Genomic DNA, 57,671 nt, shown 5'->3' with positions numbered 1-57,671 from the left:
ATGGAAATAATGCCCGGATTGGAAAGCGGAATGAGCGGATCTCCTGTAAAAATAGCTGCTCCGGAAGGGTCCCACACACTAGGGCTCATCGACACAAGCACAAGAGCACTGATCAGTCCTGTCAGGCTTCCCCATAAAGCGCCTGAGGCATTGAACCGTTTCCAGAAGACCGTAAACACAATCAGCGGGAGGTTTGCGCTTGCCGCTACGGCAAACGCAAGTGCGACAAGGAACGCTACATTTAAGGACTGTGCAAAAATCGCAAGCAGAATTGAGAGCACTGACACGGCGACAGAAGCCCATCTGGCCGCTTTCATTTGTTCTTTTTCAGTTGCTTCTCCCTTTCTGATGATCTGGCTGTAAATATCATGGGCAAATGCTGAGGCGGCCGACAGCACCAATCCTGTCACGACAGCTAAAATGGTAGCAAAGGCGATGGCTGACACGAACGCGAACAGAAAATCTCCCCCGAGTGCTTTTGCCAAAAGCGGAGCTGCCATATTTCCCGCTTGATCTGCCGCCGTAATCGCATCAAAACCGACAAACGCAGCGGCGCCAAAGCCGAGAAACACTGTCATAATATAAAACACACCGATAATCCAGGTGGCTGACACAACAGATGTCCGGGCGGTCTTGGCATCTTTAACGGTATAAAATCGGATTAAAATATGCGGAAGCCCGGCAGTTCCCAGTACGAGTGCCAAGTTTAATGACAGGGTTTCAAGCGGCACCTTGTATTTATTTCCGGGGTTTAAGAAATCAGCGCCAAGCGGAGTAGCCGTTTTCATTTGCTCAAACATGGTATTGAGATTAAAATCGAATTTCGAAAACACGATGATTGAAATCACGAGTGTGCCGGCCATCAGCAAAACGGCTTTTATAATTTGAACCCAGCTTGTCGCGATCATGCCGCCAAATACGACATAAATGGTCATCAGCACTCCGACAATGAGGACTGCCGCAGTATAATCAAGCCCTAGGAGCAGTTTGATCAACGCGCCCGCTCCCACGAGCTGGGCGATCATATAGAAGGTAGAGATGGCTATGGTATTGAGAGCAGCGACACCGCGGATTTTCTTTTCTTTAAAACGAGCCGCAATCATGTCAGCCATTGTATACTTTCCAAGATTCCGAAGCGGTTCCGCTACGATGTACAAAACGACGAGATATGCCACCAGAAAACCGATGCTGTAAAAAAATCCATCAAATCCATATAGCGCAATCATTCCGGCAATCCCGAGAAACGAGGCAGCAGACATGTAGTCACCGGCAATTGCCAGTCCATTCTGAACACCGGTGAGCCCGCCGCCAGCCGTATAAAACTCACTTGTCGTTTTTGTCTTTTTCGCGGCAAAATACGTGATGATAAGCGTCAGTCCGACAATGGCTAAAAACAATAGAAAAGCCATCATATTCATGTCTGTTCACCCTTTAGATCAACTTTTAAAGCGCTTACATATTGATCGAAGTGAGCCGCCCTTCGGGTATACACCGTACTCAGTACCCAAGTCATCATGAATTGGGCGATCGCAAACAGCCAAGCCCATGAAACAGCCCCAATTGCCGGCTTATTCAAAAAGGCGAAATAAGATGTCAAAACAGGAAGTGAAAAATAAAAGACAAAAAAGAAAATCGCAGAAGGAACAATAAAAGCGCGCTTCTGTTTTAAAAAAGCTTGAAACGACGGAGTTGCAGCAATCTGTCTGTAATCAGCTTTGTACATGGATTTCCTCCTTTTATTCACTAAACGTAAGCAAAAAGGTACACCAATAGGTATGTACTGAAAGTCTGATTTATGCGTTGAAGAACATCTGGTGAATGAAAAAAGAAGGAAGTCATGGAGATAAGAACGCAGAAGTATAAAAAAGAGAGGCGAAGGTTTTCCAGCTCGGCAGCGTATAAACGATTTTGCTTTCCAAACCTCACCGAATGCAGCTTATGCTCAGTAAAGCTGGCCCGGTTATCAATGTTCGCATCACCTCTTTAAGACAATACATGTGCCAAGAGGTGACCGCATAACCGGCTGTCTGTCGTATGGTAGCTGACACACCGTTTGTCCTCAAGCTCGGCGTTGCAATCGCTTTCGAAAAGAGGATAGGGTGAAAACTCAGATCAGATGATAGAAAAGCCAGAGGTAATAGATCCGCCTGCTCGGATTAGTCTTGGCGGCCGGTTTTTTTGTGGTTATTCTTTCTCGATGCTGTCTCAGATTCTAAAAACTGCCTCACATCATGAATGCCTAACCCAATGGATCTAGCTTCTTGTATTAACATATGCCAATCTTTGTCCAAATCTTTTTTAACATGAGTTTTCATAGTAACCTCCAATTGTATAAAATGTTTCCTGCAACATGCGGGCAATAAGGCGAGCCGTCGCGATGATGAGGCGAGTACAACAAATTTCACACATAGTTGCTCGGTGTTCACAAACTGAAGGAAAAACCACCTACCTATTCCCTAAAAAAATGACTAATATAACCAATGAATCTTATTTATAATAATAAACAATTAAATACTGACTGGATAGTATGTAATTGAAAATAAATCCATTAGCCTATTAAAAATAATTTCAAGAAAACCGAATAGCATAGGCATTCAAAGAAATAAATACCGCTAAAGATTGATCCAGTGTAAGATAAGGGTAATCATATCGCCTGGAGAAAAATATGAAAAAAAACAAATTTCAAATGAAAAGAGAAGCAACCTTTGAACGTTTTATAGATGCTGGCTTGAATTTGTTGATTGACCGAGCGTATGATCCGGTTTCTGTAGAGGATATCAGCAGAGCGGCCGGGTACAGCAAAGGAGCGTTTTATGTTCATTTTGTCAGCAAGGAGGATTTTCTGAATCTTCTTCTCGAAAAACGCCAGATAAAGAAAAAGATTATCATAGGGTATCTTGATCAAAAAGAGCAAATGGCAGTGAAACCGCTGACATTGGACGAGGCTGCGAAACATGCTGCGGAGCTGCTTTATACCTATTACTTAAATAAGCCGTCATGGGAGATTGCCTCGTTTGCCATGAATATGCCGACGTATAAAGTCCTGCAGAAATGCAAGACCTATGTCCGGCTGTACGAATTGTGGGTAGAAGAAAATGCGTTATATATTAAGTGGCTGAAGGAGAGGAAGCTGATTGACGCCTGTATTGATCCAGAATATACGGCTAAAATAATATGTGCAGTGCTTGATGGAATCATCAAACAATCGTATGTATTGGGCCAGCCCGTCACATTCCGCAGCTTTTTAGACGCACTCTCGGTTTTCATTACTCCAGAAAGAGAGCCCGCGGGGCCAAGAATTTTGAAAAGTTTTTCAGAAAGCGAGGAACATCAGTGAAATATAGAGAACTGATTATGTATATCATTATGGGGGTGTTTACAACCATTGTGAACATCGCCAGCTTTTATATATTGGTAGAGATCATAAATATGGATTATAAAGCAGCTACTGTCGCGGCTTGGATTTTGTCCGTGCTGTTTGCTTACATCACGAATAAATTATATGTGTTTCAGCAAAAAACACATGACCTGCAGAGCCTGCTGAAAGAGCTCACTGCTTTTTTCAGCGTTCGGGTCCTGTCTCTCGGCATAGATTTGGGCATGATGATCATTCTTGTCGGGCAGTTCAATACAAATGAAACATTGGCCAAAATACTCGACAACGCGGTCATTGTTGTCGTCAACTATGCTGCAAGCAAATGGCTCGTCTTTAAAAAGACAAAAGAAGAAGGGGCATGACAGGGGACAGCAGAATTGATCTATCGTTTTCGCTGGAGAAAAAGGGGAAATAAAAAATGAAAAACCACGAAAGGTGATTGCACATGCGGGAAGAGCTAAAGGGGATATTTGCAAGTGTATTCGGAGAAAAAGAGGGATTACGGTTTTTTTTCGCACCAGGAAGAGTGAATCTGATTGGAGAACATACAGACTATAACGGCGGACACGTGTTTCCGTGCGCGCTCACAATGGGTACATATGCTGCTGTTGCATTAAGAAACGACGGACTTGTCAGGATGTATTCAGACAACTTTAAAGATAAAGGCATCAAAGAATGCAGCCTTGACGACATTCGTTATCAAAAAGAAGACGACTGGGCGAACTATCCGAAAGGCGTCATTTATGAATTTCAGCAAAGGGGCTGCTCAATTCCCCATGGCTTTGACATTGTATTTTTAGGGAATATTCCAAACGGGGCTGGGCTCTCGTCCTCCGCGTCTATTGAACTGCTGATGGGAGTTGTGCTCCAAAGCTATTTTCACCCTGAAATGGATGCGCTTGAGCTTGTCAAAATGGCACAGCATGCGGAAAACGATTTTATCGGCGTTAATTGCGGGATTATGGATCAATTCGCAATCGGAATGGGGAAAAAACATCATGCGATGCTGCTGAACTGTGACACGCTCGATTATGAATATAGCAAACTCGATGTCTCGGGCCTCGCGCTGGTTATCGCGAATACGAACAAAAAACGGACATTGGCTGATTCAAGTTATAATGCGAGACGCCAAGAATGCCATGATGCATTGCTTGATCTGCAAAAAGCACTCGATATTGTTTCGCTGGGAGACATCAAGCCCTCTGATTTCGACGCCCATTCCAGCCTGATCCAAAATGAAACGAACAGGCGCAGGGCAAAGCACGCCGTATACGAAAATCACCGTGCTATCAAAACGGCCCGCATGTTCAAAGAAAACAATGTAGATGAAATCGGGCGGTTAATGAAGGAATCCCACCTTTCACTGAAGGATGATTATGAAGTGACATGCCCTGAACTTGATGAGCTTGTGTTTGCGGCATGGGACCATGAAGGTGTGATCGGATCCAGAATGACCGGAGCGGGCTTCGGAGGCTGCACGATCAGCATTGTAAAAGATGCGTTTGTTGATGATTTTATCCAAAAGGTTGGAGACAGATATCAACAAAAGACAGGGCTCAAAGCGGATTTTTATGCCGCAGATATCGGAGAGGGAGCGAGAGAGCTAAAGGGGGAGTAACACATGAGTATTGTTGAACATCTGGAACAGCTGCTGGAGTATGGCTTGGAACGAAAGCTGATTTCGATCTGGGATCGGGAATATACGAGAAACCGTCTTTATGAAGCATTGGACATCAAACATCCAGAGCCGGTCTCCCGCACATCCGTCAAGCAGGCACAAAGCCTGCCGGACTTGCTTGCCCCTATTTACAAATGGGCTGCTGAAACCGGCCGCATGGAAGCGGATACAGACACATACCGTGACCTGCTCAGCGCAAAGCTCATGGGATGTTTCGTACCTGCTCCGTCTGAGGTGATTCGCAAATTTGAAGAGACAAAAGCAATATACGGCCCAAAACAGGCGACAAAGGAATTCTATCAATATGCAGAGGATGTCTATTATATCCGCTCTGACAGGATCGCCAAAAATGTTCATTGGACGGTTCCGACCGAATATGGCGAGCTGGAAATGACGATTAATCTATCAAAGCCTGAAAAGGACCCGAAAGCGATTGCGGCTGCAAAAGAGCAGGCGGAGACAAATTACCCAATGTGTTTGCTGTGTAAAGAAAATGTCGGGTTTGAGGGAAGCGTGAATCATCCAGCCCGCCAAAATCACAGAATCATTCCGGTCATTCTTAAAGACGAAGAATGGTATCTGCAGTTCTCGCCATATGTCTATTATCCAGAGCACTGCATCGTCTTAAAGGGTGAGCATGAACCGATGGAGATCAGCAGAAAAACATTTGAAAGGCTGCTGTCATTTCTCGGGCAATACCCACATTATTTTATCGGCTCAAACGCCGATTTGCCGATCGTCGGCGGCAGCATCCTAAGCCATGATCATTTTCAAGGCGGGGCGCACGATTTTCCGATGGCGCGGGCAGAGGCTGAAGACGTTTACGAATTAAATGATCATCCCGGCGTGTCGCTGGGTTTAGTGAAGTGGCCCATGTCCGTGCTCAGGCTCCAAGGATGCAAGCCGGAGGACGTCGCCGAAGCTGCTGATCATATATACCGCACGTGGCAAACGTATTCTGATAAAAAAGCAGGCATAGCGGCGTATACAGGTGATACGCCTCATAATACAGTCACGCCTATTGCGCGGCGCAGGGGAGACTTGTATGAACTCGATATTGTGCTGAGAAACAATCGAACGGATGAGGAGCATCCATTAGGAATATTTCATCCTCATCAGGAAGTCCACCATATAAAAAAAGAAAATATCGGCCTGATAGAGGTCATGGGACTTGCAATATTGCCGGGGCGTTTACAGGAAGAAATGAAAGAAACCGCCGCTGCGCTATGTTCTGTTGATCCGAAAACAGCTTTAGAAATAAATCCGCTCACAGCAAAACATAAGGAGTGGGCTCTTCGGATGATGGAAAAAAGAACGATAACAAAAGAGAACGCAGATCTCGTCATAAAGGAAGAGCTTGGCCATGTATTCGCGCGCATTCTTGAACACGCCGGGGTATTTAAGCAGACACTTGAAGGCAAACAGGCTTTCAGGAGGTTTATCGATCATTTAGGCGTCAAACCAGTCAAAAACCTCAACCGCTAGGGTTGAGGCTTTTTTGATCTTATAGTAAAACAAACGCCCAAAGCGCATACGCTTCGGGCTCTGTCATTCTTATCCTCTTTTTCTGGTTAACAGGCTTACTAAAAATACAACAATCGCTGCCCCGATCACCGCTGGAATAATGGCAAATCCCCCAAGGTGCGGCCCCCATGTTCCCAGCAGCCCGTGACCGATCCATGCACCAATAAGACCTGCGATCATAGACCCAATAATTCCGCCGGGCATATCGCCTTTAACAAACAGGCTTCCAAGCCATCCAATAATAATAGCGACGATAAGTGAAATAATGAAACTCATTATGCAACACATCCTATTTTATATTTATTTGCTTATATCTTTCCTCATTTTTGTATAAGATAAACAATTGAATGCTCTCCTGAAAAATAGGAGCAGTTCAGAGCACATTGCCGCTTTATTAAGCCTTTTTTAAAAAAAATAGTTGCGTTAAAATGGTAACCGTGTGAAAAGATGCTAGACAAGGAAAAAATAATTCCTCTCTAGAAAGTTTAACAAAATGAAATTTTTGATTGACCTAAGTTTTTTATTGTGGTAAACCTTTATTTGTCAGAACTAGTTCTTCACTATCTTTCTTTACTTATATGCGGAAATATCTAGAAACTTTTCATCTTAAGCGATAGATGTGAATAAAGTTGGAGCAATTTTTGTCGATTTTATGACATTTTAGCGAAAAAGGGATGAAGTTTAGAAAAAAATAAAGCTAATATGTGAACTTTTTGATAGCATAACAAAGTAGAGAAAAGATTTTGAGGAAGTATGCACTTCAGATTTATTACATCAATAGGAAGGATGGTGATCTTCTTGTTCAGAGCATTAAAACCGTTGCTTGTATTAGCGCTGTTAACTGTGGTTTTCGTCCTAGGGGGATGCAGCAATGCTTCAGTACTAGATCCGAAAGGACCTGTAGCTGAACAGCAAAGTGATTTAATCCTGTTATCTATCGGATTTATGCTGTTTATCGTCGGGGTCGTCTTTGTTCTATTTACCATTATTTTAGTAAAATACCGCGACCGTAAAGGCAAAGATAATGGATCTTATAACCCAGAAATTCACGGTAACACGTTTTTAGAAGTAGTCTGGACAGTGATCCCAATTTTAATCGTCATCGCACTTTCTGTGCCAACCGTACAGACGATATATTCATTAGAAAAAGCTCCTGAAGCAACAAAGGACAAAGAGCCGCTTGTTGTTTATGCTACTTCGGTAGACTGGAAATGGGTATTCAGCTACCCTGAGCAAGATATTGAAACGGTCAACTACTTAAACATTCCTGTCGACCGCCCGATCTTGTTCAAAATCTCATCTGCAGATTCAATGGCTTCGCTATGGATTCCTCAGCTTGGAGGACAAAAATACGCGATGGCAGGAATGCTGATGGATCAATACTTACAGGCTGATAAAGTGGGAACTTACGAAGGACGCAACGCGAACTTCACAGGTGAACATTTTGCAGACCAAGAGTTTGATGTGAATGCAGTCACATCAAAAGACTTTAACAGCTGGGTGAAAAAGACTCAGAAAGAGTCTCCTAAGCTGACAAAAGAGAAGTATGATGAATTGATGCTTCCTGAAAATGTGGACGAATTAACGTTCTCTTCTACTCACTTAAAATACGTTGATCACGGACAAGACGCTGAGTATGCGATGGAGGCGCGCAAACGCCTTGGCTATCAAGCCGTTTCTCCGCACTCTAAAACAGATCCGTTTGAAAACGTAAAGAAAAATGAATTTAAGAAGTCTGATGATACAGAAGAATGATATTGATCAGGAAAGGAGGAAGCCCGCATGAAAATGAAATGGGACGAATTTTTCGTAACTGGTGACCCATTAATTCTGGGCGCACAAGTTTCCATTGCGCTTTCAACCATTGCCATCATTGTAGTACTGACTTACTTCAAGAAGTGGAAATGGCTCTGGTCTGAATGGATAACTACCGTTGACCATAAAAAACTCGGAATCATGTATATTATATCTGCTGTAATTATGTTATTCCGCGGCGGTGTCGACGGTCTGATGATGCGTGCCCAGCTAGCGCTTCCGAATAACAGTTTTTTAGACTCAAATCACTATAATGAAATTTTTACAACTCACGGTACGATCATGATCATCTTCATGGCGATGCCGTTCTTAATCGGTCTTATCAACGTTGTTGTACCTCTTCAAATCGGTGCACGTGACGTTGCGTTCCCTTACTTGAACAACCTGAGCTTCTGGACGTTCTTCGTAGGGGCGATGCTTTTCAATATTTCTTTCGTTATCGGAGGTTCTCCGAACGCAGGCTGGACGAGTTACATGCCGCTTGCAAGTAACGACATGAGCCCTGGGCCGGGTGAGAACTACTACCTCCTCGGACTTCAGATAGCCGGTATCGGTACCCTGATGACAGGGATCAACTTTATGGTAACAATTTTAAAAATGAGAACAAAAGGCATGACATTAATGCGTATGCCGATGTTCACATGGACAACACTGATCACAATGGTTATTATCGTGTTTGCGTTCCCTGTACTTACAGTGGCTTTAGCACTTTTATCATTTGATCGTTTGTTTGGCGCTCACTTTTTCACACTGGAAGCAGGCGGTATGCCGATGCTTTGGGCGAACTTGTTCTGGATTTGGGGACATCCTGAAGTATATATCGTTATTCTTCCGGCGTTCGGTATTTTCTCAGAGATCATCTCAAGCTTTGCAAGAAAACAATTGTTTGGTTACAAAGCGATGGTTGGTTCTATTATCGCCATCTCCGTATTGAGTTTCTTAGTTTGGACTCACCACTTCTTCACAATGGGGAACAGTGCGTCCGTTAACTCATTCTTCTCAATTACGACAATGGCAATTTCAATCCCGACCGGGGTTAAAATCTTTAACTGGCTCTTTACAATGTATAAAGGCCGAATCAGCTTTACAACGCCAATGCTGTGGGCGCTTGCGTTCATTCCTAACTTCGTTATCGGCGGGGTTACAGGGGTTATGCTTGCGATGGCAGCAGCGGATTATCAATACCATAATACGTACTTCCTTGTATCTCACTTCCACTATGTGCTGATCGCGGGTACTGTATTTGCTTGTTTCGCCGGATTTATTTTCTGGTATCCAAAAATGTTCGGCCACAAGCTGAACGAAAAAATTGGAAAATGGTTCTTCTGGATCTTTATGATCGGTTTCAATGTTTGTTTCTTCCCTCAATATTTCTTGGGGCTGCAAGGCATGCCTCGCCGTATTTACACATACGGACCGAATGACGGCTGGACAACATTGAACTTTATCTCAACTGTCGGAGCTTTCATGATGGGTGTAGGATTCTTAATCCTTTGCTATAACATCTACTACAGCTTCCGTTACTCTACTCGTGAAATCAGCGGAGATTCATGGGGTGTGGGACGCACGCTTGATTGGGCGACTTCTTCTGCGATTCCGCCGCATTACAACTTTGCGGTGCTTCCTGAAGTCAAATCTCAAGATGCATTCCTGCATATGAAAGAAGAAAAAACTGAATTATACCCTGAAAGCAAATTCAAGAAAATCCATATGCCAAGCAACTCAGGCAGACCGTTCTTTATGTCTGTTGCCTTCGGTTTCGCCGGCTTTGGACTTGTCTTTGAATGGTACTGGATGGGCGTAGTCGGATTGATCGGAGTCCTGCTCTGTATGGTTCTGCGTTCATTCGAATACGACAACGGCTATTACGTTAGTGTTGATGAAATAAAAGAGACGGAAAGAAAGATTTCCGAATAAGGAGGCGTGAGTTATGGAACATGCAGAACACGGCAATTCTAACGCGCCTATGGAATATCAATCTGAAACCGGCAGACTTAATATTCTCGGGTTTTGGATCTTTTTAGGGGCAGAAATTGTGTTGTTCTCAACACTATTTGCAACCTTCTTCGTTCTTAAAAACAGAACAGCTGGAGGTGTCTTGCCAGACGAACTATTTGAAGTCAATCTGGTAATGATTATGACGTTCTTGCTGCTTATCAGCAGCTTTACCTGCGGGATCGCTGTTCATGAAATGCGCCGCGGAAGTTTAAAAGGCGTAGTCATTTGGACAATTATCACTCTTCTTCTCGGTGCCGGCTTCGTCGGATGCGAGATCAACGAGTTTGCTCACTATGTGCATGAAGGAGCGGCCCTCAGCACGAGTGCGTTCTGGTCTGGATTCTTTGTTTTACTTGGAACTCACGGAACTCACGTAACAATCGGTATTTTCTGGATTACAGGAATTCTGATCCAGTTGAAGAAACGCGGCTTAACTCCGCAAACTTCATCTAAAATCTTTATCTCAAGCTTATACTGGCACTTCTTAGATGTTGTATGGATTTTCATCTTTACAGGTGTCTATCTCATGGGATTGGGGGGTCTGTAAAATGGCAAACAAATCTGCTGAACACAGTCACTTTCCATGGAAGCACGTTGTAGGTTTTGCACTGTCTATCGTTTTGACCCTGCTGGCTCTATGGGTTGCAGTGTATACTGAATTGAGCCCATCAGCAAAACTTTGGATTATCTTTGGCTTCGCCTTCATTCAGGCGGCGCTTCAGCTTCTCATGTTCATGCACATGAGAGAGAGCGAAAACGGCACGATCCAAGTCGGAAACACGCTGTTCGGATTCTTCGGTGCGATCGTTATCGTACTTGGATCCGTCTGGATTTTCGCGGCTCACTATAATCATGGTGACCATATGGACGGAAATCCTCCTGGAGGCGCTGAACACTCAGAGCACTCAGGCCACAACGAATAATACAAAAAACCCTCTTCATTTGAAGAGGGTTTTTTGCTGTCTTCAGCTGCTTCTCTTTTTGCGAAGATGCGGAAGGCCATAAATGATAAACGCGGCGATATGAGCGACAATAACGTTAACGGCAAACAAGATAATCATGAGAGTGTGTCCTAGTGGAGAAAGGCTTTCTGTTGCGTAAAAGAAGAAGAATACCCACATTAAGATGATTGGCGGAATAGCTGAGAGTGCGACTTTTTTGTTATCAAGCCAAATAAAGAGAGGCGTTGCGCTGGCAACCAATAAATAAGCAAAAAACATGTCCATCATACCCGTCTCCTTTCATTTTATGATAACGTTTACAAAAATGAAATAGAGGAACTGAGTTGTGTCTGTTTTGTGTTTGTTTTTTGAACATTCTGTTACAATTATTATACCATGTTTTCCAGAAATTGATACACGTTTTTGCGGAAATGGTCTGGACCTAACGCCTTATTTTTAAAGATTCTTTTGATAGGAGAATGTGTATACACGGAAGCTTTACTGTTTTTTCTTATTTTTTATCCCGTTACCGTTTATAATGGGTTTTTTCTTATTTGAAAAGTTTTGTGTCAATCGAAACATTTCGGTTTATGATACGTCATATTTCGTGTAGCTGAAAAAGTGCTGCTAATGCGCAAAAAACATAAAAGGAAACGAGCTTCACGTGTCATCTTGATCGAGGTTCATGTATAATAAACATTAGTGATTTTCCGATGAAAATGTAAGGCGGGATAGAATGGGTCGATATAATAAGCAGCAAAGCCCCTTTTACCAGGGGGATTTGATTTTTATATTTGGTGTGTTTTTTATTATAAGTGTAGTATCAATTTATGCTGCTGGTCAATTTGGACAGTATGGGAGCAAAGATTGGATACAGCAACTTGTGTTTTATCTTTTGGGCGCTATTACCATCACAGTGCTTTTGTACTTTGATTTAGAACAGCTTGAAAAATTAAGTTTGTATATTTTTATCCTCGGTATTTTATCTTTGATTATCCTGAAAATCAGTCCTGAGTCTATTGCACCTGTCATTAAAGGAGCAAAAAGTTGGTTTAGGTTTGGGCCTATAACCATACAGCCGTCAGAGTTCATGAAGGTTGGTTTAATCATGATGCTAGCATCAGTCATCGGAAAAGCCAATCCTAAAGGCGTACGGACGCTTAGAGATGATATTTACCTTTTATTAAAGATTGCGGGTGTCGCAGCTGTTCCTGTTGGTCTTATCCTGATGCAAGACGCTGGGACCGCGGGAATATGTATGTTTATCGTGCTTGTAATGGTTTTTATGTCAGGAATTAATTGGAAATTGATCGCAATCATTGCAGGCTCAGGTATCTTACTCATATCATTAATTTTATTAATCATGATAAACTTTCCTGACGCTGCTAAATCGGTAGGAATACAAGATTATCAAATTAAGAGGGTTACTTCTTGGGTTTCTAATTCAAATGAACCACAGAATGACGATAGCGGGTGGCAAGTTGATCAAGCTATTATGGCTATAGGATCTGGTGGCATTTTAGGAAATGGCATTTCTCATTTAAAGGTTTATGTTCCAGAAAGTACGACTGACTTCATCTTTTCTATAATAGGTGAATCCTTTGGATTTATAGGCTGTGCCTTTGTCGTCATCATGTTCTTCTTCTTAATTTACAGGCTTGTCGTTCTGATTGACAAAATACATCCGTTTAACCGGTTCGCTTCTTTCTTTTGCGTGGGCTACACAGCGTTAATCGTGATTCACACATTCCAGAATATCGGAATGAACATCGGCATTATGCCTGTTACCGGGATTCCGCTGCTGTTTGTGAGTTACGGGGGAAGCTCGACACTTTCCACGCTGATCGGCTTTGGCATTGTGTATAATGCGAGTGTGCAGCTGACGAAATACAGAAGTTATCTCTTTAATTCTTAATACGCAGACAGCCTTTACAGAGGCTGTCTTTTTTGTGTGCAGAGCATTTCGCTTTTGAGTTTTGTTTTTTTCGGATATGATAAAAGAGATAAGGAGGTTTTTGTGATGAATAACACAATTGAAACCATTTTAAATCATCGGTCGATCCGGTCTTTTACTGATCAGCTTTTGACCGCTGATGAAATTGATATATTAGTGAAAAGTGCGCAGGCTGCGTCAACATCCAGCTACGTGCAGGCATATTCGATTATCGGGGTTTCCGATCCTGAGAAAAAACGTGAGCTGTCTGTGCTTGCCGGAAATCAGCCTTACGTTGAGAACAACGGACACTTTTTTGTGTTTTGTGCGGACTTGCACCGCCATCAAAAATTAGCTGAGGAAAAAGGCGTAAACATTTCTGAGCTGGTTGAAAATACGGAAATGTTTATGGTCGGCCTGATTGATGCGGCGCTGGCAGCGCAAAATATGAGCATTGCGGCTGAATCTATGGGGCTTGGCATTTGCTATATCGGCGGCATTCGGAACGAGCTGGACAAGGTGACAGAGGTACTGCAAACGCCTGACCATGTGCTTCCGCTTTTCGGTCTGGCAGTAGGACATCCAGCGAACCTATCCGGTAAAAAACCGAGATTGCCAAAACAGGCTGTCTATCATGAGAATACGTATAATGGGAACGCAGACGATTTCCGTGAAACGATGAATGCGTATGACCAAACCATTTCTGATTATTATAGAGAAAGAACAAACGGAAAGCGGGAAGAAACGTGGTCAGAACAAATTCTAAACTTTATGAAGCAAAAGCCGCGTACGTATTTAAATGACTATGTGAAAGAAAAAGGCTTTAATAAAAACTAAAGAAAACCTCTCCTTTTAGGAGAGGTTTTTATGTTTCACGTGTAACATATTCCGACAAATAGAGACAGGCTGTCACAAATAAATGGCGAATGATCGGGAGAAACTGAAAGCAGTGTGAGCGGCTTTGGAGAAAAAATAAGGGATCAGTGATACGATGAGGAGGAGGTGGTAGGGATGATTTCATTAAGTATATTAGATCAATCTCCTGTATCAGAGGGCAGCAGTGCAGAAACGGCCTTACAGCAAACCGTTGCACTTGCGCAAACTGCTGAGGAGCTAGGATATAAGAGATTTTGGGTGTCTGAGCATCACTTTTCAAAGCGGCTGGCAGGGTCAAGCCCAGAAGTGCTGATCAGTCATATCGCGGCGAAAACGAAGCGAATTCGTGTTGGATCAGGGGGAGTCATGCTGCCGCATTACAGTGCTTATAAAGTAGCTGAAAATTTCCGTGTGCTGGAGGGGCTGACACCAGGAAGAATTGATCTGGGGCTTGGCAGAGCACCAGGGGGAATGCCGATTGCGTCATGGGCGCTGAATGACGGCGGAAAGCGCAATGCCGATCAGTATCCGAAGCAAATCAAGGAGTTGACCATGTATTTGCATGATTTGGCGGATGACAAACACCGTTTTCCGAATCTGAGCGCAGCGCCGCATATTTCAACCGCGCCGGATGTGTGGCTGCTCGGATCATCTGGAGAAAGCGCGCTGCTTGCCGCTGATTCAGGCGCTGGCTATATGTTCGCCCACTTTATCAATGGAGAGGGCGGAGAGGATACGGTCAGACAGTATAAGAGACGATTCAAACCGTCTGTGTTAGGAGACAAGCCTCGCGCGGCAGTCGCTGTTTTTGTTCTTTGCGCCGACACGGAGGAGAAGGCAGAGGAGCTGGCTGCCGTGCTTGATTTTACGCTATTGGCAGGAGAGCAGGGCATACCTTTAGAAGGCGTTCCTTCGTTCGAAGCTGTTCGGGACAATACATACTCCCCATATGAACAGAGACGAATTGCTGATAATCGAAATCGAATGATTGTCGGCACGAAAGAACAGGTTAAGGATCAGCTGTTAGCTTTGAGTAAGGCGTATGGAACAGAAGAAATCATGGCGGTGACCATTACGCATCATTTTGAAGATAAGCTCCAATCTTACCGCTTGCTGCAGGAGGCATTTGCGAATTAACACAAAAATCCCTGCCGATTCGGCAGGGATTTTTCTTATTCAACGGTAAAAGGCTCTTCAGTCAGCAACTGGCTTGATTTTCCTTTGTTCGCGGCATAGGCGAGCAAGTAATATTCACCGGGCTGAAGCTTGGTTCCGCCATTGATCGTGCCGTCCCAGTCAAAGTACCGATAGCCCTTATCTTGATTCTTATAAATGCCGGCTTGGCCTGCAAAATCAAGATTGCTGTCATAGATGAGGAATGCCAGCTCTTCCGCTCCCGCAGGAAGGTAGGTTTCAATTTGATAGGTGCCTTGTACAGATCCTTCGCTGACGGAGAGGGATGTGACTCTCGGATAGTCCGGCTCTTTGACGATCAGCAATGTAGGTACCTTGGCGACGACTTTTCCGCCTTCTCTGACGATAACCGTTCCTTCATAGGTACCGGCTTTTGTTTTCTTTGTATTGACCTTTACTTTTGCAGTGGCTTTTCCGGTTTGATGTGCCGGTATCACAACACGGCTTGTGCCGGATGTGGAGATGCCGCTGCCGTTATATGTGTATTCAAGTGTGTATGACTTTCTAATGGAAGATTGGTTTTCAATCGTAAACGTTTCTTTTTTCGTATTGTTTCCGTTTTCCTTCAAGAATGTGCCGTAGGAATAGCTTCCAGGCGAGACGAGGGAGTCAGCTTTGATTGCGTTCATGATTCTTGCGCTGCCTGCACCTTGGGCGTTATGCGGGTACACTTCTCCATCGCTATCCTTTAAGGCGACAGCGGTATTCATGATGGCGGCTTTGATCTGTTCAACGCTCCATTTTGGTTTGGCTTGTTTAATAACGGCAACCGCTCCGGCAATATGAGGAGATGCCATGCTCGTACCTTGTTTTGATCCGTAGCCATATGGGTTTTGAGGATCGTGTGTCGGAATCGTGCTGACGATATTGACGCCTGGCGCGGAAATATCAGGCTTGATCATCCACGTATCCATAACAGGTCCGCGGGATGAGAAATCAGCCACTTGCTCACCGAGCGCTTTTGAGACTGTTAAACCGAATGTTGTTTTTGTCTCGCCGGCTTTTATGGAGCTGATGAGTTTTTCGCCGTCTTCTAATGAAAGCTTAATCGTTGGCACAGACATGCCAGGCACATTGGCTTCAATTTCCCCAGAGAGGTTGTTATACACAACCATGCCGATGGCGCCGGCTTTTTTAGCATTCTCGGCTTTATCCACAAACGCAATGCTGCCCCGTTTGACAACGGCGACTTTGCCTGTCAGATTTTTTCCTTCAAAGTCCTTTGCTTCGCCAAGTCCGGCTTCAACAAGCTCAACATCCTTGTTATTGAGCGCTTTGACATCGTCCTCTTTGTTATACCCCATTACTTTTGCGGAAGAGTAAGAGCTGAAAGTGACGGCGTATTCGTTGAGCGGCAGCTGAGTCGCACCGACAGAAATCGCTTCTCTTGATGTGCCTGGCGATCCGACTGTCCAGCCGTTCGGGCCGCTGTTGCCGTTTGACGTTACCGCGACAACGCCTTCTGACATGGCCCAGTCAAGCGCTGTGCTCGTCGCCCAGTCCGGGTTGTTTAAAGAGTTTCCGAGAGACAGGTTCATCACATCTGCACCGTCCTGTACAGCGCGTTCCACGCCGGCAATGACGTTTTCCGTTGTGCCGCTTCCGCCGGGGCCCAGTACGCGGTAAGCAAGAAGCGTGGCATCTGGCGCTACGCCTTTAATCGTTCCATTTGCAGCAACCGTTCCGGCTACGTGTGTGCCGTGGTCAGTTGCTGCACCTCTCGGATCGCCAGTTGGGGTTTCTTTCGGGTCATAATCATTGTCTACAAAATCGTATCCTTTATATTGTCCAAAGTTTTTCTTTAAGTCCGGGTGATGATATTCAACGCCAGTATCAATAATCGCCACCTTGACGCCTTTTCCTGTGTAGCCTAAATCCCATGCGTCGTTTGCTCCGATATACGGCGCGCTATCATCCATTTGCGGAGATACGGCGTCTTCAGAAATGGTGACATCTTTATCCTTTACATTGTCTGTTTTATAGGTGACGTTCGGGTATACAGCTTTTACGTCTTTTACCGCAAGAAGTTTTGGAATCTCATTAGCTGGGAGCTTCATAGAAAAGCCTGAGAACACCTGCTCATATTCCCGGTTCACTTTTCCGTTTTTCACCGCTTTGACGGCTTTGTTTTTTACTTTAGTGCGAGCGGTTTTCAGCTTGCTTTTCGTTTGGCTTTCTCCCGCTTCCTTCGCCTCTGCCAAGGATTTTTCTTTTAATTCCACAATAACGGTTGTTTTTTTGCTTGTTGTCATGTCGATATCACCGAATACCTCGGCTTTTTCCAGGCCAGCCGACGATTTTGAAGAAGCCGGAGCTGCTTGTACACCTGTTATACCTGTGGATAACGCAAAAAATAAAACAAAACTTAGAAGCAGAAAGCGAATGATTCCATGTTTCAATGTGTTTCCCCCTTTTGTTTAGAAAAAATATGAAAGATCTAGTATATATTTCTTGAAAATTCAAAAAAATCCTTGTGTCAATTGGATCATTTATGGGATTTTGTTTGTGTATAAGGAAGGAGTTATACACAGAACCCTGTGCATAAGTGAATAAATCTGTGTATATATATAGGTGGGAATATATGTTCCTATACAAAATATAGATAGAGATTGTGGACATGTGGATATCTATTGTGATTAAGCTGTTCTTATCTTTGGGATAACTTGTGTATAAATTTTTTAAAGCGGTTCTCCAATTTTCATTTCATTTCTTTCAGCTTTCAACAAAACTTCTAAAAACTAGTTCGTTTTTTCACTCATATTGTGACAAAGAATTCTCTTTCCACGGTCTATCATAGAGTCATGAGTTTTGCTAGAGCCGCTAGTTTGCGAGAAAAGAAATCGGCCGTCTTTTCCCGCAGGCTCGGCTGAGAAAACGGGCTGCTAAAAAGGCTGCCTGCCAAAAAGAAGCGGAGGGATGTTTTTCTATGAAACGTTTGCTTGTAACTTTACGGGTGTGGATGGTCTTTTTGATGAATTGGGTGACGCCTGACAGAAAAACTGCGGCTGCTGCGATTTATACAGCTCAGCGTACATATCAAAGAAAAGCGGCGGGGCAGGCCGCGGGGCTTGTTTCGTTTTATGAATGGCGGATGGCTGTGAATGAGGAAGAAAAGCAGAAAGCGAAAGCCGCCGCGCTTTATAAAAGAAGGTGTCTGCAAGCCTTCAAGGAATCGCCAAAGCAGGAGAGAGCTGGCCCGCATCTTTACATGGCGGTCAAAAGGAGGTAAAATCCCAGTCAAAAGCAAATTGGCGGGAGAGATAGCCTCTTGAAAATCTATAAAGTACTAAACAACAATGCGGCTTTAATAAAAGAGGATGATCAGGAAAAAATCGTAATGGGTCCGGGAATCGCTTTTCAAAAAAAGAAAAATGATCTCATCCCTATAAATAAAGTGGAAAAGATCTTTGTCGTGCACGGCGAGAATGAAAAGTTCAAACAGATTCTGCAAATGCTGCCGGAGGAGCATATTGAAATAGCTGAAGATATCATCAGCTATGCGGAAGGGGAGCTCGCGGCGCCGCTGAGCGACCACATTCATATCGCGCTTTCTGACCATTTGTCCTTTGCGATCGAAAGGATTCAAAATGGGCTGCTTGTCCAGAATAAATTGCTGCACGAGATAAAGGCGCTCTATAAAAAAGAATTTGAGATCGGCTTGTGGGCGATCGAACACGTAAAAGAGACATTGGGCGTGTCTCTGCCTGAAGATGAAGCGGGTTATATTGCCCTTCATGTCCATACGGCGAAGATGGATGCGGAGAGCATGTATTCAGCGCTGAAGCATACGACCATGATCAAAGAAATGATAGAAAAGATAGAACAATACTTTAATCGAAAGGTGGATGAAAACAGCATTTCCTATCAACGCCTTGTCACGCATTTGCGATACGCGGTCAGCCGGTTGGAATCAAATGAAGCGCTCCATCATATGGACGAGGAGATGCTTTATTTCATCCAAAAAAAGTATTCATTTGCCTATCAATGTGCGCTGGAGCTGGCGGAGTTTTTGAAAAATGAATATCAATTACATTTGCCGGAGTCCGAGGCCGGCTATATCACGCTGCATGTCCAGCGTCTTCAAGATCTCTCGGAATAACCGCTTTGACTTGCAGGGAGTGATCTCTGGAAGTTTTTTTATTGATCGGGATACAACCAGCCCATCATTATGATTCCGGCGGTCAGATTTCCGAGCGTAACGGGAATTAAGTTTCTGACGGCTCCCATTTACGAATTTTTGTCTGCGTGTTTTATCAAACTTATTAACTAAAAAACCGTTGACGAAAGCGCTGTCATGATTTATGATGAAAGCGTATTCTTAAATCTAAATAAGCGGGATTGTGACTGGTAAAGCAGGCAAGACCTAAAATTTGTGTAAACGAGTAGGATCGCTGTGTCCTTTATTCGTTGGCGAATTTTAGGTCTTTTTTGTTTAAATAAAAGGGGGAAAAACAGATGGATTACAAAGAGACTGCAAAACGACTTATTGAGCTTCTCGGGGGGAAAGAAAACATTATCAGCGCGGCTCATTGTGCAACAAGACTGCGTTTAGTCATAAAAAATGAATCAAAGATAGATCAAGAGCAAGTAGAAGAGCTTGATGGCGTCAAAGGCGCTTTCAGCAGCTCTGGCCAGTATCAGATCATTTTCGGAACAGGCCTTGTGAATAAGGTGTACGACGCTTTTTCAAAGGAAGCCGACATTGAGCGTGAAGATCACGTCAATCACCAGGATGCGGCAAAAGAAAAAATGAATCCCGCGGCGAGATTTGCGAAAACGCTTTCTAATATTTTTGTTCCCATCATTCCGGCGATTGTGGCCAGCGGCCTGTTAATGGGATTACTCGGTATGGTCAATGCGTTTCATTGGATGAGCAAGGATTCTGCGCTGCTGCAGCTGCTTGATATGTTCTCAAGTGCGGCATTTATTTTCTTGCCGATTCTCATCGGAGTAAGCGCTTCAAAAGAATTTGGCAGCAACCCTTATTTGGGAGCGGTCATCGGGGGAATCATGATTCATCCGAATCTTTTGAATCCATGGGGGTTGGCGGAAGCGACACCTGATTATATGCATCTTTTCGGATTTGATATCGCACTTCTGGGCTACCAGGGAACTGTCATCCCAGTACTGCTGGCGGTTTATGTAATGAGCAAGGTAGAGAAATGGACAAGAAAAGTGGTTCCGCATGCGGTAGATTTGCTTGTTACACCTTTTGTCACAGTGATTGTCACCGGGTTTGTCGCTTTTATCGCGATTGGTCCTCTGGGCAGAGCACTTGGCTCCGGCATTACGGTTGCTTTAACCTATGTATATGACCATGCCGGTTTTGTTGCGGGTCTGATTTTCGGAGGCATGTATTCACTTATCGTGCTGACAGGCGTTCATCACAGCTTCCATGCAATTGAGGCGGGGCTTATTGCAGATATCGGCAAAAACTACTTGCTGCCGATCTGGTCAATGGCGAATGTTGCACAGGGCGGGGCCGGCCTTGCCGTCTTCTTTATGGCGAAAAAAGCAAAAACAAAAGAAATTGCGCTTCCGGCTGCATTTTCTGCTTTTCTTGGCATCACTGAGCCCGTCATATTCGGAGTCAATCTTCGCTACCGTAAGCCATTTATCGCCGCGATGATCGGAGGCGCGCTGGGCGGTGCATATGTCGTCTTTACACATGTGGCAGCAAACGCTTACGGATTAACGGGTATTCCGATGATCGCCATTGCCGCGCCATTTGGCATGGGCAACTTGATCAACTATCTGATTGGGATGGCCATTGCGGGAGTGTCAGCGTTCATTGCAGCGTTTATCATGAAAATTAATGAGGATGAGGGGAGAAAAAAATGACAGCACATGATCAGGAGCTTCGTCGCCGGGCTTATGAAGAAGTGGCGAAAAAAGAGTCTATCGCTAACAGCGATCCGCACCGTCAGCATTTTCACATTGTGCCGCCGGTTGGGCTGCTGAATGACCCAAATGGCGTGATGTATTGGAAGGGCAGCTATCATGTGTTTTTTCAGTGGCAGCCATTTCAGACGGGGCACGGCGCGAAATTTTGGGGGCATTATACGACACAGGATGTTGTGAATTGGAAGCGAGAAGACATTGCGCTCGCTCCGAGTGATTGGTTCGATAAAAACGGCTGCTACTCGGGCAGCGCTGTCACGAAAGACGATCGGCTCTATCTGTTTTATACAGGCAATGTCAGGGATCAGGATGGGAATCGGGAAACGTATCAATGCCTGGCAGTATCTGACGATGGACTGTCCTTTGAGAAAAAGGGTGTCGTCGCCCGCCTCCCGGAGGGATACACGCCGCATTTTCGTGATCCGAAGGTATGGGAGCATGAAGGCACATGGTATATGGTGATCGGTGCGCAAACGGAAAATTTGAAAGGGCAGGCCGTGCTGTTTGCTTCTGATAACCTGACAGAGTGGAGGTTCCTAGGTCCGATAACCGGCGCGGGCTTCAACGGGCTGGACGATTTCGGGTACATGTGGGAGTGCCCTGATTTATTTTCCCTTCAAGGATCAGATGTGCTGATTGTCTCGCCTCAAGGGCTTGAAGCAGATGATTTTCGCTATCAGAACGTGTATCAATCAGGTTATTTTGTCGGGCGTCTCGATTATAACAAGCCTGAACTGAAGCATGGTGACTTTACGGAGCTTGATCAAGGTTTTGATTTTTACGCGCCGCAAACACTTGAAGACGATAAGGGAAGGCGGATTTTGTTTGCATGGATGGCTGTGCCTGATCAAGATGAAGGAGCTCATCCGACGATTGACTATCACTGGATTCATTGTATGACGCTGCCAAGACAGCTGACGCTATCAGGCCGGAAGCTGATTCAGCAGCCGCTGCCCGAGCTGAAAGCCATGCGCAGGAATGAGAAGAACATACAAATCAGCATGCATGGATCATCTGGCTTACTTCCGATTGAGAAGCCTGAAAGAGCTGAGATACTGATTGAAGACATTCAGACGGAGTCTGGATTTTCAATCAGTATCCGAGGTACGGCTGTGTTTTCCTTTCATAAGGACGAAGGGATTATTAAGCTGGAGAGAACGAGCTTCGATGGAAAAAGAACAGAAGCGAGACATTGCCGAATGAATGATTTGCATACCGTGCATATGTTTATCGACGCGTCATCTTTAGAAGTTTTCGTCAATAACGGAGAAGAGGTCTTCAGCGCGAGATATTTTCCTTTCCCGGGAAATGATGAAGTAACAGTCAGCTCGACAGGAAAATCTGCGATGAGCGTCGGGATTTGGACACTTATGTAGAAAATCCTCCTATTTTCTTATGTGAAATCTGAGTCATCTGTGCTATTCTTCAACGATAACCTACTATTTTTTTCTGTAAAAGGAGTTGTTTTCTTGAATATACATGAACAGAAGATAACGCCGGAATGTTTGGAAGCTGCTGCGGACCAAGTTGAAGATAAGCGGGAAGAATATAAGGATGTGCTGCTTCAAGTGAAAGAAATGCTTGGCGGGACAGCGCCGCACAGTGAAACGGCGGAAATTCTTTCACGGGCATATGAGCAAATGAAGGAATATGCACTTTTTGTTCAGTCGATAGAAGCATTTTTGCGGAAATCTGCGAACAATTTAAAAATCAAATAAACAGGCTGCCAATGGAATCGGCAGTTTTTTCTGTGAAAAGTTTTCGCTCATATCAAAAAGGCTGCCTCTCTGGAAGGCAGCCTTTTTTATTTATGATTGTTTATTCAGGCGCTGTGCAGAATGCTTAGTAGGTCCGACATACTGGTTAAGCGGGAAGGATTCTTTAATGGCAGCGGTAATGAATTCTTTCGCTGCGTAAATGGCTTCTTTGACTTCCGCACCTTTGGCAAGCTCTGCTGTCACGGCTGCTGAGAACGTACAGCCTGCGCCATGTGTATAAGGCGTATCGATCATTTCGCTTTCAAGAACTTCCGCTGTTTCTCCGTCATAAAGAACATCAACGGCTTTTTCGTGTTTGAGTTTGCCTCCGCCTGTAATCACAACATATTGAGCGCCGAGTGCGTGAATTTTTTTCGCAGCTTCGATCATATCGTCAATTGTTTTTAATTCATCCATGCCGCTGAGCTGGCTGGCTTCAAAGAGATTCGGCGTAATGACAGTGGCTAGCGGCGCTAATTGCTCACGCAGGGCTTGGGCATGCTCCGGATAAAGGACTTCATTTGCTCCTTTACAAACCATGACCGGGTCGATCACCACATTTTTTAATTGTTTTTCTTTGATCGTTTTTGCTGCAAGCTCGATAATGTCAACGGTTGGCAGCATTCCTGTTTTCATGGCGTCCACACCGATGCCGTCCGTAATGGTTGCAAGCTGGGCGCGGATTGTATCAGTATCGATCGGGAAGACTTGATGGTCCCAGCTGTTGTTCGGGTCCATGGCAACGATCACCGTTAAGGCGGTCATCCCGTATACGTTTTTTTCTTGAAATGTTTTTAAATCAGCTTGAATCCCAGCACCGCCGCTGGAATCTGAGCCGGCAATGGTGAGTGCTTTATGCATAGACATGTCTTGAACCTCCATCGTGTTTTATCTTTCATTATAGTTAGATTTTCTCTGTATCACAATATAGAAGATCGATAGGAATCATTTGACAATACCAAAGGGCTTTCGTAAAATGCTACATAAGAAAACTAGGTAGGGGTTTTGTGATGTTAAATCGTGAGCTGGTTAAGGGCAGCACTGTTATATTGGTATTGACGCTTCTGGACGAGCGGCCGATGTACGGTTATGAGCTTGTCAAAGAAATGGGAACACGCAGCAGTAATGAACTTCAGATGAAAGAAGGCACCTTGTATCCTTCTCTTCACAAGCTTGAACGCCAAGGATTTATTTCGTCATATTGGGAGAAGCAGGAGAAAGGGCCGGACCGCAAATACTACCGGATTACAGATGAAGGCAAAGAGGTGCTGGCGGAACGCAAGAAGGAATGGAACGTATTTTCCGCTATGATGGACCGAATGTTGAAGCGGGGCGGGCAGAATGGATAAAAAAACGTATCTATCCGAAATCAAAAACGGGCTTAAGGGGCTTCCAGAAGATGAGGCAATGATAGATGAAATTGAGAGCCATATTGAACATCATTTGTTCCACTCTTTTCAGGAAGGGATGAGTGAAGAGGAAGCTATGCAGACTTTAATGCAGGCGTTTGGAACGCCAGCTGACATCGTTTCTTCGTTTAAGAAAGAACAGCCTGTCACGTTCCGAGCGTTTTTAATGTTCCATCTTTTCTTTAACAGCACACTTTTCGCTGTCGGTATCATCATTACGATGATGCATGCCTGGCTTGAATCACCCATTGTTCATGCTGTATGGAAAGGCATTTCTGTTTCTGTGTGGCTGATCTTAGCTGCATATATGATCTACTGGGTGCTGATTGGGTATCAAGGGGTGAGGGAGTTTGGGAAACACGGAGAGCAGCTTGTTTTGCATACGATTCTGATCTGCATGGTGCCAAACATCATTTTTATGCTTGTTTTTCTATTTCATTTAATTCCTGTTGTGCTGTTTCAATCCTTGCTTTCATCTTGGTTTGTCGAAACTTGTGCTTGTGCAACGCTGCTATTTCCGTTATTCGGCCGAATGGGCTGTTATATTGGCAGGCGTCAGCTAGCCTGATTTTTTATTTATATACATAGAATTTCTATGTAAGGAAGGTGCAGATTGTGAAGATTAGCTCTTGTTTATATGGTTTTGTAGCTCATGGAGCAGTATTTTTGTTTACGGGCGGCTGTATGCTCTTGGCTATGCTGGCCAGCTTGCCTTTTGTCTTTCTGCTAGATCTGCTGCCTGACGTCGTATATACGGCCGGAGCCATTCTTATGCTGTTATGTTCATATGCTTACGTTTGGTTTTGGGCGGTCCGGTTTGCATATAACCAGAAAATGCGCCTGTTCGAGGTTCAACTGGGATCCTTTGTGTTGCTGGCCATCATGATATCTTTGTTTTTATTAGATGGATCAAGTGTGAAAGACATCGTGAGGAATTGGGAGGATACAGGCTGTGCTTTTGTTCCGCCGGCTTTTACGTTTTTGTGTCTTGCTTATGCGCTTGTGCTGCTTCCGGTCTATCAATCTAAGCTCTGGCACCTTATCCTTCCGAATGGCGTCCGCCTAAAAGATCTCTTTCATGTTTTTGGAGATCTGACAATAATCATGGCGCTCCTGATCAGTGCAACACTGCTGTTTCTGTCAATTTAGTTTCTCGTTTCGGTAGGATATTCCCACTGATCTCCCGTCCAATATATGTTTTAATAGTACATGACTATGAAAATGAGAAGGAGAGCATCATGAAGATTTCTATCGTAATTGTGACCTATAATCGGATTCCGGCTTTGTGTGAGCTGCTGGAATCGATTTCTGAGCAGACCTTGAAACCGTATGAAATTATTATTGTGAATGATGCCGGAGAATCGGTCGTGCCAGTGAAAGCACTGTATCCGGAGCTTCCGATTGCTGTCATCAATTTAGAAAAGAACTCGGGGCATGTGGCAGCGAGAAATGCCGGTGTGAAAGAGGCATCTGGCGATTGCATTATGCTTTGTGATGACGATGATTTCTTTACGCCGGGGCATGTGGAGAGAATGGCGAAGGAAATAGAAACGGCAGATTTCGTTCATTCTGATGCGGAAATTGTCTCGTTTGAAGAGAAAAACGGAACAAGATATCCTATTTCACGGAAGCTGTTTGCTTACACCGCTGACTATGAGGATATGAGAGTGTTCTCTACATATGTGCCGTCGGGCAGCATGTACAGACGTTTTCTGCATAATGAAATCGGGTATTTCGATGCTGATGTGCACAATTATTGGGACTGGGATTTTTATTTGCGCGCGGCGAAGGAGCACCGGGTGAAGCGTGTCCCTTGCGCCAGTGTGATTTATGCCTTTAGTGACGCGGGAGACAATCAGTCTGCGGACCTTGGCGACAAGCGGAAACAGTATTTGGATCGTTTAAGTGAAAAGCACGGACTCGGGGAACTGCCGACGAAAAACTTTGCCGTCCTGCTTGAAGAGCCTGAGATGAAAAGACGGGAAGCACAAAGTGAAATCGTTTGGGATGGCAAGCCTGTCTATTCCAGACTTCATCGTTCGTAAGGGAGGCCTGAATCTTGAAACAGCTATTACAGGACAGCTGGTGGAATCAGCTGAAAGAAGAGTTTGAGAAACCGTATTATCAAGAGCTCAGAGAGATGCTGAAGCGGGAATACGCGGAGCAAACCATTTATCCGGACAGCCGAGATATCTTTAATGCGCTGCATTATACCTCATACGATGATGTCAAGGTCGTCATTCTCGGCCAAGACCCGTATCACGGTCCGGGACAGGCTCAAGGCTTAAGCTTCTCCGTAAAGCCGGGTGTGAAGCAGCCGCCTTCATTACGGAATATTTTTCTTGAGCTGCAGCAGGATATCGGATGCAGCATCCCGAATCACGGATCGCTTGTCAGCTGGGCAAAGCAAGGGGTTCTGTTGCTGAATACGGTGCTGACAGTAAGGCGCGGACAGGCGAATTCCCATAAGGGTAAAGGCTGGGAGCGTCTGACGGACCGGGTGATTGACGTGTTGAATGAAAGAGAGCGTCCAGTGGTGTTTATTTTGTGGGGCCGGCATGCCCAAATGAAAAAAGAACGGATCGATACGTCCAAGCATTTTATCATAGAGTCGACGCATCCCAGCCCGTTTTCGGCAAGAAACGGATTTTTCGGGAGCAGGCCGTTTTCCCGGGCGAATGCGTGCTTGGAGAAAATGGGAGAAGCGCCGGTTAATTGGTGTATAGAGGATTTATAAAAAGCGCAGATACTCTGCGCTTTTTTATTTAAGTATTTTCCGAATCATCCGCAGCCCGTTTTTGGATGAAGGGTAACGAAAAGCAAAATCGAAGCGGTTCGTTTGTTTGACGACGCTTTTTTGATGCGAAAAGGTGTTAAAGCTGTCAAATCCGTGATAGCTGCCGATGCCGCTTTCTCCGACGCCGCCGAATGGCAAATATGGCGTTGCGACGTGCATTAACGTATCATTGACACAGCCGCCGCCAAACGACAGATTCTCTAAAACAGCCCGCTCGATGTCTTTGTTTGTGGTGAAGATATACAGAGCGAGCGGCTTTGGGCGCAATTGGACTTTCTCAATGACTTCCTCGATATCGCTGTATGTAAACAGCGGAAGAATCGGCCCGAAAATCTCCTCCTGCATCACTGGAGAGTCATCCTTTACTTGATCAAGAATCGTCGGCGCTAGTTTGTGGTGATCAGGATCAGATTGCCCGCCTGTAAGCGGGACGCCATCTTTGAGAAAGCTGAGCAGCCGCTGATAGTGGCGTTCGCTGACGATTTTGCCGTACTGCGGATTTTGTTCAGGCTGAGGGCCGTAAAACTCATTGATCGCACGCTTCATTTCTTCTGTGAGCTTTGTTTTGATGCTTTCGTGGACAAATACGTAATCCGGTGCGATGCAGGTTTGCCCCGCATTAGTAAATTTCCCAAATACGATGCGTTTGCCGGCGAGCTTTATGTCAGCATCCTTGTGGACAATGCAGGGGCTTTTGCCGCCAAGCTCCAAGGTAATCGGAATTAATTGTTTGGCGGCGGCCTCCATGACGATTTTACCGATGGCAACGCTGCCGGTGAAGAAAATATAGTCAAAGGGCTGCTGTAATAACGCTGTGCTGACGTCGGGCCCGCCCTCCGCCATAGCGACATAATCACTCGGAAAAACGCTGCTGATGAGGTTAGAAAGAACAGCGGAAACAGCCGGCGTATATTCTGACGGCTTGAGAACGACCGTGTTTCCGGCTGCAATGGCTCCGATCAAGGGAGAAAGAGCCAGCTGCAAGGGATAGTTCCAAGGAGCAATCACCAAAACGGTCCCATACGGCTCAGGGATAATGATGCTTTTCGAGCCTAGATGGGTCAGCGGTGTTTTGACTCGTTTCGGCTTGATCCATTTTCTCAGCCGTTTCATCACAAAGCTGATTTCCTCCAACACGATTCCAATTTCTGTCGTGTATGCCTCTTGTTCGGATTTGTGGAGATCCTGATAGAGAGCGGCTGTTATATCGGCTTCATGTGTTTTGATGGCTTGTTTCAGCTTTTGCAGCATGTCCAGTCTCGATTCTAGCGGTCTCGTATGCCCCGCCGCAAAATAGGCCTTATGCTTGCTGACGATAGAGGGGATGCTGTTCATTCCGTCGCTCCTTTTTTGTAAGATATGGTGATTTATTATGTGAAAAATTTGTTCTGCTTGTCAAATGCGCAAGGTTTGTCAGAAAAAATAACAAACTCATATCTGCGTTTGCCGCATGAATTTGATAAAATGCAGGAAGACGACATTTATTTTCTTGGAGGGTTCTTGATGAACATTCATATATCTGCTTTGATTCAAAAGATGGAAGAGGAGCTGAAAAAAGCAAAGACTGCTGAACGGGATGAGGAGCTGAAGCGTTATGTAGCGGTTGTCCGATCTTTGTGTGACGTCGTGCTGGATCAGCCGGAGACTGCGAGCGCGCCCCGCATACAGCCAAGCAGCACACCGAGCCCTGCCGCGCCGCCATCGACAGACCAGCTGATGATGGAAAAAATGATGGGAAGCGCGGGATTAAATAAATATCGAAAGCAGGAAAAAGAGAAGCAGGAAGAGGACGGAAACGGAGAGTCTTTATTTGATTTTTAATGAGAGAGGTTGAGCTCACGTGAAATTGGTTCTTGGCGCACTACAATGGACAGCGTTTATCATTGCTGCGGCAATTGTTGTACCGGTGGCGGTTGCCCAGTCGTTTCATCTGGATCACTCTGATTCTGCGAGATTGATCCAAAGCACCTTTTTTGTACTGGGAATTGCCGCGGTTATTCAGTGTTTGAAAGGCCATAGACTGCCGATTAATGAAAGCCCCGCCGGCTTGTGGTGGGGAGTGTATACGATCTATGCCGGGCTGACGGGAACTGTGTTTGTGACATATGGAGATACATTGCGCGGTTTGCAGGGGGCACTTCTTGTAAGCGCTGTATGTTTCTTTTTGTTAAGTGTCTTCAAGGTTATAGACCGGCTTGCCGCCTTGTTTACTCCGGTTGTAACGGGCGTCTATTTATTGCTGCTCGTCATGCAGCTGAGTCAGCCTATTATAAAAGGAATTCTCGGAATCGGCTATCGAAAGGACGGGGTGGACGCTCTTGTATTTGGCCTGGCGCTTGTTGTGATTGCTGCCGCCTTTTTGATGACAAATTCGAACATTATGTTTTTTAAGCAATATTCGATTCTATTGGCCCTGTTCGGAGGGTGGGTGCTGTTTGCCGCTGCCGGAGCCGCAAAGCCGATGGAAATGCCGGACCGGCTGTTTCAGCTGCCTTCCCTGTTTCCTTTTGGCACCCCGCTATTTAACAGCGGATTGATCATCACTTCCATTTTTGTTACCATCCTGCTGATCGTGAATATGCTTGCGAGCATGAAGGTGGTGGATATTGCTGTGAAAAAATTCGGTAAACAGCCGGATGGACAGCATCATGAACGCCATGCCGGTTTTGCCGCTTCATTCAGCCATCTGCTCAGCGGTTTGACGGGAGCTATTGCACCGGTTCCGATTTCTGGAGCCGCGGGTTTTATTGAGACGACCAAAATGTCTTCTAAAAAACCGTTTATGCTCGGCAGTATTCTGGTTGTCGTGATCAGTGTGATTCCGTTTTTTATGAATGCGTTTGCGAGCCTGCCGTCACCTGTTGGATTTGCGGTGAACTTTGTTGTGTTCTCCGCAATGGGCGGTCTGGCCTTTGCTGAATTTGATTCATACGAGAAAGCGGAACTGAAAAGGGTGCGGTCTGTGATCGGTATCTCTCTGCTGACAGGGGTCGGTATCATGTTTGTTCCTGAAACTGCATTAAAGGGATTGCATCCGGTATTTATTTCTCTTTTAAGCAACGGGCTCGTATTAGGGACGCTTGCGGCAATAGCGGCAGATCAGTTTCAGCTTTGGCGCAGGAGAAAATCCGACAATCTCGTGTCATCGGAGAACAAACATTGAATTTTGGTGCAGGTGCGATAAGATAAATGATATGAGTTTAACGAAAAGGCGGGAGAGATAGATGAAAGTTTTTATCATATTAGGAGCCATAAACGCCCTCCTTGCTGTGGGCCTCGGCGCTTTTGGCGCTCACGGATTAGAAGGGAAAATCCCTGATAAATATCTTCAAGTTTGGCACACAGGCGTGCAGTATCATATGTATCACGCCCTGGGGCTTTTCGTAGTCGCATTTCTGGCCGATAAATTATCCGGCACCGGCAGTGTCACGACAGCCGGCTGGCTGATGTTTGCGGGAATTGTGCTGTTTTCCGGAAGCTTATATATACTCAGTGTGACGCAAGTCTCCATTCTTGGGGCTATTACTCCGCTCGGCGGCGTGGCGTTTATTATTTCTTGGATTATGATCGTTGTCGCAGCCGTCAAATATCTATAAACAAAAAAAGCCAATCCCTCATCATAAGAGGGATTGGCTTTTTCTTTATCTTGGCGAATAGGAAGACATGGAATATGGATACGTATAGGCAATTTCCTCATCAAACGTAATGTAATCGAGGTAGATTGTCAGGAGCAGGTAGCGTGTTCCTGATTTCGGATCGCTGATAATAATGTGATCCCGGCCCGCGGCCTCGATGACACCGCGAAAGATTTTCGAGGGCCATTCCTTGCTGTTTTCAAACGTCATGTAAATGGTAGCTGTTTTTCCACGATTTAAACGCAAAATGTTTTCGATATAAGATTCTTCAACAGGCAGCATGCCGGGAACGCTTTGGCCCGGCGCTGACGGTGTAGGCCCCGATGGAATTTGAAAACCGCCGCCTTGCTGCTGGCTCGGGAATCCGAAACCCTGCTGTCCTTGCTGCTGCTGCCCCTGCTGCATTGTTGGCATCATTGGCTGCATCCCCATCATCTGCATTTGTCCGCCTTGGCCTTGCTGCGGGTAAGGATTGGAGCCAAACTGAGGCTGAAACCCCTGCATATTATCAAATGCCTGCATTTGCTGATATTGATTTTTTTTCGGTTTCATATCGTTCCTCCTTTTGATGAAAACCATTCAAAACATGTTCAGGATGTATAGGTGAACGCTCCGCGATAACTCACCCCCGATGGAAAACGATCTTAGTCGCTGGTGCGAGTTTTATCTCTTTCACATTATGAGGCTGATGCTTGGAATATGCGCAAAAAGGATAGCGGACGGATCAAATTTTGATCAGGACAGCCGCTGTTTTTTAAAGATATACACAAACTTTTCGCATATTGGTTTGTATCCCTGGCGCAACTGGCGCGTAAGCAACATAAGATAACGATAGTTTCAGGTGTGAAGTGCCAAGAAGGAGGTGTAGGATTTGCCGAAAGTGTCAGTCATTATGACGAGCTATAACAAAAGCGATTATGTGGCAAAATCCATTTCTAGCATACTCTCACAAACGTTTTCAGATTTTGAATTGTTTATTATGGATGACAACTCCAATGAAGAGACGCTGAATGTAATCCGTCCTTTTTTGAATGATAACCGAGTGCGTTTTTATCAAAGTAATGTATCTGGAGTAAAGGAAAGAACGGCAAAGACGAGGTACGCGGCGCTGATCAATCAGGCGATTGAGATGGCGGAAGGTGAATATATCACCTATGCAACGGATGACAACATTTATATGCCGAATCGGCTCCGGAAAATGGTGCAGGAGCTTGATGCTCACCCTGAAAAGGATGTGATTTACTCAGCCTCCAAAACCCTTCATTTAAACGAGCACCGCGACATTGTAAAAGAGACGGTCAGACCTGCAGCTCAAATGACTTGGAACGCGCCGTGCGCCATCGATCATTGCTCGGTGATGCACAGGTATTCCGTGCTTGAAAAGGTAAAGGAGACATTTGGCTCCTATTGGGATGAAAACCCGGCGTTTTATCGGATCGGCGATGCCAGGTTCTTTTGGAGAGTCAACCACTTTTATCCGTTTTACCCGCTGGCTGAGGAGCTGGATCTGAATTATATTACCGACCAATCGATTCACTTTCAGCTGTTTGAATCCGAAAAAAATGAATTCGTCAGGAATCTTCCTCCGCAGAGCAATTGCCGCGATCTGCGTGAATCATTAAGAAAGCTTGGAATGGGGTGAGAGCTTGTCGGCCTATTTAAGCAATTATTGGGTGCTGTACCGGAAGTATGTAGAGCTTTTTGACAAACTTCGCTATAAGGGGATTCCGCTTGGGCTTATCAGCAATTTTTATCAATATATCAGCCCTGAGCTGCGAGTGATAATGGAAGAAGAACCAGAGTTATTTGGACCGGCGGATCAGCATATCGATGAAGGGCAGATTCAGCCGTTTTTTGAAGAAAACATACAAAATATAGTCAAAATAAACGACGAACCTGTTGAAGGGAAAGTCATTTTGCACTTTGATTACCTGCGTTTTACAAACGAAAATTACTATCAGTTTGATCCTGAAAAAACATCTGTTTTGGCCAGATGGAGTTTGCCGCATTATTGTGATCTGCCAGTGATCAGTAAGCGTGAGATTGCGGAATCATGCCAGAAGGGCGACCCGAAGCCGTATCTCGAAACAGCCTGTTCGATTCTTGCCTCTTTCAACGATCACCCGGCATTCGGTGATCAAGCGTTTCGCGACCGGCTTTATAAAGATATTCCTTTATTTATGGAAGCCATTGATACGGTTGATACGCTGTTTGAGAAAGAGAAGATTTCGGCCGTTGTCGTCGGAACTGCCGAAGATGTTTACAGCAGAGTGCTCGCTCTCATGTGCCGTAGGAGAGGTGCCGTCAGCATTTGTCTTCAGCATGGCGCATTGATGGGAGATGAAGCCTTCATTCCTGTTTTTACAGCCTATCAAGCTGTTTTTGGCGCGTATGAAGCAGAGTGGTTCATACGAAAAGGCTGTAAACCCGAGCAGATTCTCGTCACGGGACATCCCCGCTTCGATGAGATTTTTAACAGAACCCCTATGGATATGTCCGTCTTCTATCGCAAACTTGCTTTTCATCCGTCTAAAAAAATTGTGCTCATTGCCACTCAGCCCTTTTCAGAAGATTTTTATTCCGGTGTGCTGGAAGGGCTTTCTGATCAGAATCAGCTGCAAATCATCATCAAACCCCACCCGTGGGAAATCGGAAAAAACAAGCTGGATCTGTATCACGAGGCGGCGAAAAAACATAAAGCATGCCGAGTCCTCAAAAAGGAGCCGGGGCTTTATGATGTGCTGCCATATGTTGACGCGGCAGTGACGCAAACCTCAACAGTCGGACTTGAAGCCATGCTGTTTCAAAAGCCTGTGCTGATCGGGAAATCGACCGGAAACCGCTCTTATCCGTATTATGAATCTCTAGGCGATTTTATGTTTGACCAGCCGGATGAACTGGCGCGCACCTTGATTGAGGTTCTTCAAAGTCCCGCTGTGCAGGAAAAAGCAGAAGAGTCGCGTCTGGCATTCACAGCAGCTAATTATCCGGTGACAGAATCAACAAACGCTTTATTAGCGGAACTGAAAGCCAAAACAGGGGTTGATTACAGGCGGGAAGATACTGAATAAAATGATGGGAGCGCAAAGGAAATGGTGCAAAAGAGAGATCATTTTCTTCCTAATTCATTTCCGTTAATCGGCAAGGGAGAACTCGCTTAAAGCGGGATGGCTCTCCAAAGGTCCGAAGGCGGATCCGAAAAAAAGCCGCAGTACACGGTGATCAGGCAGACAAATGATATGGCGGGTGTGATGAAACAAGCAGGTGCAGCTATTGCCGCCGGGGGCCTCTCTCTGGATGAAGCTATTTGTATCGGCGTGCCTTGCCTTGTTCTTTCCCAGGTTGAACGTCAAACCGCAACAGCCAAACTATTCGCTGAATAAGACGTCGTCCTTGGTCTTGGTCTGGGAGAGCCTGTATCGGGTGAAACGATTATCCATCAAATGTCACGGCTCATCAGCAGCTATTCTCTGCGCCTTTCTTTGCACAAGGGGGAAGGCCGCTCTTGGATGGCAAAGGGAACAATCGGGTAACAGCTATTCTTTCAAGATATGTATGATCGAAAGGTATAAAAATGCAAGTAAGGAAGTGTTAATGTGAAAGGTGTTATTTTAGCCGGAGGAAACGGCTCACGCCTTATGCCCTTAACGAAAGCCGTCAACAAGCATTTGCTTCCTGTAGGCCCGTATCCGATGATTTACTGGTCGATTATGAAGCTTGAGGAAGCCGGAATAAAAGACATTTTACTCATCAGCCAAAAAGAGCATATGCCGCAATTTTATAAGCTGCTTGGGAACGGGGAAGAGCTTGGCGTCACCATCACTTATCAGGTACAGCCGGCCGCATCGGGCATTTCGGATGGACTGTCTTATGCAAAACGCTTTACGAAAAAAGAGCCTTTCCTTTTATTATTAGGTGATAATATATTCGAAGATTCATTAAAGCCTTATACGGAGCGCTTTGAACAGCAGGGAAAAGGAGCAAAGGTGCTGCTCAAAGAAGTTGATGATCCGGAACGCTTCGGGATTGCTGAGATTGATGAGAAAAACAAGCGGATCCGTTCCATTATCGAAAAGCCCGCGCATCCGCCGACCAATCTTTGTGTAACCGGCATTTATATGTATGATGCGGAGGTATTTTCATATATTGAACAAATATCACCGTCAAAGCGCGGCGAACTGGAAATCACCGATGTGAATAATCTATACATCGAAAACAGCCAGCTTACGTATGATGTGTTATCAGGCTGGTGGGTTGATGCCGGAACTCATGAATCGCTTCATCTCGCCTCCCGGCTTGTACACAAGGCTTTACAGAAAGGACAGGACGAAAAGTGATGGCAAAATCATATTTAATTACGGGCGGGGCCGGCTTCATCGGGCTCACGTTTACAAAGCTCATGCTGAAGGAAACGGATGCGCGCATTACCGTTTTAGATAAACTGACGTACGCCAGCCACCCGGAGGAAATCGACATATTAAAGGAAAACAGCCGATTTCGTTTTGTAAAAGGGGACATCAGCGTTCAGGAGGATATCGACCGCGCGTTTGATCAGACCTATGACGGTGTGATTCATTTCGCGGCAGAATCGCATGTGGACAGAAGCATTTCCCAAGCGGAGCCGTTTATCACTACGAATGTGATGGGGACATACCGATTGGCGGAAGCGGTTTTACAAGGGAAGGCAAAAAAGCTGATTCATATTTCAACAGATGAGGTCTACGGGGATTTAGAACTGGATGATCCCGCGTTTACTGAAACGACGCCGCTTTCCCCTAACAACCCATACTCAGCCAGCAAAGCAAGCTCTGATTTTCTCGTGTTGTCTTATGTGAAAACCCATAAGCTTCCGGCCATCATTACAAGATGCAGCAACAATTACGGCCCCTATCAGCACAGCGAAAAAATGATTCCGACGATTATCCGCCATGCAAAGCAAGGGCTTCCGGTTCCGCTGTATGGCGATGGGCTGCAGATTCGAGATTGGCTGTTTGCGGAGGATCATTGCCGCGCCATCAAGCTGATTTTAGAAAAAGGAACAGACGGCGAGGTGTATAACATCGGCGGCGGAAATGAACGCACGAATAAAGAGCTGGCGAGCATCATCATGAAGCATCTGGGCTGTGAGGAATTGTTCGCCCATGTGGAAGACCGAAAAGGGCATGATCGGCGCTATGCGATCAACGCGTCAAAGCTGAAAAACGAACTGGGCTGGCGGCAGGAAGTGCCGTTTGAAGACGGCATCGCGCGTACGATTCGCTGGTATACAAACAATGACCGATGAGAAGGTGATTCGATTGACGAAGGTATTGGTGACTGGTGCGGGAGGCCAGCTTGGCCTGGAACTGTGCCGCCAGCTGAAGCAAGCCGGATATGAGGTCATTGCCTTAACAAAGAAGATGATGGACATTTCTGATCAGCGCTCAGTACGGCATTCGTTTGGATATTATCGGCCGGATATCGTGGTCAATACGGCCGCATTTACGTCGGTTGACAAATGCGAGACAGAACTTGATAAAGCGTACTTGATTAACGGAATCGGCGCTTATTATACCGCCCTTGAGGCAGCCGGCATCGGCGCTCAATATATTCATATCAGCACGGACTATGTATTTGACGGAAAAGGAACGCAGCCATACAAGGAAGATGATCCCCTCGAACCGAACACCATCTACGGCAAAAGCAAAAAGCTCGGAGAAGAATTGATTCGATTAGCAACGAAAGACAGTACGATCATCAGAACATCGTGGGTGTACGGACATGGCGGCAGCAATTTCGTCCATACCATGCTGAAACTTGCCGAAACGAAACAAGAGCTGAGGGTTGTAAACGATCAAATAGGTTCGCCGACATATACGAAGGATTTAGCAGAAGCGGTCATCAAGCTGTTCAGCCATCCGCCGGGCATCTATCATGTCAGCAATTCAGGCATATGCAGCTGGTATGAATTCGCGAAGGCGATTATGGAAGAAAGCGGGCTGGCGACAGTCATTTTGCCTGTCACGACAGGAGAATACGGGAACAAAACGCCCCGTCCGGCTTACTCTGTACTGAGCCATCGGGCCATTGAAGAAGCCGGCATCCGCCCCCGCCATTGGCGGGAAGCGTTACGGGAGTATTTGCAGGAGAGGAGCAGTGCGCGTGATTGAAGGAGTCAAGGTGAAAAAACTGACAAAGCATAATGACGACAGGGGCTTTTTTGCTGAGCTGGTTCGGGATGATGAGAACCTTCTCGAGCATTTCGGGCAGGCGTCTTGGTCGAAAAGCTATCCTGGTGTCATAAAAGCATTTCACTATCATGAGAAGCAGGATGACCTATGGTTCTTTCCGACCGGCCACGCTCAGGTTGTCCTTTACGATCTTCGAGAGGGTTCAAAGACAAAAGGAGAAACTGACGTCTATTATATGGGTGAAGACAACCCAATGCTGTTATTGATTCCAAAAGGGGTCGCTCACGGATACAGGGTGCTGGGAGAAACGCCGCTGACGATTATCTACTTTACCACCATGTCGTATAACCCTGATCAGCCTGATGAAAAAAGGATTCCATGGGATGATGAGACGATCGGCTTTAACTGGAACACCGAATGTAGATAAAGATAGATCATGATCAATCGAAGAGCGAAAGCGTCTTCGACTTTTTTGTGAAAATAGGAAAATAGATACAAAACGACAGGCGGATGCGGCTGAAAAAAAGAGAAAACACATGTTTTAGAACCTTGTAAAAACAGAATAAGACTATCGAAATAATTACAAGTGTGAATATTCCTAAAAAAGCATTTACTTCCATGGAAAATGATGATAGATTAATTTTTAAGGAAAAAGAAGGATCATTCGCGAATTACAAAAAAACACTTTTTCTGCAGAGGACGCTCTGGCCAATCCCAACAGTGATTTAAGGAGATAATGTCATGCTAAAAAGAACTTCATTCGTATCTTCATTATTCATCAGTTCAGCTGTCTTACTATCAATCTTGCTTCCTTCAGGCCACGCGCATGCAAAGTCTGCATCAATCGGGGCAAAAACAATCAACAGCACAACAGAGTGGACTACTTCTGATATTGAAGTGACATATAAACCAAAAGCGGTGTTTTCTCTCGGAGCGGTAGAATTTCGTTTTCCTGACGGGTTTCATGCCACGACAAGAGATTCAGTAAATGGAAGAACACTGAAAGAAACACAAATTTTAAACGATGGCAAGACAGTCAGACTCCCGCTTACGCTTGATTTGTTAGGCAGGTCTGAATTTGACCTCGTCATGGTGCGCAAAACCCTTCCGCGCGCAGGCACTTACACAATTAAAGGGAACGTTGTAAACGGTTTTGGAATCGGCAGTTTTTATGCAGAAACACAGCTGGTAATTGACCCTCGTTAATGAATAGAGTGATGAGAGACTGAGATCATGTCAGTCTCTTTTTTGTGCTTAAAAAACTGTATGAATCTGGCCGGCTGATTTTATAAAGCATTCACAATTACGGCCGCCCAAAAAACAATGAGGTGAAAAAGATGTCAGCAAAGCACGTGATTTCGATCATATGCTTGAAATCGCCAATAATACAGAACACGGCTTACCAACAGGATCGCCAAATGGCTGATAGCCGGCAATTGTCCCAGTGCAGCCTCAAAAGCAGGCGGCTGCAACCCAAAACAATGTCCGAAGCATGTGGATTTGAGAGAAATCGAATCGTGCGAGGCGCAGCAGAAAAAGTTCTCCGGAAACCGGTGAACTTTTTTACATGTTGTTATATGGTATTTTTAAAATGAAATGAAGAAATTTATATTAATATGTAAATGAAAATAATAAAAATGATAAAGATTCTATACGTATTGTAAATTATGAAAAAACAATGCTAAACTATATTACAACTTTATGATATGAAGATTATGGAAGAGGTGTTTGAGAAAGAATGAACAGCAATCAAAACAACGACATCAAAACAAAACATCATTTTCCGCTATTGTTAGCACTGGCTTTAACGATGGGGGTATTTGCGGCCGGATCTGAAGAGCTTGTGATCTCACCGCTGCTGCCGGATTTAGCAAAAGCCTTCAGCTCAGATGTCAGTGTCCTTGCGTTATCTATCAGTATTTACGGCATTATGATTTTTATTGGTGCGCCGCTTTTGGTTCCATTAGGTGATAAATACTCCAGGGAAATAAGTTTAATGGCCGGGCTTATGATCTTTATTATAGGGACCGTGATGTGCGCTTTAGCTCAAAATATCTTCTTCTTCTTTTTAGGCAGGGCGCTTTCAGGATTGGCTGCGGGAGCGTTTGTGCCGACCGCTTACGCAGTTGTCGGGGATCGTGTTCCTTATACATACAGGGGCAGGGTGATGGGACTGATCGTCTCAAGCTGGTCGCTGGCACTGATCTTCGGTGTGCCGCTCGGCTCATTCATCGGCGGCGTCCTGCATTGGAGATGGACATTTTGGATTTTCGCCTTGATGGGTGTTTTGGTTGTTCTGCTGATCCTGCTTGAAATGCGCCGCCATGCCGAGCATAAAAACAGCGGCGGGGAAGGAAAAGAAGAGCCGGCTGGAACATTCCGAGATGCGGTGAAAGTCCCGCGCGTACCCGTTTATATCATGATTACCTTTTGTAATATGATTGGTTTTTACGGTATGTATTCATTCCTGGGCACCTATCTTCAGCACATTTTTACCGGTGGAAATACTGCCGCAGGCTTATTTATCATGATTTACGGCATCGGGTTTTCCATGAGTGTGGTGACAGGAAAGATGGCCGACCGTATCGGAAAAATGCGTTCCCTTTTGATAGCGCTGGGGGGCATCAGCGTGCTGCTGGCGTGTTTGCCATATGCGTCGGCGTCAATGTTTCTGTTAATCGTCAGTCTATTTATTTGGGGATTAATGCAAAGCTTGACGGTGACACTGCTCAGCACCATTTTAAGTGACTGCTCAGAGCGTCATCGCGGAAAAATCATGGTATTTTACAGCCTCGCCTCGAATCTGGCCGTGACATTAGGCTCTGCGTTGATGGGACCTGTATATGTGGCATACGGCTATGCAGCCGTCGGATTGATTTGTGCCGCCATCACAGTGCTCGGGTTTGTGCTCAGTGTTTTCGCATATAAAAAGTACGGCAAGCATGAGAAGAAGGCCAATCAGTCCTTATCCCAATAAACAAAGTTTCTAAATTCCTATAATTAAAAACCCTTTTTTAAGGGTTTTTTTGTTTGTATGGGAATAATTATCAGTATTTTCTAAAAACATTGACAGTTTGATTGCCGCTGGATAAAATTTACTTAAAATTTTAAAAGATTGGTTGGTGCTCATGATTATATTGGATAATAGCATTCAGATAAAAAACAGAACTGATTCACTATCCAAACTCATTACAGTCAACACGCTCGGCCCTGAGGGGACAAGCAGTGAGTACGCAGCAAAGCATTTCATTTCCAATTTTACTCTTCTCCAAGGGCTGAACAGTAAATTGTCCTTGCATGATACGTTTGAATCATGCATCGAAAGGACGCTCCAATGCCCGCTGGAATATACCATCGTCCCACACGCTTACGACGGCATTAAGCATTTCTACATGAGGCCGGATTTGCAGCTTTTGCAAATTTTCAGATGCGATACACCAATGTACGGCCTGGCTGTTCGACCTGATTTTGAATTCAGGGAGGATATGCTTGATACATCTGTTGTTGCTTCACATCCATCGCCTATTAATTTAATCAAATATTTTACCCGCAAAGATGTACGTTTCAAACTGGTCAATTCAACCAGCCAAGCCGCAAGAAAAGTAAAAGAAGGCTTGTATGACATTGCCTTAACCAATGAGATTGCCCGGCAAAAGTACGGGCTTACATTTGTGAAAACATTTAAAAGCATTCCTATGAGCTGGTCATTATTTGGAAAAGGAGACGTTGATAATGAAAACTAAAGAAGATATGCAGGAGCTTTATTTCCCGACACCTAAATTAATTGAATGGGAAAACGGAGTGAGACAGTATTCATCCGTGCGCGGTGATACTGAAGTATTAATGTCTTACGTCCCGCCGCATACCAATGTCGAACCCCACCAGCATAAAGAAGTTCAAATCGGCATGGTCATTTCTGGCGAGCTGATGATGAATGTCGGAGATGTGACGAGAAAAATGACGGCCTTGGAATCTGCGTATATCGCGCCGCCGAATGTGCCTCACGGGGCAAGGAACGATACAGACCAAGAAGTCATCGCTATTGATATCAAACGGCTGAAAGCTGATGAAATCTATACAAGTCCCGAGGATTATTTTTTGAATATTTTCAAAACGAGAGACCTGTTGCCAGGCATGGAAGTCACGTTCTTTGTTGAAGATTGGGTGGAGATCATGCTGGCCAAAATCCCTGGAAATGGCGGAGAAATGCCTTTCCATAAACATAAGAATGAACAAATTGGCATCTGCATTGGCGGCGGATACGACATGACGGTCGAAGGCTGCACAGTCGATATGAAATTCGGCACAGCCTATTTCTGTGAGCCCCGGGAAGATCACGGCGCCATCAACCGTTCCGAAAAAGAATCAAGATCGATTAATATCTTCTTCCCGCCGCGCTACAACAGAGCAAAAGCAAAAAAAATAAAGGCGGATGAGTGATCATGAACCTCACCGATAAAACCGTCCTCATCACAGGAGGCGCATCCGGCATTGGTTATGCGGCGGTTCAGGCTTTTTTGAACCAGCAGGCCAATGTGGTTGTGGCGGATATTGATGAGGAGCAGGGAGAAGCAATGGCCCGAAAAGAAAATAGTGACAGGCTGCATTTTGTGCAAACCGACATTACAGACGAAGCTGCCTGTCAGCAAGCCGTTCAATCGGCTGTTGATACATGTGGAGGGCTGGATGTATTGATTAATAACGCCGGCATCGAAATCGTGTCCCCCATTCACGAGATGGAGCTCAGCGATTGGAATAAGGTGCTGGAAGTCAATTTGACCGGCACATTTTTAATGAGCAAGCACGCACTCAAGCATATGCTGGCTGCCGGCAAGGGCAACATCATTAACACATGCTCAGTCGGCGGACTCGTGGCATGGCCTGATATCCCTGCCTATAACGCCAGCAAAGGAGGCGTTTTGCAGCTGACGCGGTCGATGGCCGTTGATTATGCGAGACATCAAATTCGTGTCAACTGCGTATGCCCGGGGATTATCGACACACCGCTAAATGAAAAATCATTCCTTGAAAATAATGAAGGCACACTTGAAGAGATCAAAAAAGAAAAGGCAAAGGTAAATCCGCTGCTGAGGCTTGGAAAACCCGAAGAAATCGCAAACGTGATGCTGTTTTTAGCCTCAGATTTATCAAGCTATATGACCGGAAGCGCCATCACCGCAGACGGAGGATACACCGCACAATAGAGAAGGAGTGTTTTACATATGGAGAGAAAAACAGTATTGGTCATCGCTGATCTTGGAGGCTGCCCGCCGCATATGTTCTATAAAAGCGCTGCAGAAAAATATAACCTGGTCAGCTTTATTCCAAGGCCTTTTGCAATTACAGCCTCCCATGCAGCACTAATTGAAAAATACTCGGTCGCGGTCATAAAAGATAAAGACTATTTTCAGAGCTTAGCAGATTTTGAGCATCCCGATTCTATTTATTGGGCGCATGAGGATCACGACAAGCCTGAAGAAGAGGTCGTCGAGCAAATCGTCAAGGTTGCCAACATGTTTGAGGCGGACGCCATCACGACAAACAATGAATTATTCATTGCCCCGATGGCGAAAGCCTGTGAACGCCTGGGCCTCAGGGGCGCCGGGGTGCAGGCTGCCGAAAATGCCAGAGATAAAAATAAAATGAGAGACGCTTTTAATCAAGCGGGAGTCAAATCGATCAAAAACAAACGAGTCACAACACTTGCGGATTTCCGAGCCGCACTTAAAGAGATCGGCACACCTTTGATCTTAAAGCCTACATATTTAGCAAGTTCAATCGGTGTCACGCTCATTACGGATACTGAGACGGCAGAAGCTGAATTTAACAGAGTCAATGACTATCTCAAATCGATTAACGTGCCAAAGGCGGTCACATTTGAAGCGCCGTTTATTGCTGAAGAATTTTTACAGGGTGAGTACGGAGACTGGTATCAAACTGAAGGCTACTCGGACTATATCAGCATAGAAGGCATCATGGCGGACGGTGAATATTTCCCGATCGCCATTCATGACAAAACACCGCAAATTGGATTTACAGAAACATCCCATATTACGCCGTCCATTCTGGATGAAGAGGCGAAAAAGAAAATTGTTGAAGCCGCCAAAAAGGCAAATGAAGGGCTTGGCCTGCAAAATTGCGCAACACATACAGAGATCAAGCTGATGAAAAACAGAGAACCGGGTTTAATCGAGTCAGCAGCCAGATTCGCCGGCTGGAATATGATTCCTAACATTAAAAAGGTCTTCGGCCTTGATATGGCGCAATTATTATTAGATGTCCTCTGTTTCGGAAAAGACGCAGATCTTCCGGACGGATTACTGGATCAAGAGCCTTGCTATGTCGCTGACTGCCATTTGTACCCAGAGCATTTCAAACAAAATGGCCAGATTCCTGAAACGGCTGCGGACTTGGTCATCGAAGCCATTGATCTTCCGGACGGGCTATTGAAGGGTGATACCGAACTCGTTTCTTTTTCGGCTGCAGCACCAGGCACATCAGTTGATTTGACACTGTTTGAAGCCTTCAATTCCATAGCTGCATTTGAATTGAAAGGCAGCAATTCTCAGGATGTGGCTGAATCAATCAGACACATTCAACAGCATGCGAAGCTGACGGCGAAGTATGTGCTGCCGGTATGAAACAGTTAAAACCCAACTCTAAATGCTTGCTTTACGGGCAGGCGCTTTCGTTTATGGGAGACTATTGTGTTCTCCCTGCCCTGCTCATTTTGTCTACATATTATCATGATTACTGGGTGACGTCGGGAGTCATCGTGGTCAGAAGCATTCCGATGGTGTTCCAGCCGTTCTTGGGAGTTCTGGTCGACCGGTTGGACAGGATTAAGATCATGCTGTGGACGGATATCATCAGGGGCATCATCTTTTTGGGGCTCACATTTCTTCCAAAAGGCGAGTATCCGCTGATTTTTTTGGCTTTACTGTTTATTTCCTATGGAAGCGGCGTGTTTTTTAATCCTGCCCGTCTTGCTGTCATGTCATCTTTGGAGTCTGATATTAAAAGCATCAACACGTTATTCGCGAAAGCGACGACCATCTCCATTATCGTCGGAGCGGCTGCCGGAGGGCTTTTTCTGTTAGGCGGATCTGTAGAACTGGCTGTTGCTTTCAACGGTGTAACCTACCTAGTTTCGGCCTTTTTTATCAGCCGCATCAAGCTGCAATTCGTACCGATTCAATCTGAAAATATAAAAGAGGCCTTTCAGTCTTTTAAAGAAGGACTCAAGGAAATCAAAACCAATGCTTTCGTATTAAACGCCATGTTTACAATGATTACGATGGCTTTGCTGTGGGGTATTGTGTACAGCTATTTTCCGATTGTCAGCCGCTTTCTGGGTGACGGGGAAATCGGCAACTTTATTCTCACGTTCTGCATCGGCTTCGGGGGCTTTATCGGAGCGGCGCTTGTCAGCAAATGGGGCTTTAACAACAATAGAGGCCTGACGTACTTTGCCGTTTTGTCCATTGTCTCGCTGGCGCTGTTTTTATTCACGCCGATTTTCGCTGTCTCTGTCATCGCCGCTATCCTCTTTTTCATCGCGATGGAATATGGGGAAGTGCTTGCAAAGGTGAAGGTTCAGGAAAACGCGGCGAACCAGATTCAAGGGCGTATTTTTTCGGTGGCGGAAGCGTCCATCGGATTATGCATTTCTGTTGGTTCGATGTTAATCAATGTTTTGAACGCACCGGTCATTATGGGGCTGATTGTCGTGGTCGTAAGCGGATTGTTTCTGCATACGAAGCTCGTCAACAAATCATTTTTGGAACGGGATAACAAAACGGAGCAAAAAGGAGTCTTTTAGATGGAAATAACACCGTCCGATGTCATCAAGACACTTCCAAGGCAAGAGTTTTCACTCGTTTTTCAAAAGGTAAAAGAGTTGGAAAAAACGGGGGCCCGCATCATTAATCTCGGACAGGGAAACCCTGATCTTCCCACTCCGCCGCATATTGTCGAGGCTTTGCGGGAGGCTTCGCTGAATCCTTCGTTTCACGGATACGGCCCATTTAGAGGCTATCCGTTTTTGAAGGAAGCGATCGCTGCTTTTTATAAAAGAGAATACGGGGTGTCGATCAACCCAGAAACGGAAGTTGCACTTTTCGGCGGCGGGAAAGCCGGCTTGTACGTGCTGACGCAATGCCTGCTCAATCCGGGCGACATCGCTTTGGTCCCGAATCCAGGCTATCCTGAATACTTGTCAGGAATTACGATGGCGCGAGCCGAGCTGTACGAAATGCCATTGTATGAAGAAAATGGCTATCTGCCGGATTTTGAAAAAATTGATCCCGCCGTGCTGGACAGGGCGAAGCTGATGTTTTTGAACTATCCGAATAACCCGACGGGAGCTGTAGCCGATGCGGCTTTTTATGCAAAAGCGGCTGCATATGCGAAAGAGCACAACATTCATTTGATTCATGATTTTGCATACGGCGCGTTTGAATTTGATAAAAAGCCGGCCAGCTTTCTTGAGGCAGCGGATGCCAAAGCTGTCGGGGCGGAGCTTTATTCATTTTCAAAAACATTTAACATGGCTGGCTGGAGAATGGCATTTGCCGTTGGGAATGAAAAGATCATTCAGGCCGTCAATGAGTTCCAGGATCATGTATTTGTCGGCATGTTCGGAGGCCTGCAGCAGGCGGCGAGTGCGGCGCTTTCAGGAGACCCGGAGCAGACGGAATCTTTAAAACGAATCTACAAGGAACGAATTGACTTTTTTACGGAGCTGTGTGAAAAGGAATTGGGCTGGAAGATAGAAAAGCCAAAGGGAACATTTTACGTATGGGCTGAAATTCCGAAAACGTTTGAAACCTCTCACCAATTCTCTGATTACCTTCTGGAGCATGCCCATGTCGTTGTCACACCGGGTGAAATATTCGGAAGCCACGGAAAAAGGCATGTCAGAATATCAATGGTGTCGAAGCAGGAGGATCTGCGGGAATTTGTCATGCGGATTCAAAAGCTGAACCTGCCGTTTGCATCATTACAAAAGGTATCCCGCTAGAAAGCGGGATTTTTTATATGCTTTTCATACTGCCGCCGTCAGCGGAAATTTGCTGTCCAGTGATGTAGGAGGCTTCCTCTGAGGCGAGAAACGCGGCGAGCGCTGCGGTTTCTTCGGCTGATCCGACCCGTTTCATCGGTATTCCGGAAGCGATTTGTTCTTCTGCTTCACGTTTAGATATGCTGTTCTTTTTCATTACATTTTCCACAAATTGATGGTAACGGTCTGTAGCGATAAAACCAGGATTCAGGCAGTTGACAGTAATGTTGTGTGGAGCAAGCTGGATGGAAATATTTTTACTTGCGTTAATTAAAGCGGCATTCATCATGCTGTTTGTGAACATATTGGCGCCGGGTTCTTTCCACAGATTTCCGACAATGTTGATGATTCTGCCAAACTCGTTTTGTTTCATCAGTGAGGCTGCACGCTTGATCGCATCAATATAGGCAACGGTTTTCTGTGTGAACGTGGCCGTCATATCTTCTATATTACAGTTATCAAAGGTGTCAGGCGCGCCGCCCGGGATATTATTAATCAGAACATCAAGCCGTCCGCATTGAGATTCGATTTTTTGAAAAATGTCGGCTCTCGTGCTTTGATCAGACATATCACCCGCAAGAACAACGACCTTGGCTTCAGGATGCTTGGCCAAAATGTCTTCTTTGACAGATTCAATATGATTCAGGTTTCGCGAATTAATGACGACGGAAAATTGCTGTTCTGCTAATTTCAGAGCGATTGCTTTTCCGATCCCTTGACTGGCTCCCATAATAAATGCCGTTCGTTTTGACAAATAACTGCACCCCTTTGAAAAATTTGGATTGTTAACTCCATCGTAAGAAAAAACGGATAAAATAGCAAATTTTATTTAAATTCTGATAAATAGAATCAGAAAAACTCCCGTCGTTAGGACGGGAGGGGATCTTATACATATAGGAATTGAGGAAGTGTATCAAGCGAAAGCCGGTTGCCGACAAAGAATGAACCGAATTCGCCGTAACGGGCGCTGACTTCGTCAAAACGCATTTCATACACAAGCTTTTTGAATTGAAGCACATCATCACTGAATAATGTAACGCCCCACTCGTAATCGTCAAAGCCGACGGAGCCGGTGATGATCTGTTTGACTTTGCCGGCATAGCTGCGGCCGATTAAGCCGTGGCTTCTCATCAAGTTTCTGCGTTCTTCCATTGAAAGCATGTACCAGTTGTCGTTACCGGATCTTCTCTTATCCATAGGATAGAAGCACACATATTTTGATTCAGGCAGTTCAGGATAAAGGCGGGCACGCACATGCGGATTTTCGTAAGGGTCGCCATCGCCGCTTGCCAAGTAGTTGCTCAGCTCTACCACTGATACGTAGGAGTAAGCCGGAATGGTGAACTCAGCAAGTCTTGATTTGTTGAATTCGAGCTCAATTTCATTTAATTCTTCCATTGTAGGGCGAAGAATCATCAGCATAAAATCAGCCTTTTGACCGACGATGCTGTAAAGGGTCTGTGATCCTTTTCCTTCTTTTTGGGCCACGCCCCACTTTTCTAGCAATCCTGTGAATTCATGGATGATAGATTGGCGCTCATCACTGGACAGCAGCTTCCAAGAAGTCCAGTCCATTGTGCGGAAATCATGAAGCGCATACCAGCCGTCAAGTGTTTTCGCAGCTTCATTTGTCATTTGCTGTTCACTCATTTATCTTCACTCCTATTATCTTTTCATAATTGCCTCCACTATACCATAGTTTATCCGATTCTACAGTTGAGAAACCTTGAACATCTCTTCCGTATAACTTCATAAAAATAAGAGAAGATATAAGGAAAGATTGAGTCACTTAAATTAATTAAAAAAAAGTAGATTTTTTCATGAAAGCGCTATAATAAAAGTTGGCTGTTTGAATTTGATTGGAAGAAGAGTATGCTAGTAAAAGAAAGCGTTTTTGTAACTTTTTGAGGAGGTTTTATTTGTGGCAGATTTATTTTCAACAGTGCAAGAAAAAGTAGCTGGAAAAGACGTTAAAATTGTATTTCCTGAAGGCTTAGACGAGCGTATTCTAGAAGCGGTCAGCAAGCTTGCAGGGAACAAAGTGCTGAATCCGATTGTGATCGGCAATGAAAATGATATCCAAGCAAAAGCAAAAGAACTAAACCTGACGCTTGAAGGCGTTAAGATTTATGATCCTCATACATATGAAGGCATGGAAGACCTTGTGCAAGCATTTGTAGAACGCCGTAAAGGCAAAGCGACAGAAGAACAGGCTCGCAAAGCGTTATTAGACGAGAACTACTTCGGTACAATGCTGGTGTACAAAGGCCTTGCAGACGGACTTGTAAGCGGTGCGGCTCACTCAACAGCCGACACTGTCCGCCCGGCTCTTCAAATCATCAAAACAAAAGAAGGCGTGAAAAAGACTTCCGGCGTATTCATCATGGCTCGAGGAGAAGAGCAATACGTATTCGCGGATTGCGCGATCAACATTGCGCCTGACAGCCAAGATCTTGCCGAGATTGCGATCGAAAGTGCCAATACGGCAAAAATGTTCGACATTGAGCCTCGCGTGGCAATGCTCAGCTTCTCTACAAAAGGCTCTGCAAAATCTGATGAAACAGAAAAAGTAGCGGATGCTGTGAACATCGCGAAAGAAAAAGCGCCTGAACTGACACTTGACGGCGAGTTCCAATTCGATGCCGCATTTGTTCCTTCTGTAGCGGAGAAAAAAGCGCCGGATTCCGAAATCAAAGGAGACGCTAACGTATTCGTATTCCCAAGCCTTGAAGCAGGGAACATCGGTTATAAAATCGCTCAGCGTTTGGGCAACTTTGAAGCAGTAGGACCAATCCTGCAAGGCTTAAATATGCCTGTAAACGACCTTTCAAGAGGATGTAACGCTGAAGATGTTTACAATCTCGCATTAATTACAGCTGCACAAGCACTGTAATCAAAATGAAGACTGGCAGCTCTCTTCCGGGAGGCTGCCTTTTTTGCGTCTCCGTACACCCTTCTTTACCAAGGCAGATGATATGAGTACAATAAAGAAAACTGATGATAACTATATCATTTATTAATGACAGGGGTGGGGTTTTTGTATTACGACGTGCTGAAAACGTTTATAGCGGTGGTAGAAGAAAAAAACTTCACAAAAGCGGCGGAAAAGCTGATGATCTCCCAGCCCAGCGTCAGTCTGCATATCAAAAATCTTGAGAAAGAATTTCAAACGGCTCTCCTGAACCGGTCGCCAAAACACTTTACGACAACACCGACAGGAGACATTTTGTATCAAAGAGCAAAGCAAATGGTGTTTCTCTACGAACAAGCCAAGGCTGAAATCTATGCGCATCACCACTATGTGAAGGGTGAATTGAAAATAGCCGCCAGCTTTACGATCGGAGAGTATATTCTTCCGCCGTTACTTGCCCAGCTGCAAAAGCTGTATCCAGAACTGAACCTCGATGTCATGATTGGCAATACAGAGGAGGTCAGCGAGCGTGTGCGGATGCTTCAGGCTGATATCGGGCTGATTGAAGGACATACAAACGAGAATGAGTTGGAAATTGAACCGTTCATGGAGGATGAAATGTGCATTGCCGCGCCGAATCAGCATCCGCTGGCCGGACGGAGAGACATTTCGATCAGCGATTTGCAAAACGAAGCGTGGGTGACAAGAGAGAAAGGCTCCGGGACGAGAGAATTTCTCGATCATGTGCTCAGTTCAAACGGACTGCGGCCGAAGTCGATGTTCACCATCAGCAGCAATCAAGGCGTAAAAGAAGCGGTCATCAGCGGCATGGGACTGTCGGTTCTATCCAGAAGCGTGCTGCATAAGGATTTGATCCACCGTGACATTTCAATTCTTCATATAAAAGATTTCTCATTAAAGCGCAAGCTATCTTACATTCATTCTCCGCTCATGGAGAATACGAAAAATAAAGAAATTTTTATTACGATGCTGAGAAGCAATTATCAATCACAGCGGCTGAAATGATATAATAGTTTTCGTTCATAAGCCTAACATGAAAGGGTTTTACATAGATGGCAAACCAACCGATTGATTTACTGATGCAGCCGACATGGAGAGTCATTGACCAATCCAGTCTCGGCCCTTTATTTGATGCGAAGCAATCCTTCGCAATGGATGATACGCTGTGCATGTCTGTCGGAAAAGGCGTGTCACCGGCGACAGCGCGCTCATGGGTGCACCACGACACAATTGTCCTTGGCATACAGGATACCCGTCTCCCATTTTTGCAGGATGGCATATCCTTTCTGGAAAATGAAGGATACCGTGTGATCGTACGCAATTCTGGCGGTCTTGCCGTCGTGTTGGATGAGGGCGTGTTAAATCTCTCTCTCATATTCGAGGACGAAAAGAAGGGCATCGACATAGACAAAGGATATGAAGCGATGGCTGAGCTGATGAAAAGGATGCTCAAGCCGTACAACGCAAAGATCGAAGCCTATGAAATTGAAGGATCTTATTGTCCCGGCAGCTATGACCTCAGTATAGACGGCAAAAAATTCGCGGGTATCTCTCAAAGACGCGTTCGCGGCGGAGTCGCTGTGCAGATTTATCTTTGCGCGGATAAAAGCGGCAGTGAAAGGGCCGACTTAATCAGACGATTCTACCAAGCGGCGTTGAAGGACAAACGAAACGATAAAAAAGGCGTCTATCCGGAGATACGTCCGGAAACGATGGCGTCCTTAAGTGAGCTTCTGCAAACAGACATCTCCGTACAAGACTTAATGTTCGCTTTATTGACGGAATTAAAAGCGTTAAGCACCCATCTTTATTCAGCAGGACTGTCCACTGATGAGGAAATGGAATTTGAGAAAAACCTCGTCCGGATGGCTGAGCGGAATGCAAAGATATTTGGGTGAGCGTCCCCTCGCATGCCAGCCGTATCTTGCCGGCATGCATTTTTTATTTCAAACGCATTTTATCCTCAACCATCTTATTTTCAGATAAATCCTTCTTCCATTCGGATAACAATGACAAAGTGAAAAACGATAAAATGACATCAGCATCCATATACAAAGGGGAGAGGCGGATGAAAGGGAATGTTTACAGCCTGCTTGTGCTGATCGCGGCTATTTTCTGGGGAACCACGGGAACCGTCCAGACGATGGCTCCAGAAAGCTCCACACCGCTGGCATTCGGGGCGTTCAGATTATTAATAGGGGGAAGCGCCATGCTGCTTACAGTTTGGATCAGCCGGGAGCTTCACGTGAAAAATGGGTCATGGCCGCTCGTATTATCGGCAGCAGTGTGTATGGCGTGTTACCAGCCGCTGTTTTTCACAGCCGTTAAAGAAACCGGAATCGCGGTGGGGACTGTAATTGCGATCGGCAGCGCGCCTATCATTGCCGGGAGCCTTGAGTGGGCCGTATTGAAAAAACGCCCGCGAAACGCCTGGTGGATCGCCACTTTATTGGCGCTATCTGGTTGCTGGCTTCTGTTTTCCGATGGTTCAAATGTTCGGATTGATGTTTCTGGTGTTCTCATGGCGCTTGGAGCGGGTGCTTCTTTTGCGGGCTATACGCTCATCAGTAAAGCGATAATGAAAACCCAGCCTCCGCGAGCGACTACTGCTGTTGTCTTTATGATCAGTGCCATTCTGCTGACGCCGCTTTTATGGCAGTCAGATATCTCGTGGGTGCTGACCCCTAGAGGGCTGGGAACGAGCCTTTACATCGGGTTAATTGCAACATGCGCCGCATACTTTCTGTTTGCGAAAGGACTTACAGGGATCCCGGCCTCGGCGGCGGTCACGCTGTCCTTAGCTGAACCGCTGACGGCCTCGTTGCTGGGCGTGTTTTTCATAGGAGAAATGCTGTCATTTTTCTCGTGGCTTGGCATTGGCCTTATGATGCTGGGACTTCTGGTTATTTCCGCTGCGCCTCGTAAACAAAAAACGGGCGAGGCAGCTCACATGCCTTAATAGATTCACATAAGCTTGGCCTCATTTTACAAGAATAGCGGAGCAGGCTGCAAAATGATAAAATCCTCTTTTCTCAATAGAAAAGGGGGTTTTGTGCATGGTGAAAATCCCAAAACAGCACATTGTTTTGGGATTTTTTAACTTACTCTGCCATTTTTTCCAAATTTCCGTTCCGGTCCATTTTGAAGGATGGAGAAGCATGTTCATCTTCTTCAAATAAAACTAGCTTTCTGGCTCTATTCATAATTTTCACCAAGGTTTCATAATCTTCTTGGATTGTTTTTTGGTCTTTTTCAAGCTTTTGTACTTCCGCCTCAAGCTGTTCTGTTTTGCTTAGTAACTCCAGATTTTCTTTCTTTAAACGCTCATTTTCCATTTTTAATGCCGATGACTGCTCGTTATTGCCTTCATAATTTTGCAGGAAGCGGATCACATCATCCATCGTCATTTCCGGTGCAGCTGCAGGCGTTTGAGGAGACAATAAGTGTGATAGACTAGCTAACTCTTCCTTAAAACTTTCATCCACAAAAGGCATGTGTTCGCCTGACAGTAAAGGCTGCTGCTCATGTTCGACAGAAGGTGCATCCGTTTTAACCGGTTCCTCTGCAACGGTTTCTTGAATGATTTCAGGATCAACCGCAGGAGGCTGATATAATAGCCTTTTTTTCGCTGGCTGTCCGTTTCCGAGCGCTCTCATCCGCTGTTTTCGCTGTTTTTTCGCAAGCTGAAGCGCTTTTTCATATTGATGGCGGACCACTGCGTTCCATCTAAATCCGCAGGCTGCGGATGTCCGGTTTAATTTATCGCCGACCTCTTCAAAGGCGTTCAGCTGAGTGCTGCCCTCCCTCACATGCCGAAGCACTGTTTCGGCTAAAAGCAGATCGTTTTCCTCTGACCAAGCGTCTTGTCGCTGTTTTGTCATTTATCTCAACTCCCATTTTTCTTTTCGTGGTATTAGAATGTCCAGTTTGGAAAACATTTATACAAGTTGCTGAAAGAATAGGAGATACGAAGGATGGAGCGGCTTGCAGGAACAGTCGAATCCTTGTAAAATAAAGAGTGATGTGATTTTTTTTGAAAAGCGATTTTACGTTATTCACATAGATGAACATAGAAATGAAGGGAAGCGTACGTCATGGCTAATGAATTTCGAGTGTGTGATGATTGCCAAGCCACTAATATCAAAACATTGCTGCCACGTTTAAGAGAAGTGGACCCGGACGCAAAGGTTGAGGTCGGATGCCAATCTTATTGCGGGCCCGGACGGAAAAAATCATTTGCATTTGTGAACAATCGCCCGCTGTCAGCTCCGACAGAGGATGAGCTGATCGACAAAGTGAAAAAGAAAATAAAAAAATAAAAACATATTTTTTCATAGCCTCGGCCCTCAGGTCAGGCTTTTTTGCTTCGCATCATGCGTTTTTCGCCAATATGGAACAAATCGCCGGGCAAATTCAAGGATGTTTTCAAAGAATAGAGTCGATATAATAGAAACACGGCTAAAAAAAAGAGGGAATGACGATGGCGTATCCAAATGGAAAATTAACAGAAGAAAAAGTGTTTAAAGATCCGGTGCACCGTTATGTTCATGTTCGGGACAAGCTGATATGGGATTTGATCGGAACCCGCGAATTTCAGCGTCTCCGCAGAATTAAGCAGCTCGGCACGACGTATTTGACGTTCCATGGCGCTGAGCACAGCCGGTTCAACCATTCTCTCGGTGTCTATGAAATTGTCAGGAGAATGGTTGATGATGTCTTTAAAGGCCGCCCTGAATGGGATGACAGCGAGCGCGAACTCTGTTTGGCCGCGGCGCTGCTTCATGATCTTGGGCACGGGCCGTTCTCGCATTCATTTGAAAAAGTCTTTCACCTTGACCACGAAGATTTTACAAGAGATATCATCTTGGGAGACACAGAGGTCAATCAGGTGCTCAGAAAAGTGAGCCCCGGTTTCCCGCAGGATGTTGCTGAAGTTATTGCCAAAACATATAAAAACAAGCAAGTGGTCAGCCTGATCTCGAGTCAGATAGACGCAGACCGCATGGATTACCTGCAGCGCGACGCTTATTATACGGGCGTCAGCTACGGCCATTTTGATATGGAGCGGATTCTTCGGGTGATGCGCCCGCGCGAGGATCAGATCGTCATTAAAGAAAGCGGGATGCACGCTGTCGAAGACTATATCATGAGCCGCTACCAAATGTACTGGCAGGTATATTTCCATCCTGTGACAAGAAGCGCGGAGGTTATTTTAACGAAGATTCTTCACAGGGCAAAACAGCTTCACGATGAAGGCTATATCTTCACTCACGCTCCGGTTCATTTCTATTCTATTTTTGAAGGGAAATTGACGCTGGAGGATTATGTAAAGCTGGATGAATCTATTATTTTGTATTACTTCCAGGCCTGGGAGGATGAAGAAGACGCGATTTTATCCGATTTGTGCCGCAGATTCATTAACCGCCAGCTGTTCCAATACGTTGAATTCAATCCGAACGAAGAAATGGCGGCATATTTTGAGCTGACTTCATTGTTCAAAGAAGTGGGAATCGATCCGAACTATTATTTGGTCGTCGATTCTTCTTCAGATCTGCCATACGATTTTTACCGTCCAGGAGAGGAAGAGGAGCGTCTGCCGATCCATCTCTTGACGCAAACCGGCCAAATTAAAGAGCTGTCCAGACAGTCGGCTATTGTGGAATCAATATCCGGAAAGCGGCGTACGGACCACAAGCTGTACTATCCGAAGGACCTGATTTGTGACAGCTCTGAACATCCGGAAGCGAAAATGAAAATCCGGCAGCTGCTGGGACTGACATAGAAATTGGAAAGAAGGAAAAAGGAGATGTCGGGAATTTGTTGAAAGAACATGCAAAACTGATGAAGGTGTTCTCGGATTCTGGAGAAATCATCGGACGGAAAAAGCTGCAGAAAATGATTTATATCGCGAAAAAAATGCAGTTTCCTTTCTATGAGAAATATGATTTTCACTTTTACGGACCGTATTCAGAGGAACTGACGCTCCAGATTGAAGAGCTGTGCAACCTTGGATTTCTGCATGAGGTGAAGGAAAAAAAGGGCGGCTACTTTCAATATCGTTACTCGCTGACTGAGACAGGTTCCGCGTTTTTAGACCATGCCGATTTGAATATGCCGGATATGAAAGGCTATATCGACAGTGTTAACAGCCGTTCATCACGGTTTTTAGAGCTGGTTTCCACAATCCTTTATTTTGACGGGCTTGAGGCCGAGGAAAAGAAAGAAAAAGTCTTTACCATCAAAAGCAAGCAAAAATATACAAATGAAGAATATGACGAAGCGCTTCGATACATAGAGGAACTGAAGCAGATTTGTTAACCAATTGAGCAAAAGAAATGAACCGTTTCTTTTGCTTTTTTTATTGACAAAAGCTGATAAGGGATCTATTGTGGATAATAGTTATCCATGGTAAGTCAGGAGTGAATAGAATGAAAATGAAATCAGGGATGGAGCAGGCGGTTTCTGTGCTGCTGTTATTGTCACGGCTGCCCGTACAGTCTTCTTTAACGTCAGAGGCAATCAGCCAGCGGTTGCGCGTGTCTCCTTCTTATTTGAAGAAGCTGATGAGGACGTTGGTTCAGGCCGGTTTGGCAGAATCTATACCGGGGACGAAGGGCGGCTTCACCCTTACGAAGCCTTTGACAGACATTACGCTCTATGATGTTTATCAGGCGGTCGAAGGCAGAGGTTCGATGTATCAGGGGAAAGGCCTGCTGCAATCCGTATTCGAGGGTGAAAGCAGCTGTGTGCTCGAGACAGTCATGGGGGAAATCGAGGATAAATGGGCCAATCTCATGAGAGAAGAATCCTTGCAGCATGTCATGGACAGAGTCGGGGAATTGTACGATCTTGAAAAAATAGATGATTGGGTAAACGAGCAAATGAAAGGGCAATTGCAATGAAAAACAGCGGATCTTTACAAAAATCAGATTCATCACCAGGCATATCCGTACTGATCGTGCTCGCTCTTGGTTTTCTTATGGCTACTCTTGATGTAACCGTTGTGAATGTGGCGATGGCTGATATGAAAAGCGCTCTTTCGATGTCACTTTCAGGTGTGGCGTGGGTGGTGGATGGTTACATCCTTACGTTTGCGTCGCTTCTGCTGGCAGGCGGAGCCTTGGCAGACCGTTTCGGCTCGAAGGCGGTATATATGCTGGGCTTGGCCGTTTTTGTCCTGGCCTCCTGTCTATGCGCCGCATCCAGTAACGGCCAGATGCTAATTGCCGGACGTCTCATGCAGGGAATTGGCGCGGCTTTGTTTATGCCAAGCTCACTCAGCCTTTTGGCGGCCTCTTACCCAGATGAACGGGTGCGGGCGCGAATGTTTGGACTGTGGGCCGCGCTTGTTTCCGCCGCTTCAGGCCTTGGACCCTTTATCGGCGGTGTGCTGGTACAGGTTGCAGGCTGGCAAAGTATTTTTCTGCTCAACGTGCCGTTAGGGGCTGCTGCGCTCATTTCAGCTTATCGAATCCTCGGCCGCGTGCCGGGAAAAAACAGCCGCGTAAATATGACAGGTCATCTGCTCGGAGTGGCGGCTCTCGGGTTTCTTTCCTTTGCCTTGATACAGGGACCTGCTGCGGGATGGCGCTCGCCTGAGATTCTTGGTGCATTCGCGGCGGCGGTTTTGGCGTTTGTTCTTTTTTTGCTGCGGGAAATCTCTGCGGAGACGTCGATTCTGCCGGCGTCCTTATATAAAAACGGGCGATTCTCGGCTGCTCAATTCGTCGGGTTTTTGCTGAATTTTGCCCTTTTCGGCGGCATGTTTATGCTGAGCCTTTTTTTGCAGGAAGCAAGAGGCGCAAGCTCCTTTATGGCCGGTGTTGAGCTGCTGCCAATGATGGCGGTCTTTGTAATTGGCAATCTGCTGTTTGCCCGTCTGGCCAATCGATTTGAGGCCGGACAGCTTATGTTTGTGTCAATGGCGGTCAGCTGTATCATTGCATTGCTATTGTTTGTGCTTGTTTCTCCTGATTTTCCTTATTGGCAGCTGGCGGTCTTGATGTCTGTTATGAACCTTGGCACCGGCATAACAGTTCCTGCCATGACAACTGTCATCATGCAGGCTGCCGGACAAAAGCATGCCAATATCGCCGGCGCGGCCTTGAATGCCAACAGGCAAATCGGAGCCTTGGTCGGCGTAGCGGTTTCCGGGGTGATCATTCATCTGTCCGCCACTTGGTACGCCGGAGCAGGATTTACATTTTTGATGATGGGAGCGGCGTACAGCCTTGCCGCATTGCTTGTATGGCTGTTTCTGGCTGCCCATAACGGGACTGGCGCGCCAGAAAAAAATATAAATCACTGATTGCGCTTTGTGGGAATATATAGTAAGATATAAAAAATTATTGAACAGGCACTGATAAGGACACGAGATGCTTTTTACGGTTTCCAGAGAGGGAAGAACAGCTGAGATCTTCCTAACGCAGGGAAAGCAGCTTACCGCCTTTGAGCCGTATCGGGGAACTAAAGTATCTGATACCGTCATGCTGCGTTACAGCACCTTAAAGCCGATGCAACATATGTGTTGATCGGGAATTTGGGTGGAACCACGGATGATAAACACATTCGTCCCTTTTAGAGGGATGAATGTGTTTTTTTATATGAATTGAATACATGCGAAGAAAAGGACATGAATGATCGTTACGGTTTTCAGAGAGGGAAGAAAAGGTGA

At 45.4% G+C, this 57,671-nt stretch carries 60 protein-coding genes and 3 pseudogenes (1 of these 63 running past the window's edge); 50 read left to right on the top strand and 13 right to left on the bottom strand.

What is annotated here, in order from left to right; all coding sequences use genetic code 11:
- The 3 genes from V756_RS0101830 to slrA all read right to left on the bottom strand — a co-directional run.
- Positions 1-1,418, bottom strand: the 5' portion of a protein-coding gene (locus V756_RS0101830; RefSeq protein ID WP_024713152.1) for a solute symporter family protein. It extends 124 nt beyond the left edge of the window; 1,418 of the gene's 1,542 nt are visible here — the first part of the coding sequence; the start codon lies at positions 1,416-1,418; its stop codon lies off the left edge, out of view.
- Positions 1,415-1,723, bottom strand: coding sequence for a DUF485 domain-containing protein (locus V756_RS0101825; protein ID WP_024713151.1), 309 nt, complete (start codon positions 1,721-1,723; stop codon positions 1,415-1,417). The genes V756_RS0101830 and V756_RS0101825 overlap by 4 nt, the downstream gene beginning before the upstream one ends.
- Positions 1,724-2,156: 433 nt before the next feature.
- A complete protein-coding gene (slrA, locus tag V756_RS0101820) occupies positions 2,157-2,315 on the bottom strand; it encodes a transcriptional regulator SlrA (protein WP_024713150.1) in 159 nt (52 codons plus the stop codon).
- Between the two features lie 350 nt (positions 2,316-2,665).
- Here slrA and V756_RS0101815 point away from each other — a divergent pair, with 350 nt between their 5' ends.
- The 4 genes from V756_RS0101815 (at position 2,666) to galT (ending at position 6,539) form a co-directional block, all read left to right on the top strand.
- Positions 2,666-3,337 (top strand): TetR/AcrR family transcriptional regulator, encoded by a 672-nt coding sequence (locus V756_RS0101815; protein WP_024713149.1) that lies wholly within the window; start codon positions 2,666-2,668, stop codon positions 3,335-3,337.
- Between the two features lie 17 nt (positions 3,338-3,354).
- Positions 3,355-3,738: a GtrA family protein gene (locus tag V756_RS0101810; RefSeq protein ID WP_024713148.1), complete on the top strand. Its 384-nt coding sequence runs from the start codon at positions 3,355-3,357 to the stop codon at positions 3,736-3,738.
- A gap of 83 nt (positions 3,739-3,821) precedes the next feature.
- A complete protein-coding gene (locus V756_RS0101805) occupies positions 3,822-4,994 on the top strand; it encodes a galactokinase (protein ID WP_024713147.1) in 1,173 nt (390 codons plus the stop codon).
- Positions 4,995-4,997: 3 nt separating this feature from the next.
- A complete protein-coding gene (galT, locus tag V756_RS0101800; RefSeq protein ID WP_024713146.1) occupies positions 4,998-6,539 on the top strand; it encodes a UDP-glucose--hexose-1-phosphate uridylyltransferase in 1,542 nt (513 codons plus the stop codon).
- 69 nt (positions 6,540-6,608) lie between these two features.
- Here galT and V756_RS0101795 read toward each other — a convergent pair whose 3' ends face one another.
- A complete protein-coding gene (locus V756_RS0101795) occupies positions 6,609-6,854 on the bottom strand; it encodes a GlsB/YeaQ/YmgE family stress response membrane protein (RefSeq protein WP_024713145.1) in 246 nt (81 codons plus the stop codon).
- Positions 6,855-7,367: 513 nt separating this feature from the next.
- Here V756_RS0101795 and qoxA point away from each other — a divergent pair.
- Genes qoxA through qoxD form a run of 4 tightly spaced genes read left to right on the top strand, consistent with a single transcriptional unit; the run spans position 7,368 to position 11,314 of the window.
- Positions 7,368-8,333, top strand: a complete 966-nt coding sequence (gene qoxA, locus V756_RS0101790; RefSeq protein ID WP_081719752.1) for a cytochrome aa3 quinol oxidase subunit II — start codon at positions 7,368-7,370, stop codon at positions 8,331-8,333.
- 27 nt (positions 8,334-8,360) lie between these two features.
- Positions 8,361-10,310: a cytochrome aa3 quinol oxidase subunit I gene (gene qoxB / locus V756_RS0101785; protein WP_024713143.1), complete on the top strand. Its 1,950-nt coding sequence runs from the start codon at positions 8,361-8,363 to the stop codon at positions 10,308-10,310.
- 13 nt (positions 10,311-10,323) lie between these two features.
- Entirely contained in the window at positions 10,324-10,938 is a 615-nt protein-coding gene (qoxC, locus tag V756_RS0101780; RefSeq protein ID WP_024713142.1) for a cytochrome aa3 quinol oxidase subunit III, read from the top strand.
- Position 10,939: 1 nt separating this feature from the next.
- Positions 10,940-11,314, top strand: coding sequence for a cytochrome aa3 quinol oxidase subunit IV (qoxD, locus tag V756_RS0101775; RefSeq protein WP_024713141.1), 375 nt, complete (start codon positions 10,940-10,942; stop codon positions 11,312-11,314).
- Positions 11,315-11,356: 42 nt separating this feature from the next.
- Here the strand turns inward: qoxD and ywcE are convergent, their stop codons facing one another.
- Positions 11,357-11,620, bottom strand: coding sequence for a spore morphogenesis/germination protein YwcE (ywcE, locus tag V756_RS0101770; protein WP_081719745.1), 264 nt, complete (start codon positions 11,618-11,620; stop codon positions 11,357-11,359).
- A 448-nt stretch (positions 11,621-12,068) separates the two neighbouring features.
- Here ywcE and rodA point away from each other — a divergent pair, with 448 nt between their 5' ends.
- The 3 genes from rodA to V756_RS0101755 all read left to right on the top strand — a co-directional run bounded on the left by rodA (position 12,069) and on the right by V756_RS0101755 (position 15,278).
- Positions 12,069-13,247, top strand: coding sequence for a cell shape-determining peptidoglycan glycosyltransferase RodA (rodA, locus tag V756_RS0101765; protein WP_024713139.1), 1,179 nt, complete (start codon positions 12,069-12,071; stop codon positions 13,245-13,247).
- A 105-nt stretch (positions 13,248-13,352) separates the two neighbouring features.
- On the top strand, positions 13,353-14,102 hold the full coding sequence (nfsA, locus tag V756_RS0101760; RefSeq protein ID WP_024713138.1) for an oxygen-insensitive NADPH nitroreductase: 750 nt from the start codon (positions 13,353-13,355) through the stop codon (positions 14,100-14,102).
- 174 nt (positions 14,103-14,276) lie between these two features.
- On the top strand, positions 14,277-15,278 hold the full coding sequence (locus V756_RS0101755; protein WP_024713137.1) for an LLM class flavin-dependent oxidoreductase: 1,002 nt from the start codon (positions 14,277-14,279) through the stop codon (positions 15,276-15,278).
- A gap of 35 nt (positions 15,279-15,313) precedes the next feature.
- Here V756_RS0101755 and vpr read toward each other — a convergent pair whose 3' ends face one another.
- Entirely contained in the window at positions 15,314-17,734 is a 2,421-nt protein-coding gene (gene vpr / locus V756_RS0101750) for a serine protease Vpr (protein WP_024713136.1), read from the bottom strand.
- Between the two features lie 527 nt (positions 17,735-18,261).
- On the opposite strand from vpr, the gene V756_RS0101745 reads away from it, so the two are divergent.
- Positions 18,262-18,564 carry a hypothetical protein gene (locus V756_RS0101745; protein ID WP_024713135.1) on the top strand — a complete coding sequence of 101 codons (303 nt, stop codon included), beginning with the start codon at positions 18,262-18,264 and terminating at the stop codon, positions 18,562-18,564.
- Positions 18,565-18,603: 39 nt separating this feature from the next.
- Entirely contained in the window at positions 18,604-19,434 is an 831-nt protein-coding gene (gene sacT / locus V756_RS0101740; RefSeq protein ID WP_024713134.1) for a sac operon transcriptional antiterminator SacT, read from the top strand.
- A gap of 38 nt (positions 19,435-19,472) precedes the next feature.
- Here the strand turns inward: sacT and V756_RS1000000123180 are convergent.
- Positions 19,473-19,562 (bottom strand): annotated as a pseudogene (locus V756_RS1000000123180) (formate/nitrite transporter family protein); the annotation flags it as partial.
- 228 nt (positions 19,563-19,790) lie between these two features.
- Here V756_RS1000000123180 and scrA point away from each other — a divergent pair.
- From scrA to V756_RS0101725, 3 genes are all read left to right on the top strand, one after another.
- A complete protein-coding gene (gene scrA / locus V756_RS0101735) occupies positions 19,791-21,176 on the top strand; it encodes a PTS system sucrose transporter subunit IIBC (RefSeq protein WP_024713133.1) in 1,386 nt (461 codons plus the stop codon).
- Positions 21,173-22,612, top strand: coding sequence for a sucrose-6-phosphate hydrolase (sacA, locus tag V756_RS0101730; RefSeq protein WP_024713132.1), 1,440 nt, complete (start codon positions 21,173-21,175; stop codon positions 22,610-22,612). The genes scrA and sacA overlap by 4 nt, the downstream gene beginning before the upstream one ends.
- A 93-nt stretch (positions 22,613-22,705) precedes the next feature.
- The gene (locus V756_RS0101725) at positions 22,706-22,954 is read left to right on the top strand and encodes a hypothetical protein (RefSeq protein WP_024713131.1); all 249 of its coding nucleotides are present in this window, start codon (positions 22,706-22,708) and stop codon (positions 22,952-22,954) included.
- Positions 22,955-23,044: 90 nt separating this feature from the next.
- Here V756_RS0101725 and V756_RS0101720 read toward each other — a convergent pair whose 3' ends face one another.
- Complete coding sequence (locus V756_RS0101720) at positions 23,045-23,860, bottom strand: bifunctional hydroxymethylpyrimidine kinase/phosphomethylpyrimidine kinase (protein ID WP_024713130.1); 816 nt, start codon at positions 23,858-23,860, stop codon at positions 23,045-23,047.
- A 143-nt stretch (positions 23,861-24,003) separates the two neighbouring features.
- Here V756_RS0101720 and V756_RS0101715 point away from each other — a divergent pair, with 143 nt between their 5' ends.
- The 5 genes from V756_RS0101715 to V756_RS0101695 all read left to right on the top strand — a co-directional run bounded on the left by V756_RS0101715 (position 24,004) and on the right by V756_RS0101695 (position 27,139).
- Positions 24,004-24,342 carry a PadR family transcriptional regulator gene (locus V756_RS0101715; RefSeq protein WP_024713129.1) on the top strand — a complete coding sequence of 113 codons (339 nt, stop codon included), beginning with the start codon at positions 24,004-24,006 and terminating at the stop codon, positions 24,340-24,342.
- A complete protein-coding gene (locus tag V756_RS0101710; protein ID WP_024713128.1) occupies positions 24,335-24,970 on the top strand; it encodes a permease prefix domain 1-containing protein in 636 nt (211 codons plus the stop codon). The genes V756_RS0101715 and V756_RS0101710 overlap by 8 nt, the downstream gene beginning before the upstream one ends.
- 47 nt (positions 24,971-25,017) lie before the next feature.
- Entirely contained in the window at positions 25,018-25,551 is a 534-nt protein-coding gene (locus V756_RS0101705) for a hypothetical protein (protein WP_024713127.1), read from the top strand.
- Between the two features lie 89 nt (positions 25,552-25,640).
- Complete coding sequence (locus V756_RS0101700) at positions 25,641-26,447, top strand: glycosyltransferase family 2 protein (protein WP_024713126.1); 807 nt, start codon at positions 25,641-25,643, stop codon at positions 26,445-26,447.
- Between the two features lie 14 nt (positions 26,448-26,461).
- Positions 26,462-27,139 (top strand): uracil-DNA glycosylase, encoded by a 678-nt coding sequence (locus V756_RS0101695; protein WP_024713125.1) that lies wholly within the window; start codon positions 26,462-26,464, stop codon positions 27,137-27,139.
- A 24-nt stretch (positions 27,140-27,163) separates the two neighbouring features.
- On the opposite strand, the gene V756_RS0101690 is transcribed toward V756_RS0101695, so the two are convergent.
- On the bottom strand, positions 27,164-28,534 hold the full coding sequence (locus tag V756_RS0101690) for an aldehyde dehydrogenase (RefSeq protein ID WP_024713124.1): 1,371 nt from the start codon (positions 28,532-28,534) through the stop codon (positions 27,164-27,166).
- 168 nt (positions 28,535-28,702) lie between these two features.
- Here V756_RS0101690 and V756_RS0101685 point away from each other — a divergent pair, with 168 nt between their 5' ends.
- From V756_RS0101685 to V756_RS0101675, 3 genes are all read left to right on the top strand, one after another.
- Entirely contained in the window at positions 28,703-29,020 is a 318-nt protein-coding gene (locus tag V756_RS0101685) for a YwdI family protein (protein ID WP_024713123.1), read from the top strand.
- A gap of 19 nt (positions 29,021-29,039) precedes the next feature.
- Positions 29,040-30,362, top strand: a complete 1,323-nt coding sequence (locus tag V756_RS0101680) for a purine/pyrimidine permease (RefSeq protein WP_024713122.1) — start codon at positions 29,040-29,042, stop codon at positions 30,360-30,362.
- A gap of 61 nt (positions 30,363-30,423) precedes the next feature.
- A complete protein-coding gene (locus tag V756_RS0101675) occupies positions 30,424-30,795 on the top strand; it encodes a DUF423 domain-containing protein (RefSeq protein WP_024713121.1) in 372 nt (123 codons plus the stop codon).
- Between the two features lie 45 nt (positions 30,796-30,840).
- Here the strand turns inward: V756_RS0101675 and gerQ are convergent, their stop codons facing one another.
- The gene (gene gerQ / locus V756_RS0101670; RefSeq protein WP_024713120.1) at positions 30,841-31,386 is read right to left on the bottom strand and encodes a spore coat protein GerQ; all 546 of its coding nucleotides are present in this window, start codon (positions 31,384-31,386) and stop codon (positions 30,841-30,843) included.
- 319 nt (positions 31,387-31,705) lie between these two features.
- Between gerQ and V756_RS0101665 the strand changes: the two genes are divergently transcribed.
- The 16 genes and pseudogenes from V756_RS0101665 (at position 31,706) to bacF (ending at position 46,026) form a co-directional block, all read left to right on the top strand.
- On the top strand, positions 31,706-32,476 hold the full coding sequence (locus tag V756_RS0101665) for a glycosyltransferase family 2 protein (protein WP_024713119.1): 771 nt from the start codon (positions 31,706-31,708) through the stop codon (positions 32,474-32,476).
- A gap of 4 nt (positions 32,477-32,480) precedes the next feature.
- Positions 32,481-33,905, top strand: coding sequence for a CDP-glycerol glycerophosphotransferase family protein (locus V756_RS0101660; protein WP_024713118.1), 1,425 nt, complete (start codon positions 32,481-32,483; stop codon positions 33,903-33,905).
- A gap of 21 nt (positions 33,906-33,926) precedes the next feature.
- Positions 33,927-34,023: pseudogene (locus V756_RS1000000124225) on the top strand (hypothetical protein); the annotation flags it as partial.
- Positions 34,024-34,031: 8 nt separating this feature from the next.
- Positions 34,032-34,406: pseudogene (locus V756_RS1000000124680) on the top strand (PseG/SpsG family protein); the annotation flags it as partial.
- A 24-nt stretch (positions 34,407-34,430) separates the two neighbouring features.
- Positions 34,431-35,171, top strand: coding sequence for a sugar phosphate nucleotidyltransferase (locus tag V756_RS0101650; RefSeq protein ID WP_024713116.1), 741 nt, complete (start codon positions 34,431-34,433; stop codon positions 35,169-35,171).
- Positions 35,171-36,118: a dTDP-glucose 4,6-dehydratase gene (gene rfbB, locus V756_RS0101645; protein ID WP_024713115.1), complete on the top strand. Its 948-nt coding sequence runs from the start codon at positions 35,171-35,173 to the stop codon at positions 36,116-36,118. The genes V756_RS0101650 and rfbB overlap by 1 nt, the downstream gene beginning before the upstream one ends.
- A gap of 13 nt (positions 36,119-36,131) precedes the next feature.
- Positions 36,132-36,983, top strand: a complete 852-nt coding sequence (gene rfbD / locus V756_RS0101640; protein ID WP_024713114.1) for a dTDP-4-dehydrorhamnose reductase — start codon at positions 36,132-36,134, stop codon at positions 36,981-36,983.
- Positions 36,976-37,431, top strand: coding sequence for a dTDP-4-dehydrorhamnose 3,5-epimerase family protein (locus V756_RS0101635; protein ID WP_024713113.1), 456 nt, complete (start codon positions 36,976-36,978; stop codon positions 37,429-37,431). Before rfbD ends, V756_RS0101635 begins: the two co-directional genes overlap by 8 nt.
- Before the next feature lie 314 nt (positions 37,432-37,745).
- Complete coding sequence (gene bslB, locus V756_RS0101630; RefSeq protein ID WP_024713112.1) at positions 37,746-38,210, top strand: biofilm surface layer hydrophobin BslB; 465 nt, start codon at positions 37,746-37,748, stop codon at positions 38,208-38,210.
- 532 nt (positions 38,211-38,742) lie between these two features.
- Positions 38,743-39,981, top strand: coding sequence for an MFS transporter (locus V756_RS0101625; protein WP_024713111.1), 1,239 nt, complete (start codon positions 38,743-38,745; stop codon positions 39,979-39,981).
- Positions 39,982-40,132: 151 nt separating this feature from the next.
- Entirely contained in the window at positions 40,133-40,747 is a 615-nt protein-coding gene (gene bacA / locus V756_RS0101620; protein WP_024713110.1) for a prephenate decarboxylase, read from the top strand.
- Positions 40,737-41,444, top strand: a complete 708-nt coding sequence (bacB, locus tag V756_RS0101615; protein WP_024713109.1) for a 3-((4R)-4-hydroxycyclohexa-1,5-dien-1-yl)-2-oxopropanoate isomerase — start codon at positions 40,737-40,739, stop codon at positions 41,442-41,444. The genes bacA and bacB overlap by 11 nt, the downstream gene beginning before the upstream one ends.
- Before the next feature lie 2 nt (positions 41,445-41,446).
- Positions 41,447-42,208, top strand: a complete 762-nt coding sequence (bacC, locus tag V756_RS0101610) for a dihydroanticapsin 7-dehydrogenase (RefSeq protein WP_024713108.1) — start codon at positions 41,447-41,449, stop codon at positions 42,206-42,208.
- Between the two features lie 18 nt (positions 42,209-42,226).
- Positions 42,227-43,645, top strand: coding sequence for an alanine--anticapsin ligase (bacD, locus tag V756_RS0101605; protein ID WP_024713107.1), 1,419 nt, complete (start codon positions 42,227-42,229; stop codon positions 43,643-43,645).
- Positions 43,642-44,826, top strand: a complete 1,185-nt coding sequence (gene bacE / locus V756_RS0101600) for a bacilysin exporter BacE (RefSeq protein WP_024713106.1) — start codon at positions 43,642-43,644, stop codon at positions 44,824-44,826. The genes bacD and bacE overlap by 4 nt, the downstream gene beginning before the upstream one ends.
- Complete coding sequence (gene bacF / locus V756_RS0101595; protein ID WP_024713105.1) at positions 44,827-46,026, top strand: transaminase BacF; 1,200 nt, start codon at positions 44,827-44,829, stop codon at positions 46,024-46,026.
- Between the two features lie 13 nt (positions 46,027-46,039).
- Here bacF and bacG read toward each other — a convergent pair whose 3' ends face one another.
- A complete protein-coding gene (bacG, locus tag V756_RS0101590) occupies positions 46,040-46,819 on the bottom strand; it encodes an NADPH-dependent reductase BacG (protein WP_024713104.1) in 780 nt (259 codons plus the stop codon).
- Positions 46,820-46,950: 131 nt separating this feature from the next.
- Complete coding sequence (gene hemQ, locus V756_RS0101585) at positions 46,951-47,715, bottom strand: hydrogen peroxide-dependent heme synthase (protein WP_003235942.1); 765 nt, start codon at positions 47,713-47,715, stop codon at positions 46,951-46,953.
- 271 nt (positions 47,716-47,986) lie between these two features.
- Here hemQ and pta point away from each other — a divergent pair, with 271 nt between their 5' ends.
- The 4 genes from pta (at position 47,987) to V756_RS0101565 (ending at position 51,956) form a co-directional block, all read left to right on the top strand.
- Positions 47,987-48,958, top strand: a complete 972-nt coding sequence (pta, locus tag V756_RS0101580; protein ID WP_024713103.1) for a phosphate acetyltransferase — start codon at positions 47,987-47,989, stop codon at positions 48,956-48,958.
- Positions 48,959-49,102: 144 nt separating this feature from the next.
- Positions 49,103-50,002 carry a cysJI operon transcriptional regulator CysL gene (gene cysL, locus V756_RS0101575; protein ID WP_024713102.1) on the top strand — a complete coding sequence of 300 codons (900 nt, stop codon included), beginning with the start codon at positions 49,103-49,105 and terminating at the stop codon, positions 50,000-50,002.
- A gap of 47 nt (positions 50,003-50,049) precedes the next feature.
- Entirely contained in the window at positions 50,050-50,895 is an 846-nt protein-coding gene (lipL, locus tag V756_RS0101570; RefSeq protein WP_024713101.1) for an octanoyl-[GcvH]:protein N-octanoyltransferase, read from the top strand.
- 170 nt (positions 50,896-51,065) lie between these two features.
- Positions 51,066-51,956 carry a carboxylate/amino acid/amine transporter gene (locus V756_RS0101565; RefSeq protein WP_024713100.1) on the top strand — a complete coding sequence of 297 codons (891 nt, stop codon included), beginning with the start codon at positions 51,066-51,068 and terminating at the stop codon, positions 51,954-51,956.
- 142 nt (positions 51,957-52,098) lie between these two features.
- Here V756_RS0101565 and rsfA read toward each other — a convergent pair whose 3' ends face one another.
- Entirely contained in the window at positions 52,099-52,878 is a 780-nt protein-coding gene (rsfA, locus tag V756_RS0101560) for a prespore-specific transcription regulator RsfA (RefSeq protein ID WP_024713099.1), read from the bottom strand.
- Positions 52,879-53,091: 213 nt separating this feature from the next.
- Between rsfA and V756_RS0101555 the strand changes: the two genes are divergently transcribed.
- The 6 genes from V756_RS0101555 (at position 53,092) to V756_RS1000000123805 (ending at position 57,528) form a co-directional block, all read left to right on the top strand.
- Positions 53,092-53,316, top strand: coding sequence for a YuzB family protein (locus V756_RS0101555; RefSeq protein ID WP_024713098.1), 225 nt, complete (start codon positions 53,092-53,094; stop codon positions 53,314-53,316).
- A gap of 161 nt (positions 53,317-53,477) precedes the next feature.
- Positions 53,478-54,779 (top strand): HD domain-containing protein, encoded by a 1,302-nt coding sequence (locus V756_RS0101550; protein WP_024713097.1) that lies wholly within the window; start codon positions 53,478-53,480, stop codon positions 54,777-54,779.
- A gap of 35 nt (positions 54,780-54,814) precedes the next feature.
- A complete protein-coding gene (locus V756_RS0101545; RefSeq protein ID WP_024713096.1) occupies positions 54,815-55,315 on the top strand; it encodes a YwgA family protein in 501 nt (166 codons plus the stop codon).
- A 110-nt stretch (positions 55,316-55,425) separates the two neighbouring features.
- Positions 55,426-55,899, top strand: coding sequence for an Rrf2 family transcriptional regulator (locus V756_RS0101540; protein WP_024713095.1), 474 nt, complete (start codon positions 55,426-55,428; stop codon positions 55,897-55,899).
- The gene (locus V756_RS0101535) at positions 55,896-57,305 is read left to right on the top strand and encodes an MFS transporter (protein WP_024713094.1); all 1,410 of its coding nucleotides are present in this window, start codon (positions 55,896-55,898) and stop codon (positions 57,303-57,305) included. Before V756_RS0101540 ends, V756_RS0101535 begins: the two co-directional genes overlap by 4 nt.
- 67 nt (positions 57,306-57,372) lie before the next feature.
- On the top strand, positions 57,373-57,528 hold the full coding sequence (locus V756_RS1000000123805; protein WP_032681598.1) for a hypothetical protein: 156 nt from the start codon (positions 57,373-57,375) through the stop codon (positions 57,526-57,528).
- The last annotated feature ends 143 nt before the right edge of the window (positions 57,529-57,671 follow it).

It is taken from the genome of Bacillus tequilensis KCTC 13622 (assembly GCF_000507145.1).
Classification (GTDB): Bacteria; Bacillota; Bacilli; order Bacillales; family Bacillaceae; genus Bacillus; species Bacillus tequilensis.
Note: the sequence above shows the minus strand (reverse complement) of the source record. Positions and strands in the feature narration are given on the sequence as shown.

What these genes read in the sequence shown, in the direction of transcription:
- V756_RS0101825 (WP_024713151.1), bottom strand. Translation starts at nt 1,723, where the DNA reads ATGTACAAAGCTGATTACAGACAGATTGCTGCAACTCCGTCGTTTCAA.
- slrA (WP_024713150.1), bottom strand. Translation starts at nt 2,315, where the DNA reads ATGAAAACTCATGTTAAAAAAGATTTGGACAAAGATTGGCATATGTTA.
- V756_RS0101815 (WP_024713149.1), top strand. Translation starts at nt 2,666, where the DNA reads ATGAAAAAAAACAAATTTCAAATGAAAAGAGAAGCAACCTTTGAACGT.
- V756_RS0101810 (WP_024713148.1), top strand. Translation starts at nt 3,355, where the DNA reads ATGTATATCATTATGGGGGTGTTTACAACCATTGTGAACATCGCCAGC.
- V756_RS0101805 (WP_024713147.1), top strand. Translation starts at nt 3,822, where the DNA reads ATGCGGGAAGAGCTAAAGGGGATATTTGCAAGTGTATTCGGAGAAAAA.
- galT (WP_024713146.1), top strand. Translation starts at nt 4,998, where the DNA reads ATGAGTATTGTTGAACATCTGGAACAGCTGCTGGAGTATGGCTTGGAA.
- V756_RS0101795 (WP_024713145.1), bottom strand. Translation starts at nt 6,854, where the DNA reads ATGAGTTTCATTATTTCACTTATCGTCGCTATTATTATTGGATGGCTT.
- qoxB (WP_024713143.1), top strand. Translation starts at nt 8,361, where the DNA reads ATGAAAATGAAATGGGACGAATTTTTCGTAACTGGTGACCCATTAATT.
- qoxC (WP_024713142.1), top strand. Translation starts at nt 10,324, where the DNA reads ATGGAACATGCAGAACACGGCAATTCTAACGCGCCTATGGAATATCAA.
- qoxD (WP_024713141.1), top strand. Translation starts at nt 10,940, where the DNA reads ATGGCAAACAAATCTGCTGAACACAGTCACTTTCCATGGAAGCACGTT.
- ywcE (WP_081719745.1), bottom strand. Translation starts at nt 11,620, where the DNA reads ATGATGGACATGTTTTTTGCTTATTTATTGGTTGCCAGCGCAACGCCT.
- rodA (WP_024713139.1), top strand. Translation starts at nt 12,069, where the DNA reads ATGGGTCGATATAATAAGCAGCAAAGCCCCTTTTACCAGGGGGATTTG.
- nfsA (WP_024713138.1), top strand. Translation starts at nt 13,353, where the DNA reads ATGAATAACACAATTGAAACCATTTTAAATCATCGGTCGATCCGGTCT.
- V756_RS0101755 (WP_024713137.1), top strand. Translation starts at nt 14,277, where the DNA reads ATGATTTCATTAAGTATATTAGATCAATCTCCTGTATCAGAGGGCAGC.
- V756_RS0101745 (WP_024713135.1), top strand. Translation starts at nt 18,262, where the DNA reads ATGAAACGTTTGCTTGTAACTTTACGGGTGTGGATGGTCTTTTTGATG.
- scrA (WP_024713133.1), top strand. Translation starts at nt 19,791, where the DNA reads ATGGATTACAAAGAGACTGCAAAACGACTTATTGAGCTTCTCGGGGGG.
- sacA (WP_024713132.1), top strand. Translation starts at nt 21,173, where the DNA reads ATGACAGCACATGATCAGGAGCTTCGTCGCCGGGCTTATGAAGAAGTG.
- V756_RS0101720 (WP_024713130.1), bottom strand. Translation starts at nt 23,860, where the DNA reads ATGTCTATGCATAAAGCACTCACCATTGCCGGCTCAGATTCCAGCGGC.
- V756_RS0101715 (WP_024713129.1), top strand. Translation starts at nt 24,004, where the DNA reads ATGTTAAATCGTGAGCTGGTTAAGGGCAGCACTGTTATATTGGTATTG.
- V756_RS0101710 (WP_024713128.1), top strand. Translation starts at nt 24,335, where the DNA reads ATGGATAAAAAAACGTATCTATCCGAAATCAAAAACGGGCTTAAGGGG.
- V756_RS0101700 (WP_024713126.1), top strand. Translation starts at nt 25,641, where the DNA reads ATGAAGATTTCTATCGTAATTGTGACCTATAATCGGATTCCGGCTTTG.
- V756_RS0101690 (WP_024713124.1), bottom strand. Translation starts at nt 28,534, where the DNA reads ATGAACAGCATCCCCTCTATCGTCAGCAAGCATAAGGCCTATTTTGCG.
- V756_RS0101685 (WP_024713123.1), top strand. Translation starts at nt 28,703, where the DNA reads ATGAACATTCATATATCTGCTTTGATTCAAAAGATGGAAGAGGAGCTG.
- V756_RS0101675 (WP_024713121.1), top strand. Translation starts at nt 30,424, where the DNA reads ATGAAAGTTTTTATCATATTAGGAGCCATAAACGCCCTCCTTGCTGTG.
- gerQ (WP_024713120.1), bottom strand. Translation starts at nt 31,386, where the DNA reads ATGAAACCGAAAAAAAATCAATATCAGCAAATGCAGGCATTTGATAAT.
- rfbB (WP_024713115.1), top strand. Translation starts at nt 35,171, where the DNA reads ATGGCAAAATCATATTTAATTACGGGCGGGGCCGGCTTCATCGGGCTC.
- bslB (WP_024713112.1), top strand. Translation starts at nt 37,746, where the DNA reads ATGCTAAAAAGAACTTCATTCGTATCTTCATTATTCATCAGTTCAGCT.
- V756_RS0101625 (WP_024713111.1), top strand. Translation starts at nt 38,743, where the DNA reads ATGAACAGCAATCAAAACAACGACATCAAAACAAAACATCATTTTCCG.
- bacA (WP_024713110.1), top strand. Translation starts at nt 40,133, where the DNA reads ATGATTATATTGGATAATAGCATTCAGATAAAAAACAGAACTGATTCA.
- bacB (WP_024713109.1), top strand. Translation starts at nt 40,737, where the DNA reads ATGAAAACTAAAGAAGATATGCAGGAGCTTTATTTCCCGACACCTAAA.
- bacC (WP_024713108.1), top strand. Translation starts at nt 41,447, where the DNA reads ATGAACCTCACCGATAAAACCGTCCTCATCACAGGAGGCGCATCCGGC.
- bacD (WP_024713107.1), top strand. Translation starts at nt 42,227, where the DNA reads ATGGAGAGAAAAACAGTATTGGTCATCGCTGATCTTGGAGGCTGCCCG.
- bacE (WP_024713106.1), top strand. Translation starts at nt 43,642, where the DNA reads ATGAAACAGTTAAAACCCAACTCTAAATGCTTGCTTTACGGGCAGGCG.
- bacF (WP_024713105.1), top strand. Translation starts at nt 44,827, where the DNA reads ATGGAAATAACACCGTCCGATGTCATCAAGACACTTCCAAGGCAAGAG.
- hemQ (WP_003235942.1), bottom strand. Translation starts at nt 47,715, where the DNA reads ATGAGTGAACAGCAAATGACAAATGAAGCTGCGAAAACACTTGACGGC.
- lipL (WP_024713101.1), top strand. Translation starts at nt 50,050, where the DNA reads ATGGCAAACCAACCGATTGATTTACTGATGCAGCCGACATGGAGAGTC.
- V756_RS0101565 (WP_024713100.1), top strand. Translation starts at nt 51,066, where the DNA reads ATGAAAGGGAATGTTTACAGCCTGCTTGTGCTGATCGCGGCTATTTTC.
- rsfA (WP_024713099.1), bottom strand. Translation starts at nt 52,878, where the DNA reads ATGACAAAACAGCGACAAGACGCTTGGTCAGAGGAAAACGATCTGCTT.
- V756_RS0101555 (WP_024713098.1), top strand. Translation starts at nt 53,092, where the DNA reads ATGGCTAATGAATTTCGAGTGTGTGATGATTGCCAAGCCACTAATATC.
- V756_RS0101550 (WP_024713097.1), top strand. Translation starts at nt 53,478, where the DNA reads ATGGCGTATCCAAATGGAAAATTAACAGAAGAAAAAGTGTTTAAAGAT.
- V756_RS0101540 (WP_024713095.1), top strand. Translation starts at nt 55,426, where the DNA reads ATGAAAATGAAATCAGGGATGGAGCAGGCGGTTTCTGTGCTGCTGTTA.
- V756_RS0101535 (WP_024713094.1), top strand. Translation starts at nt 55,896, where the DNA reads ATGAAAAACAGCGGATCTTTACAAAAATCAGATTCATCACCAGGCATA.
- V756_RS1000000123805 (WP_032681598.1), top strand. Translation starts at nt 57,373, where the DNA reads ATGCTTTTTACGGTTTCCAGAGAGGGAAGAACAGCTGAGATCTTCCTA.